At 65.5% G+C, this 57,412-nt stretch carries 48 protein-coding genes (2 of these 48 only partly in view); 36 read left to right on the plus strand and 12 right to left on the minus strand.

Features of this window, described 5'->3' with window-relative positions:
- Nucleotides 1-2,523 carry the 5' portion of an efflux RND transporter permease subunit gene (locus AC6CIE_RS10715; protein ID WP_175123034.1) on the minus strand. Its footprint begins 663 nt before the window's first position, so the window shows 2,523 of its 3,186 coding nt (coding positions 1-2,523); it begins with the start codon at nucleotides 2,521-2,523; its stop codon lies beyond the left edge, outside the window.
- Entirely contained in the window at nucleotides 2,520-3,611 is a 1,092-nt protein-coding gene (locus tag AC6CIE_RS10720) for an efflux RND transporter periplasmic adaptor subunit (RefSeq protein ID WP_175123033.1), read from the minus strand. The genes AC6CIE_RS10715 and AC6CIE_RS10720 overlap by 4 nt, the downstream gene beginning before the upstream one ends.
- A 232-nt stretch (nucleotides 3,612-3,843) precedes the next feature.
- On the opposite strand from AC6CIE_RS10720, the gene AC6CIE_RS10725 reads away from it, so the two are divergent.
- The 12 genes from AC6CIE_RS10725 to AC6CIE_RS10780 all read left to right on the plus strand — a co-directional run bounded on the left by AC6CIE_RS10725 (nucleotide 3,844) and on the right by AC6CIE_RS10780 (nucleotide 20,344).
- Nucleotides 3,844-4,467: a TetR/AcrR family transcriptional regulator gene (locus AC6CIE_RS10725; protein WP_175123032.1), complete on the plus strand. Its 624-nt coding sequence runs from the start codon at nucleotides 3,844-3,846 to the stop codon at nucleotides 4,465-4,467.
- Between the two features lie 149 nt (nucleotides 4,468-4,616).
- Entirely contained in the window at nucleotides 4,617-6,590 is a 1,974-nt protein-coding gene (locus tag AC6CIE_RS10730) for a BCCT family transporter (protein WP_175123031.1), read from the plus strand.
- Between the two features lie 176 nt (nucleotides 6,591-6,766).
- Entirely contained in the window at nucleotides 6,767-7,897 is a 1,131-nt protein-coding gene (locus tag AC6CIE_RS10735; RefSeq protein ID WP_498092211.1) for an efflux RND transporter periplasmic adaptor subunit, read from the plus strand.
- A 15-nt stretch (nucleotides 7,898-7,912) separates the two neighbouring features.
- Nucleotides 7,913-11,014 (plus strand): MexW/MexI family multidrug efflux RND transporter permease subunit, encoded by a 3,102-nt coding sequence (locus tag AC6CIE_RS10740; protein ID WP_498092212.1) that lies wholly within the window; start codon nucleotides 7,913-7,915, stop codon nucleotides 11,012-11,014.
- 10 nt (nucleotides 11,015-11,024) lie between these two features.
- The gene (locus tag AC6CIE_RS10745) at nucleotides 11,025-12,482 is read left to right on the plus strand and encodes an efflux transporter outer membrane subunit (protein WP_498092213.1); all 1,458 of its coding nucleotides are present in this window, start codon (nucleotides 11,025-11,027) and stop codon (nucleotides 12,480-12,482) included.
- Between the two features lie 58 nt (nucleotides 12,483-12,540).
- Nucleotides 12,541-13,200 carry a helix-turn-helix transcriptional regulator gene (locus AC6CIE_RS10750; RefSeq protein WP_175123027.1) on the plus strand — a complete coding sequence of 220 codons (660 nt, stop codon included), beginning with the start codon at nucleotides 12,541-12,543 and terminating at the stop codon, nucleotides 13,198-13,200.
- A complete protein-coding gene (locus AC6CIE_RS10755) occupies nucleotides 13,197-14,096 on the plus strand; it encodes a LysR family transcriptional regulator (protein WP_498092214.1) in 900 nt (299 codons plus the stop codon). The genes AC6CIE_RS10750 and AC6CIE_RS10755 overlap by 4 nt, the downstream gene beginning before the upstream one ends.
- Nucleotides 14,097-14,320: 224 nt before the next feature.
- Nucleotides 14,321-15,817, plus strand: coding sequence for an ABC transporter substrate-binding protein (locus AC6CIE_RS10760; protein WP_498092215.1), 1,497 nt, complete (start codon nucleotides 14,321-14,323; stop codon nucleotides 15,815-15,817).
- A 70-nt stretch (nucleotides 15,818-15,887) separates the two neighbouring features.
- Nucleotides 15,888-17,687: a gamma-glutamyltransferase family protein gene (locus tag AC6CIE_RS10765; RefSeq protein WP_498092216.1), complete on the plus strand. Its 1,800-nt coding sequence runs from the start codon at nucleotides 15,888-15,890 to the stop codon at nucleotides 17,685-17,687.
- A gap of 81 nt (nucleotides 17,688-17,768) precedes the next feature.
- Complete coding sequence (locus AC6CIE_RS10770; RefSeq protein ID WP_498092217.1) at nucleotides 17,769-18,743, plus strand: diacylglycerol/lipid kinase family protein; 975 nt, start codon at nucleotides 17,769-17,771, stop codon at nucleotides 18,741-18,743.
- Nucleotides 18,740-19,531: a metallophosphoesterase family protein gene (locus tag AC6CIE_RS10775; RefSeq protein WP_175123022.1), complete on the plus strand. Its 792-nt coding sequence runs from the start codon at nucleotides 18,740-18,742 to the stop codon at nucleotides 19,529-19,531. The genes AC6CIE_RS10770 and AC6CIE_RS10775 overlap by 4 nt, the downstream gene beginning before the upstream one ends.
- A 45-nt stretch (nucleotides 19,532-19,576) precedes the next feature.
- A complete protein-coding gene (locus AC6CIE_RS10780) occupies nucleotides 19,577-20,344 on the plus strand; it encodes a phosphatase PAP2 family protein (protein ID WP_175137303.1) in 768 nt (255 codons plus the stop codon).
- Here the strand turns inward: AC6CIE_RS10780 and AC6CIE_RS10785 are convergent.
- From AC6CIE_RS10785 to AC6CIE_RS10795, 3 genes are read right to left on the minus strand one after another with little or no spacing between them, the layout of a single operon-like run.
- Nucleotides 20,315-20,749 carry an NAD(P)-binding domain-containing protein gene (locus tag AC6CIE_RS10785; protein WP_175137304.1) on the minus strand — a complete coding sequence of 145 codons (435 nt, stop codon included), beginning with the start codon at nucleotides 20,747-20,749 and terminating at the stop codon, nucleotides 20,315-20,317. The two genes, AC6CIE_RS10780 and AC6CIE_RS10785, sit on opposite strands and share 30 nt — an antisense overlap.
- Nucleotides 20,746-21,189 carry a PaaI family thioesterase gene (locus tag AC6CIE_RS10790; protein ID WP_175123019.1) on the minus strand — a complete coding sequence of 148 codons (444 nt, stop codon included), beginning with the start codon at nucleotides 21,187-21,189 and terminating at the stop codon, nucleotides 20,746-20,748. The genes AC6CIE_RS10785 and AC6CIE_RS10790 overlap by 4 nt, the downstream gene beginning before the upstream one ends.
- Entirely contained in the window at nucleotides 21,186-21,800 is a 615-nt protein-coding gene (locus AC6CIE_RS10795) for a TetR/AcrR family transcriptional regulator (RefSeq protein WP_175137305.1), read from the minus strand. The genes AC6CIE_RS10790 and AC6CIE_RS10795 overlap by 4 nt, the downstream gene beginning before the upstream one ends.
- Between AC6CIE_RS10795 and AC6CIE_RS10800 the strand changes: the two genes are divergently transcribed.
- The 18 genes from AC6CIE_RS10800 to AC6CIE_RS10885 all read left to right on the plus strand — a co-directional run bounded on the left by AC6CIE_RS10800 (nucleotide 21,799) and on the right by AC6CIE_RS10885 (nucleotide 41,272).
- The gene (locus AC6CIE_RS10800) at nucleotides 21,799-22,056 is read left to right on the plus strand and encodes a hypothetical protein (RefSeq protein ID WP_498092218.1); all 258 of its coding nucleotides are present in this window, start codon (nucleotides 21,799-21,801) and stop codon (nucleotides 22,054-22,056) included. The two genes, AC6CIE_RS10795 and AC6CIE_RS10800, sit on opposite strands and share 2 nt — an antisense overlap.
- Nucleotides 22,057-22,256: 200 nt before the next feature.
- On the plus strand, nucleotides 22,257-23,378 hold the full coding sequence (locus tag AC6CIE_RS10805; RefSeq protein ID WP_175184214.1) for a porin: 1,122 nt from the start codon (nucleotides 22,257-22,259) through the stop codon (nucleotides 23,376-23,378).
- Nucleotides 23,379-23,671: 293 nt separating this feature from the next.
- Nucleotides 23,672-24,031, plus strand: a complete 360-nt coding sequence (locus AC6CIE_RS10810; RefSeq protein ID WP_006217959.1) for an NADH-quinone oxidoreductase subunit A — start codon at nucleotides 23,672-23,674, stop codon at nucleotides 24,029-24,031.
- Between the two features lie 39 nt (nucleotides 24,032-24,070).
- A complete protein-coding gene (locus AC6CIE_RS10815) occupies nucleotides 24,071-24,547 on the plus strand; it encodes a NuoB/complex I 20 kDa subunit family protein (protein ID WP_006217960.1) in 477 nt (158 codons plus the stop codon).
- A gap of 79 nt (nucleotides 24,548-24,626) precedes the next feature.
- Nucleotides 24,627-25,253 (plus strand): NADH-quinone oxidoreductase subunit C, encoded by a 627-nt coding sequence (locus tag AC6CIE_RS10820; protein WP_175123016.1) that lies wholly within the window; start codon nucleotides 24,627-24,629, stop codon nucleotides 25,251-25,253.
- Between the two features lie 3 nt (nucleotides 25,254-25,256).
- On the plus strand, nucleotides 25,257-26,513 hold the full coding sequence (locus AC6CIE_RS10825; protein ID WP_175123015.1) for an NADH-quinone oxidoreductase subunit D: 1,257 nt from the start codon (nucleotides 25,257-25,259) through the stop codon (nucleotides 26,511-26,513).
- A gap of 47 nt (nucleotides 26,514-26,560) precedes the next feature.
- Nucleotides 26,561-27,055, plus strand: coding sequence for an NADH-quinone oxidoreductase subunit NuoE (gene nuoE, locus AC6CIE_RS10830; RefSeq protein WP_056321718.1), 495 nt, complete (start codon nucleotides 26,561-26,563; stop codon nucleotides 27,053-27,055).
- Nucleotides 27,052-28,419, plus strand: coding sequence for an NADH-quinone oxidoreductase subunit NuoF (gene nuoF / locus AC6CIE_RS10835; RefSeq protein ID WP_175123014.1), 1,368 nt, complete (start codon nucleotides 27,052-27,054; stop codon nucleotides 28,417-28,419). The genes nuoE and nuoF overlap by 4 nt, the downstream gene beginning before the upstream one ends.
- A gap of 15 nt (nucleotides 28,420-28,434) precedes the next feature.
- A complete protein-coding gene (nuoG, locus tag AC6CIE_RS10840; RefSeq protein ID WP_175137307.1) occupies nucleotides 28,435-30,762 on the plus strand; it encodes an NADH-quinone oxidoreductase subunit NuoG in 2,328 nt (775 codons plus the stop codon).
- Nucleotides 30,762-31,835, plus strand: a complete 1,074-nt coding sequence (gene nuoH, locus AC6CIE_RS10845) for an NADH-quinone oxidoreductase subunit NuoH (RefSeq protein ID WP_175137308.1) — start codon at nucleotides 30,762-30,764, stop codon at nucleotides 31,833-31,835. The genes nuoG and nuoH overlap by 1 nt, the downstream gene beginning before the upstream one ends.
- A gap of 20 nt (nucleotides 31,836-31,855) precedes the next feature.
- The gene (gene nuoI / locus AC6CIE_RS10850) at nucleotides 31,856-32,344 is read left to right on the plus strand and encodes an NADH-quinone oxidoreductase subunit NuoI (RefSeq protein ID WP_008161196.1); all 489 of its coding nucleotides are present in this window, start codon (nucleotides 31,856-31,858) and stop codon (nucleotides 32,342-32,344) included.
- Nucleotides 32,345-32,361: 17 nt separating this feature from the next.
- Entirely contained in the window at nucleotides 32,362-33,012 is a 651-nt protein-coding gene (locus AC6CIE_RS10855) for an NADH-quinone oxidoreductase subunit J (RefSeq protein ID WP_175123011.1), read from the plus strand.
- The gene (gene nuoK, locus AC6CIE_RS10860; protein WP_006217969.1) at nucleotides 33,009-33,317 is read left to right on the plus strand and encodes an NADH-quinone oxidoreductase subunit NuoK; all 309 of its coding nucleotides are present in this window, start codon (nucleotides 33,009-33,011) and stop codon (nucleotides 33,315-33,317) included. Before AC6CIE_RS10855 ends, nuoK begins: the two co-directional genes overlap by 4 nt.
- Before the next feature lie 17 nt (nucleotides 33,318-33,334).
- The gene (nuoL, locus tag AC6CIE_RS10865; RefSeq protein ID WP_175123010.1) at nucleotides 33,335-35,380 is read left to right on the plus strand and encodes an NADH-quinone oxidoreductase subunit L; all 2,046 of its coding nucleotides are present in this window, start codon (nucleotides 33,335-33,337) and stop codon (nucleotides 35,378-35,380) included.
- Nucleotides 35,377-36,879 (plus strand): NADH-quinone oxidoreductase subunit M, encoded by a 1,503-nt coding sequence (locus tag AC6CIE_RS10870; protein WP_175123009.1) that lies wholly within the window; start codon nucleotides 35,377-35,379, stop codon nucleotides 36,877-36,879. Before nuoL ends, AC6CIE_RS10870 begins: the two co-directional genes overlap by 4 nt.
- Before the next feature lie 9 nt (nucleotides 36,880-36,888).
- Nucleotides 36,889-38,373 (plus strand): NADH-quinone oxidoreductase subunit NuoN, encoded by a 1,485-nt coding sequence (nuoN, locus tag AC6CIE_RS10875; protein ID WP_175123008.1) that lies wholly within the window; start codon nucleotides 36,889-36,891, stop codon nucleotides 38,371-38,373.
- Between the two features lie 16 nt (nucleotides 38,374-38,389).
- Nucleotides 38,390-38,719, plus strand: coding sequence for a DUF2818 family protein (locus AC6CIE_RS10880; RefSeq protein ID WP_105237731.1), 330 nt, complete (start codon nucleotides 38,390-38,392; stop codon nucleotides 38,717-38,719).
- Nucleotides 38,720-39,010: 291 nt separating this feature from the next.
- Nucleotides 39,011-41,272, plus strand: coding sequence for a TonB-dependent receptor (locus tag AC6CIE_RS10885; RefSeq protein WP_498092219.1), 2,262 nt, complete (start codon nucleotides 39,011-39,013; stop codon nucleotides 41,270-41,272).
- Between the two features lie 124 nt (nucleotides 41,273-41,396).
- On the opposite strand, the gene serB is transcribed toward AC6CIE_RS10885, so the two are convergent.
- Both serB and mfd read right to left on the minus strand, forming a co-directional pair.
- On the minus strand, nucleotides 41,397-42,254 hold the full coding sequence (gene serB / locus AC6CIE_RS10890) for a phosphoserine phosphatase SerB (RefSeq protein WP_175137311.1): 858 nt from the start codon (nucleotides 42,252-42,254) through the stop codon (nucleotides 41,397-41,399).
- Nucleotides 42,255-42,279: 25 nt separating this feature from the next.
- Entirely contained in the window at nucleotides 42,280-45,762 is a 3,483-nt protein-coding gene (mfd, locus tag AC6CIE_RS10895; RefSeq protein ID WP_498092220.1) for a transcription-repair coupling factor, read from the minus strand.
- Between the two features lie 29 nt (nucleotides 45,763-45,791).
- Between mfd and ispD the strand changes: the two genes are divergently transcribed.
- The 3 genes from ispD (at nucleotide 45,792) to AC6CIE_RS10910 (ending at nucleotide 49,255) form a co-directional block, all read left to right on the plus strand.
- Nucleotides 45,792-46,475: a 2-C-methyl-D-erythritol 4-phosphate cytidylyltransferase gene (gene ispD / locus AC6CIE_RS10900; protein WP_218344807.1), complete on the plus strand. Its 684-nt coding sequence runs from the start codon at nucleotides 45,792-45,794 to the stop codon at nucleotides 46,473-46,475.
- Complete coding sequence (gene ispF, locus AC6CIE_RS10905) at nucleotides 46,472-46,963, plus strand: 2-C-methyl-D-erythritol 2,4-cyclodiphosphate synthase (protein WP_218344806.1); 492 nt, start codon at nucleotides 46,472-46,474, stop codon at nucleotides 46,961-46,963. The genes ispD and ispF overlap by 4 nt, the downstream gene beginning before the upstream one ends.
- 177 nt (nucleotides 46,964-47,140) lie before the next feature.
- Nucleotides 47,141-49,255 (plus strand): DUF4344 domain-containing metallopeptidase, encoded by a 2,115-nt coding sequence (locus tag AC6CIE_RS10910; RefSeq protein ID WP_218344805.1) that lies wholly within the window; start codon nucleotides 47,141-47,143, stop codon nucleotides 49,253-49,255.
- A gap of 139 nt (nucleotides 49,256-49,394) precedes the next feature.
- On the opposite strand, the gene AC6CIE_RS10915 is transcribed toward AC6CIE_RS10910, so the two are convergent.
- From AC6CIE_RS10915 to risA, 4 genes are all read right to left on the minus strand, one after another.
- A complete protein-coding gene (locus tag AC6CIE_RS10915) occupies nucleotides 49,395-49,913 on the minus strand; it encodes a carboxymuconolactone decarboxylase family protein (RefSeq protein ID WP_013392160.1) in 519 nt (172 codons plus the stop codon).
- 76 nt (nucleotides 49,914-49,989) lie between these two features.
- Nucleotides 49,990-50,538, minus strand: coding sequence for a peroxiredoxin (locus tag AC6CIE_RS10920; protein ID WP_006217982.1), 549 nt, complete (start codon nucleotides 50,536-50,538; stop codon nucleotides 49,990-49,992).
- A gap of 60 nt (nucleotides 50,539-50,598) precedes the next feature.
- Nucleotides 50,599-51,996, minus strand: a complete 1,398-nt coding sequence (gene risS, locus AC6CIE_RS10925) for a sensor histidine kinase RisS (RefSeq protein WP_437340380.1) — start codon at nucleotides 51,994-51,996, stop codon at nucleotides 50,599-50,601.
- Between the two features lie 34 nt (nucleotides 51,997-52,030).
- The gene (gene risA, locus AC6CIE_RS10930) at nucleotides 52,031-52,765 is read right to left on the minus strand and encodes a response regulator transcription factor RisA (protein ID WP_003813882.1); all 735 of its coding nucleotides are present in this window, start codon (nucleotides 52,763-52,765) and stop codon (nucleotides 52,031-52,033) included.
- A 131-nt stretch (nucleotides 52,766-52,896) separates the two neighbouring features.
- On the opposite strand from risA, the gene tsaB reads away from it, so the two are divergent.
- Nucleotides 52,897-54,153: a tRNA (adenosine(37)-N6)-threonylcarbamoyltransferase complex dimerization subunit type 1 TsaB gene (gene tsaB / locus AC6CIE_RS10935; RefSeq protein WP_495602114.1), complete on the plus strand. Its 1,257-nt coding sequence runs from the start codon at nucleotides 52,897-52,899 to the stop codon at nucleotides 54,151-54,153.
- On the plus strand, nucleotides 54,150-55,169 hold the full coding sequence (locus tag AC6CIE_RS10940) for a uracil-DNA glycosylase (protein WP_498092221.1): 1,020 nt from the start codon (nucleotides 54,150-54,152) through the stop codon (nucleotides 55,167-55,169). The genes tsaB and AC6CIE_RS10940 overlap by 4 nt, the downstream gene beginning before the upstream one ends.
- A gap of 75 nt (nucleotides 55,170-55,244) precedes the next feature.
- On the opposite strand, the gene lplT is transcribed toward AC6CIE_RS10940, so the two are convergent.
- Nucleotides 55,245-56,558 carry a lysophospholipid transporter LplT gene (lplT, locus tag AC6CIE_RS10945; protein WP_175137318.1) on the minus strand — a complete coding sequence of 438 codons (1,314 nt, stop codon included), beginning with the start codon at nucleotides 56,556-56,558 and terminating at the stop codon, nucleotides 55,245-55,247.
- Nucleotides 56,559-56,822: 264 nt separating this feature from the next.
- Here lplT and smc point away from each other — a divergent pair, with 264 nt between their 5' ends.
- A protein-coding gene (gene smc, locus AC6CIE_RS10950) for a chromosome segregation protein SMC (protein ID WP_452004629.1) crosses the window boundary here: on the plus strand, nucleotides 56,823-57,412 show its beginning. 2,944 nt of this gene lie beyond the right edge of the window; only the first 590 of its 3,534 coding nucleotides appear in the window; it begins with the start codon at nucleotides 56,823-56,825; the stop codon falls past the right edge of the window.

Genomic DNA, 57,412 nt, shown 5'->3' on the forward strand with positions numbered 1-57,412 from the left:
CGCGCCGCCGATCACGTCGGCCTGGACGGTGATCGTGGGTTGGCGGTCGCGTTCCCAGATGACGCCGTACTCCAGGTCGTACTTCACCTGGCCGATGCTGCCCAGCGGCACGGGACCGTTCGCCGTGGGCATTGCCAGCGTGGCAAGGCGGGCGGGGTCGACGCGCTCTTCGCGCGGGGCGCGCAGGCTGACGTTGATGAGCTTGTCGCGTTCGCGGTACTGCGTCACGGTGTAGCCCGACAGCGTCATCGCCAGGAAGTCCGAGATGTCGCTGGAGCTGATGCCCAGTTCGCGCGCCTTCTGCTGGTCGACTTCGAAGCGGACCGAGCGCTCGGAAGGCTCGTCCCAGTCGAACTGCACGTTGGCCGAACGTGTGTCGGCGCGGACTTCGGCGGCCACCTTCTCGGCCACCGCTCGCACGTCCGGGATCTTGTCGCCGCTGACGCGGAACTGCACCTGATAGCCGACCGGCGGTCCGTTCTCCAGCCGCGACAGGCGGCTGCGGATGGCGGGGAAGTCGCTGCGCAGCATCGGCTCCATCCACTGCGCAAGCTTTTCGCGATCTTCCACCGAATGTGTCGTGATGACGAGCTGGGCGAAGTTGGGCGTCGCCAACTGCTGGTCCAGCGGCAGGTAGAAGCGCGGGGCGCCCGTGCCCACAAAGCTGACCGAATGCGCGATTTCGGGCCGGCCCTCGATCGCCTTTTCCAGACGCTCGACCTGGCGCAGCGTCGCCGCAAACGACGCGCCTTCCTGCAGCCGCACGTCGACCAGCAGCTCGCTGCGGTCCGAGCTCGGAAAGAACTGCTGCGGCACGAACTTGAAGCCCGCCATGGCCACGGCAAAAACAATTACCGTGCCGGTCAGCACCAGAAAGCGGCGGTCCACGCACCACGCCACCCAGCCGCGCAGGCGCTGGTAGAAGCGTGTGTTGTAGATGTCGTGTTCGTGGTCGTGCGGCAGATGCGCCTCGCGCTTGCGCTCGGGCAAGAGGCGGTAGCCCAGCAACGGAATCAGCACCACGGCCGCGAACCACGAGGTGATCAGCGCAATGGCGGACACCTGGAAGATCGAGCGCGTGTATTCGCCCGTGGCGGACTTGGCCAGCGCAATCGGCAGAAAGCCCGCCACGGTGACCAGCGTGCCGGTCAGCATCGGAAACGCGGTGCTGGTGTAGGCGAACGCGGCGGCGCGTGTGCGGTTCCAGCCTTGTTCCAGCTTCACCGACATCATCTCGACCGCAATGATGGCGTCGTCCACGAGCAGGCCCAGCGCCAGCACCAGCGTGCCCAGCGACACCTTGTGCAGGCCGATGCCGAACATCTCCATGAACAGCGCCGTGATGGCCAGCACCACGGGGATGGAAATCACCACCACCATGCCCGTGCGCAAGCCCAGCGACACCAGGCTCACGGCCAGCACGATCGCCACGGCTTCCGCGACGGAGCGCAGGAATTCGTCAACCGAATGCGACACCGCCGTGGGCATGCTGGAGACTTCCTTCAACGTGAGGCCCGCAGGCAGTTGGGCCTGCATTTCCTTGAACTTCGCGTCCAGCGACTTGCCCAGGCGCACCACGTCCTGATTCGGCTGCATGGTGATGCCGATGCCCAGCACCGTTTCTCCGCTGAACCGCATCTGCTGCGCGGGCGGATCGTCATAGCCGCGATGAATGGTGGCGATGTCGCCCAGCCGGATCGACTTGTCGTTCACGCGGATCAGCGTGTCCGCCAGCGCCCGGCTGTTGGGAAACTGCCCAGAAGGCCGCACGAAGATGCGGTCGTCGGCCGTGGTCAGCGTGCCCGCGCCCTGCACGGCGTTCTGGCTGTTGATGGCCTGCGCGATCTGTTGCGGCGACACGCCCAGCCGGGTGAGCTGCGTGTTCGTGATCTCGATGTAGATGTGTTCGGGCTGATCCCCGAAGTAATCCACCTTGGCCACGCCGGGCACGCGCAGCAGCACTGTGCGCAGCTTGTCCGCATAGTCGTGCAGCTGCGCCGGCGAAAAGCCGTCGCCCTGCAAGGTATAGATGTTGGTGTAGACGTCGCCGAACTCGTCATTGAAGAACGGCCCCTGCACGCCTTGCGGCAGCGTGGCCCGCATGTCGCCCACCTTCTTGCGCACCTGGTACCACTGGTCCGCCACCGTGTTGGCGGGGGCCGAGTCCTTCATCGTGTAGAAGATCAGCGATTCGCCGGGCCGCGAGTAGCTGCGCAGGAAGTCCGTATTGGCGGTTTCCTGGAGTTTCTTGGCGATGCGGTCGGTGACCTGCTCCTGCACCTGCTGCGCGGTGGCGCCCGGCCACAGGGTCTGGATCACCATGACACGGAAGGTGAAGGGCGGGTCTTCGGACTGCGCCAGCCGCGAATACGACAGCACGCCGAACAGCGTGACGAGCGTGATGATGAAGATCACCAGCGGCTGATGCCGCAGCGCCCAGGCCGACAGGTTGAACCGGCCTTCCTCGTGGCGGTGGGCGTCCTGGCCGGCTTGCTTGCCCCCTTCCTGGCCGGGGGCGCTCATGACGCGAAGTCCTCGGGATGCAGCGGCGGCACCGGGCGCACCTTCTCGCCCGCCGACACCGTATGCACGCCTTGCCACACCACGCGCTCGCCGGCCTGCAGGCCTTGCGACAGCGTGACGGTGCGCGCGTCGTATCGAAGCACCTGCACGCGACGCAGTTCCAGCGTGTCGGCATCGGGCTTGACGATCCACACCGCGGGCTCCCGGCCTTCATGGAACAGGGCGGTGGCCGGCACGGTAAAGGTGGTCTGCCCGTTGGCCGAGCGGTTGTCGAAGCTGATGTTGGCCGTCATGCCCAGCCGGACGTCGGGCGAGGGCGATTCCAGCGTGAGCTTGGCGCGGTAGGTGCGGCTTTGCGGATCGGCGGCCGGCGCAATCTCGCGCAGCACTGCCGTGAAGGTCTGGCCGGGCAACGGACCCAGCGTGACGCTGGCGCGTTGGCCGATCGCCAATCCCGCCAGCACGCTTTCGGGCACGTCGCACAGTGCGTCGATGTCGCCCGACCAGGCCAGTTGGTAGACCGGGGTGCCCGCCGCCACGTTCTGTCCGGTGTCGGCCTGTTCTGCCGTGATCACGCCAGCGTGGTCGGCCGTGAGGGTGGTGTAGTTGAGCTGGTCGGCCGCCAGCGCCGCCTGCTGCGCGGCCTGGTCCCGCTGCGCAAGCGCGGAGGCATAGGCGTTGCGGGTTTGTTCAAGCTGCGTCGCGGCAATCAGGTTTTCACGTGCCTGGGCGCGGTCGCGGTCCAACTGCTGCCGCGCGTAGTCCAGCTGGTGCTGCGCCGCGGACAGCGACGCGCGCGCCGCCGCGGCGTTCTTGGCCGCGTCGGCCGGATCCAGCTTGGCGAGGACCTGGCCGGGCGCGACGGTGTCGCCCAGCCGCACCTTGCGTTCGATGATCTTGCCGCCCACGCGGAACGACAGCGGCGTGCTGTAGCGGGCCTGGACTTCGCCGGGCAATGTCCAGGCGGGCAGGGCTTCGTCCGCCTGCGCGGGCATGGCGACCACGGGACGCGGCGCCGGGGCGGGCGCCTCCTCGCGGCCGCAGCCGGCCACGGCGGCAGCCAGGGCAAGCACGGCAGACATTGCCATCAGGCGTGTCAGGCGGTGGGGCAGGGAAACGGGAGGTAGCGGCGCTGCATCCGCAGCGGCGTGGCGCGCGGTGGAACGCACGGCCGGGCCAAGACAATTCACGAAACACCTCGCGGCGCGGAAAAGGGCAGGAAAAGGGCGAGTCGGACTCGATACGGACTGGATTCTAATACAGTCATGTATCCGGATTCAATGTTGAATCTGAAACCGTCGCCGATGCTAAACTCCGCCCATGTCAAAAGTCCGCCTAACCCGAGAGCAGAGCCGTGACCAGACGCGTCAGCGCCTGCTCGACGCTGCCCAGTCGATTTTTCTGTCCAAGGGTTTCGTGGCGGCCAGCGTCGAAGACATCGCCGAGCAGGCGGGCTATACGCGCGGGGCGTTCTACAGCAACTTCGGCAGCAAGTCCGAACTGTTTCTGCAACTGCTCAAGCGCGACCATGAAAACGTCATGGCCGACATGCGCGCCATCTTCGAAGCCGGCGAGACCCGGCAACAGATGGAAGCGCGCGTGCTCGATTACTACAGCACGCACTATCGCGAAAACGACTGTTTCCTGCTGTGGATGGAAGGCAAGCTGCAGGCCGCGCGCGATCCGGACTTCCGCGTGGGGTTCATCGCCTGTCTGCGCGAACTGCGCGCCGCCACCACCGAATACATCCGCCAGTTTTCGGCTCTCGTCGGCACACCGCTGCCGCTGCCGGCCGAGCAGCTTGCGCTGGGCCTCCTGGCTCTGTCCGACGGCATGCAGTTCAGCTATGCCTTCGATCCCCAGGCCGTCACGCCCGAGATGACCGAGGCCGTGCTGGCCGGGTTCTTCCGCCGCGTGGTCTTCGGCGACGCAAAGCCCGAATAAGACCGCGGCGCCGATCTGAAAACTTCCGATTCCTGACTCAGGTGATTGTCAGCTTGGGTGCGCCCGTGATAGTAATACCGGCGGTGCACCGGTCGTGCTGAGGGGGCCAGCGCCATGTTCCGCGACCCTCGGGCGCAAGGAGTGCATCCATGACTTCGGAATCCCGACCCGGCACAACCATCCATCGGCCCGTCTTCTTTTCCGCAGCCCTATTCACCGTGCTGCTCGTCGCCTTCGCCATCATTGCGCCCAAGGCGGCGCAGGACCTCTTCGGCGCGATGCAGGCCTGGATCATCAGCAACGCCAGCTGGTTCTACATCCTGGTCGTCGCGATCATTCTGCTCTCGGTCGCGTTCCTGGCCATCAGCCGGTACGGCGACATCAAGCTGGGCCCGGACCACAGCGAGCCCGATTACCGAAATTTCACCTGGTTCGCCATGCTGTTCTCCGCCGGCATGGGCATCGGGCTGATGTTCTTCGGCGTGGCCGAGCCCGTCATGCACTTCGTGTCGCCACCGGTGGGCGAGGGCGGCACGGTCGAGGCGGCGCGCGAGTCCATGAAGATCACCTTCTTCCATTGGGGCCTGCACGCCTGGGCGATCTACGCGGCGGTGGCGTTAACGCTCGCATTCTTCAGTTTCCGTCACGGACTGCCGCTGACCCTGCGGTCCGCGCTGTATCCGCTGATTGGCAACCGCATCCATGGCCCGATCGGCCATGCGGTGGACATCTTCGCCATCATTGGCACCGTGCTGGGCGTCGCGACGTCGCTGGGCCTGGGCGTGGCGCAGATGAACAGCGGGCTGAATCACCTGTTCGGCATTCCGGTCGGCGTGGTGCCGCAGATCATCCTGATCGTCATCACCTGCAGCCTGGCGACGATGTCGGTGGCCAGCGGGCTGGACAAGGGCATCCGCATCCTGTCGGAAGCCAACATGGTGCTGGCCGTGATCCTGCTGCTGTTCGTGCTGATTGCCGGCCCCACGGTGTTCCTGTTCCAGACCTTTGTGCAGAACACCGGCGCCTACCTGTCCGACATCGTCAACAAGACCTTCAACCTGTACGCCTACGAGCCGACCGATTGGCTGGGCGGCTGGACGCTGTTCTATTGGGGCTGGTGGATCGCGTGGTCGCCCTTCGTGGGGCTGTTCATCGCCCGCATCTCGCGCGGCCGCACCATCCGTGAGTTCGTCTGCGGCGTGCTGCTGGTCCCAGCCGGCTTCACGCTGTTCTGGATGACGGTGTTTGGCGACACGGCCATCTATTACATACTGGTTGGCGGCGACCAGGGCCTGGCGCAGGCGGTGGATAAGGACAGTTCGCTGGCGCTCTTCGCATTTCTTGAGTTATTGCCCTGGAGCAGCGTGATATCGGTCTTTGCCATCGCAATGGTGGCCGTGTTCTTCGTCACGTCCGCCGACTCCGGAGCGCTGGTCGTGGACCTGCTGGCCTCGGGCGGCGCGGACCGCACGCCGGTGTGGCAGCGGATCTTCTGGTCGCTGTCCATGGGGGCGGTGGCAATTGCGCTGCTGCTGGCCGACGGCCTGACCGCGCTGCAGACCGCCACCATCGCCAGCGCGCTGCCGTTCTCGATCATCCTGCTGCTGTCGCTATGGGGGCTGTTCAAGGCGCTCAAGCTTGACGCGACCAAGCGGGGCATCCGCTACCAGTCGCTCACGCTTTCCCGGCCGGCGCGCGGCGGCCAGTCCTGGGAACGCCGCCTGCGCAACATGGTCATGATGCCGCGCCGCGCCCACGTGCTGCGCTTCATCTCGGACGTGGTGCGGCCGGCCCTGGAAGACGTGGCCGATGAATTGCGCAAGCAGGGCTACGCGGTTGAGGTGCGCGAAGACGAAGTTGACGGCGGCGCGATCCTGGAAGTCTCGCACGGCGAACATCTGGACTTTTCCTACGCCGTCCAGCCGCAGGCCTTCGTGCGGCCCAGCCTGACGCCAGACGAGGCGGCCGACGAAGACGAGCGCAAGTATTTCCGCGCCGAGGTCCATCTGCGCGAAGGCGGCCAGGACTACGACATCATGGGTTGGAGCCGCGACGCGGTGATCGGTGACATCCTGGATCAATACGAGCGGCATCGTCATTACCTGCACATGGTTCGCGGTTGAGCCGATTGCGCTGATCCACCCGTTCCGTTTTTCCCCTTAGGCCACGCGCATCGCGTGGCCTTTTTTTCGCCCATAGGCCGCCGCTATCCCCTTCATTGCTTTCGCTGCTTTGACGAATCCCCCCGATTCGTGGATTATCCAAGCAAATTCTTGTTTAAATAAAAAGTGAGCGAAAAATGAAGGCGAAGGCAGGAGCATGGGCGGTTGTCGCCCTGGCCGTGGCGGCGGTGGCCGGCGGGGCGATGTACTGGAAATCCAAAGCGGCAACGCAGGGCGGCGGATGGTCGATGCCGCCCGCCAAGGTCGCCGTGGCCGCCGCAGTGCAGGCGGATTTTCCGGTCGTCCTGGCCGGCATCGGCTCGCTGGAAGCCACGCGCCAGGTGTTGGTGCCCGCCGAGGTGGACGGTCGTGTCGCGCAGATCCTGTTCACGCCGGGCGAGTCCGTGAAGGCCGGGCAGTTGCTCGTGCAGTTGAATGACGCGCCCGAGCAGGGCGAGCTGGCGCGGCTGCAAGCGCAGGCGCGCAACGCGCGGGCCTTGCTGGACCGCACGCGCCGGCTGGTGCCGCTGCAGGCCGCAACGCGCGAACAGCTTGATCAGGCGCAGGCCGACCATGAGCAGGCCGCCGCCGACGTGCGGCGCGTGCAGGCGCTGATCGACCAGAAGCGCATCAAGGCGCCATTCGATGGGGTGCTGGGCGTGCGCCGCGTGAACCTGGGCCAGTTTGCCCGCGCCGGCGATCCGCTGGTGTCGCTGACGGATGCGTCCTCCGTGTACGCCAACCTCACGCTGCCCGAACAGGCGCTGGGCACGCTGCGCGTGGGCCAGCCGGTGTCGGTGACGGTGGACGCCCACGCCGGCCGTGCGTTTCAGGGCAAGGTCACGACCGTGGAACCGCAGGTTGACCCTGGCACGCGCACGGTCCGCGTGCAGGCGCTGCTGGCCAATCCGGACGGCGCGCTGTCCGCCGGCATGTATGCGCAGGGCAGGATCAGCCTGCCCGACCGCCCAAACGTCATCACCGTGCCGGAGACGGCCGTGAGCTACAGCGCCTATGGCGATTCGGTCTATGTCGTGGCCGCGCCGGAATCCGGCACGGCCGGCGCGGCACCCACCGTCCGCCAGGCCTATGTGAAGACGGGCGAACGCCTGCGGGGCCGCGTGGTGGTGACCGAAGGGCTCAAGGCCGGCGACCAGGTCGTCACGTCGGGCCAACTGAGGCTGCATAACGGCGCGGCCGTCGAGATCCTGCCGGACGACACCGTGGCGCTGACCGCGCCGGGGCAGACCGTGGCGCAAGCCCGGTAAGGCACGGAGGCTCCCATGAAGTTCACCGATCTTTTCGTGCGCCGCCCCGTGCTGGCGCTGGTGGTCAGCACGCTCATCCTGCTGCTGGGCGTCAAGGCGCTGAGCGGGCTGCCCGTCCGGCAGTACCCGCTGACCGAAAGCACCACCATCACCATCACCACGCAGTACCCGGGCGCCTCGCCCGACCTGATGCAGGGCTTCGTGACCCAGCCGATCACGCAGTCCGTCGCCACGGTCGAAGGCATCGATTACCTGTCGTCGTCGTCCACGCAGGGCCGCAGCGTGATCACCGTGCGGATGAAGCTGAACGCCGACTCCAACAAGGCCATGACCGAAGTGATGGCCAAGGTCAACGAGGTCAAGTACCGCCTGCCGCAGGACGTCTACGACCCGGTCCTGGTCAAGTCCGCGGGCGAGGCGACGGCCGTGGCCTACGTGGGCTTTTCCAGCACGAACCTGTCGCTGGCCGCGCTGACCGACTATCTGTCGCGGGTGGTGCAGCCGCAGCTCTCGTCCATCGACGGCGTGGCCAGCGTCGAGCTGTACGGCGGCCAGAAGCTGGCGATGCGGGTGTGGCTGGACCCGGACCGCATGGCGGCGCGCGGCATTTCCGCCGGCGAGCTGGCCGACGCGCTGCGCCAGAACAACGTGCAGGCGGCGCCCGGACAGGCAAAGGGCCTGTACGTGGTGTCCAACATCCAGGTCAACACCGATCTCGTCAATGTGGCCGAATTCCGCGATCTCGTCATCAAGCAGGAGGGCGGCGCCATTGTCCGGCTGGGCGACGTGGCCACGGTGGAACTGGGCGCGGCGTCCACGGATTCAAGCGGTCTGATGGACGGCGAACCGGCCGTGTACTTCGGCCTGAACGCCACGCCCGTCGGCAACCCGCTGGTCATCGTGAAGCGCCTGAACGAGCTGTTGCCCAACATCAAGCAGAATCTGCCGCCCGGCACCAGCGTGCAGGTGCCGTTCGAGCTGGCCCGCTTCATCAGCGCGTCCATCGACGGCGTGACGCAGACGCTGCTGGAGGCCATCGTCATCGTGGTGGCGGTGATCTTCCTGTGCCTGGGCTCGCTGCGCGCTGTGCTGATTCCGGTGGTGACCATACCGCTGTCGATGCTGGGCGGCGCGGCCATCATGGCCCTGTTCGGGTTCAGCGTGAACCTCTTGACGCTGCTGGCGATGGTGCTGGCCATCGGCCTGGTGGTGGACGACGCCATCGTCGTGGTCGAGAACGTGCACCGCCATATTGAAGAGGGCAAGTCGCCCGTGCGAGCGGCGCTGATCGGCGCGCGCGAGGTCGCGGGGCCGGTGATCGCCATGACTATCACGCTGGCGGCGGTCTATGCGCCGATCGGGCTGATGGGCGGACTGACCGGCTCGCTCTTCAAGGAGTTCGCATTCACGCTGGCCGGCGCGGTGGTGGTGTCGGGCGTGATCGCGCTGACGCTGTCGCCGGTGATGAGTTCGTTTCTCTTGAACGGCCGGGTGGCCGACGGCTGGATGGCCCGCAAGGCGGAACACTTCTTCGGCCGCTTGGGCGATGCCTATGGCCGCGTGCTGGACGTGTCGCTGCATCATCGCTGGGTCACCGGCGTGCTGGCCGTGGCCGTATTGGCCAGCCTGCCCTTCCTGTACAACGCCGCGCAGCAGGAACTGGCGCCGGTCGAGGACCAGTCCACGGTGCTCACCGCCATCAAGTCGCCGCAGCAGGCCAACATCGACTACGTCGAGAAGTTCGGCAAGAAGTGGGACGACGTCATGAAGACGCTGCCCGAGCAGAACGGACGCTGGCTGATCAATGGTTCCGACGGCGTGTCCAACAGCATCGGCGGCGTGAACTTCGTGGACTGGCAGGACCGCAAGCGCTCGGCCGACGAGATCCAGGCCGACATGCAGGCGATGGCGAATGGCGTGGAAGGCAGCAACATCTTCGCGTTCCAGCTGCCGTCCTTGCCCGGCTCCACCGGCGGGCTGCCCGTGCAGATGGTGCTGATGAGCGCGTCGGACTATGCCGTGGTCTATGACGCCATGGAGAGCCTGAAGAAGGCCGCGCGCGAAAGCGGCCTTTTCATGGTGGTGGACAGCGACCTGGACTACAACAATCCGGTTGTGCAGTTGAAGGTGGACCGCAGCAAGGCGAACAGCCTGGGCGTCACCATGAAAGCCATCGGCGACACGCTGGCGGTGCTGGTGGGCGAAAACTACGTCAACCGCTTCGGCATGGACGGGCGTTCGTATGACGTCATTCCGCAAAGCCTGCGCGAGCAGCGCATCTCGCCGCAGGCGCTGGCGCAGTACCACGTGAAGAGCGCCTCGGGCGCGCAGGTGCCGCTGTCCAATCTGGTGTCGGTGTCGATGGGCGTGGAGCCCAACAAGCTCACGCAGTTCAACCAGTTGAACGCCGCCACGTTCCAGGCCATTCCCATGCCGGGCGTCACCATGGGCGATGCGGTGCGGTTCCTGACGCGTGAGGCGCAATTGCTGCCGGCAGGCTTCAGCTACGACTGGCAGTCCGACGCGCGCCAGTTCACGCAGGAAGGCTCGGCGCTGATGATCACCTTCATCTTCGCCATCATCGTCATTTACCTGGTGCTGGCCGCGCAGTACGAAAGCCTGCGCGATCCCTTCATCATCCTGGTGAGCGTGCCCATGTCGATCTGCGGCGCGCTGATTCCGCTGGCGCTGGGCATGGCCACCGTCAACATCTACACGCAGATCGGGCTGGTGACGCTGATCGGGCTGATCAGCAAACACGGCATCCTGATGGTGGAGTTTGCCAACGAAATGCAGGTCAGCCATGGGCTGGACCGGCGGGCGGCCATGGAGCAGGCCGCCCGCATCCGCCTGCGTCCCATCCTGATGACCACCGCCGCCATGGTCATGGGGCTGATCCCGCTGCTGTTCGCCACCGGCGCCGGCGCGCACAGCCGCTACAGCCTGGGGCTGGTCATCGTGGTGGGCCTGCTGGTCGGCACGCTGTTCACGCTGTTCGTGCTGCCCACCGTCTACACCGTGTTTGCCCGCGATCACCGGGCGGCCAACGACACGCCGCGTGCCCGTGAACTGGCGCAGGCTGACGCCGAGGACGCGCGCGCCGCGGCCTCGCATTGAGGAATCGAACATGAATAAGCTGCACCGCTATCCCCGGCTGAGCCGCAGTGCCGTCGTGCTGCTGGCTGCCCTGGCCTTGGCCGGCTGCGCCGTCGGGCCGGATTACCAACAGCCGAACCCGGCGCCCGTCGTCCTGGCCAGCCCCGAGCAGGCGCTCTTTTCCACCGACCAGGTCCAGCGCGACTGGTGGAAGCAATTGCAGGACCCGCAGCTCGATCGGCTGATCGACATGGCGCTCGCCCGCAACCTGGATATCCGCATCGCCCAGGCGCGCCTTGCCGAATCGCGCGCGGTGCTGGACGAAAGGGAACTGGACAAGCTGCCCGTCGTGACCCTGGGCGGCGGTTACGCGCGCAGCCTGTCGCAGGCGAACCCCGGCGTCGCCGGCCAGCGCAATCTGGCCGAAAGCTATCGCGCGGGCTTCGACGCGACCTGGGAGCTGGATCTGTTTGGCCGGCTGCGCCGCGCGGCCGAGGGCGCGGCGGCCCGCAGCGAGGCGCAGGCGGCCGACCTGGCGCAGGCGCGCATCGTGGTCGCGGCCGAGGTCGCGCGCAACTATTTCGAGCTGCGCGGCGCCGAGCAGCGGCTGGCCGTGGCGCGCGCCAACCTCGCCAGCCAAGAGGACAGCCTGCGCGTGACGCAGGCCATGGTGTCGGCTGGCCGCGGCGACGAAGGCGACCTGGCCAGCGCGCGGGCGGAGCTGGAGACCGTGCAGGCCAGCATCCCCGTGCAGGAGACCGCGCGCCGGCTGGCGCTGTACCGGATCGCGGTGCTGGCGGCCCTGCGCCCGGTGGAACTGGGTGCGCTGGATGCCGCGACGCCGCTCGCGCCGTTGACGGCGCGGCTGCCCATCGGCGATGTGGGCGCCTTGCTGTCGCGGCGTCCGGACGTGCTGGCCGCCGAACGCAACCTGGCGGCCGCGAATGCCGACGTGGGCGTGGCCACGGCCGAGCTCTACCCGCGCATCGACCTGGGCGGATTTCTGGGATTCGTCGCGCTACGCGGCGCGGACTTCGGCTCGGCGGCCAGCCGCGGGTTCAGCGTGGCGGCCGACGCGGGCTGGCCCGCCTTCCATCTGCCTACGGCGCTGGCCCGCAAGCGCGGCGCCCAGGCGCGTCTGGAAGGCGAGGCGGCGCGCTACGAGCAGGCGGTGCTGCGGGCGGTGCAGGAGGTGGAGGAGGCCCTGGCCGAGTACGGGCAGACGCAGCAGCGCCTGGGCAGCCTGGCGCAGGCCGCCGCGCACAGCGGACGGGCCGCGGAACTGGCCCGGCTGCGCTACCGCGAAGGCAGCACGCCTTATTTGACCGTGCTGGACGCGCAGCGTACGCTTTTGCGCGCCCAGGACGCCGTGGCCGTCGCCGAAGCCGAGTCCTACACGCGCCTCATTGCGTTATACAAGGCGCTGGGGGGCGGATGGCAGGCCCAGCCCGCCGACGCCGTGGCGGCAAGCCAGCCCGGCGCTGGCTGACCACCGCGAGCCGTCCGTGGCACCATAGGAACCTTCTTCCGGAGCATCGATACCTCTCATGTCTGACAGCTTGTCCCACCCGGCCGCCGCGACACCGCACCAGCCTGCGGACCGCGTGCTCATGACCCTGAAGACGCGCGGACCGCAATCCATCGCGGTCATCGCGCGCGCCATGGACGTGACGGCCGAGGCGGTGCGCCAGCAGATGACGCGCCTGCATGCCGACGGGCTGGTCGACTTCGAAAGCCAAAGCGCGGGCCGCGGCCGGCCCACCCAGATCTGGTTCCTGACCCAGGCCGGCCATGGGCGCTTCCCGGACACGCACGCCGAGATGACGGTGCAGATGATCGCGGCCGTGCGCCAGGTGTTCGGCGATGACGGCATCGACAAGCTGGTGCAGGTGCGCGAAGGCGCCATGCTGAATGTCTACCAGCAGGCGATGCAGGACGCGCCGGACTTGAAGACACGGCTTGCGCGCCTGGTCGACGTGCGCAGCGCCGAGGGCTACATGGCGGAACTGCGTGAAGACGGCGCGGATTTCGTCTTCATCGAGAACCACTGCCCCATCTGTTTCGCGGCCAAGGCCTGTATGGGCTTTTGCCGCAGCGAGCTGGAACTCTTCCGCAAGGTGCTGGGCGAGGGCGTGCAGGTCGACCGCGAAGAACACATCCTGGCCGGCGCGCGGCGCTGCGCCTACCGCGTCAGCCAGCGGCCATGACGCTCAAGCAGCTCGAGGCCTTCTACTGGGCCGCCACCTGCGCCAGTTTTGCCGTGGCGGCCGAGCGGCTGCATCTGTCGGTGTCTTCGCTGTCCAAGCGCATCACGGAACTGGAAGAGGGGCTGGGCCAGCCGCTCTTTGACCGCAGCGGCCACAAGGCCGTGCTGACCGACGCAGGCCAGCGCCTGCTGCCGCAAGCGCGCGGGCTGCTTGCCACGGCCGACCAGATCCGCGCCTCCATGACCGAAATGCCGGGTCTGCGCGGCCGTTGCCGCTTCGGCGTCGGCGAGCTGACGGCGCTGACCTGGCTGCCGGGGTTGATACGCGCCGTGCGCGCGGCCTACCCGGAGCTGGTGCTGGAGCCGTACGTGGACATCGGGCAGGTGCTGGAACAGCGCGTCGCGGACGGCGAGCTGGATTTTGCCGTGATCGCCGGCCGGTCTTCCCGCGCCGGCATTGCGTCATCGCCCATCGGCGAGGCGCACTTCTCCTGGGTCGCCGCGCCCTCGGTGCTGCAACCGGCCGACACCGGCATGACGATGGCCTTGCTGGCCCGGCTGCCGCTCGTCACGCTGCCCGAAGGCGCGGGCACCACGCGCATCATCGACGACTGGCTCGGCGGACGCGAATCCGCGGGCGAGCGCCTGTGCTGCAACAACTGGGGCGCCATCGTCGGGCTGCTGATCGAGGGCACGGGCGTGGGGTTGCTGCCCAGCCATTGGGCCGAAAAGCTCCAGGCCGAAGGCGGCCTGCGCGTCCTGCACGGCGAGCCCGAACTGGCCGCCTTGCCCTACGCCTTCCAGTATCGGCGCGACGACGCCCGGCCGCTGGTCGCCATGCTGCGCGACACGGTCGCCGCGTCGGCCGATTTCTCGGCCCCTTGCCGCCTGCCCTGAGCCTTTCGTCCGCAAGGCGGCCGCCACGGGCGTATAGTGGGCGGCGCGTCACCCGCCGGTCTATACAATCGCCGCGCGCCTGGCGCAGAATCCAACAACAAACAGCGTGCGCACAAGGGGGATGGGCCCGGCGATGCGGCGCGTCCCGGGGTCTGTTGCTCTCAGCCAGGCGGTGCCTCCGCGCACGAGACGACAGATCCTGACGGAACCGACGGAGATCATTCATGCGTAAACTTTGCCTCGCCATGGCCATGGCGGGAATGCTGGCCACCGGATTGGCGAACGCCCAGTCCACGCTGCGTATCGGTCTGCAGGACGACCCGGACGTGCTGGACCCGGCGCGCGCCCGCACCTTTGTCGGCCGCATCGTGTTCGCCTCGTTGTGCGACAGGCTGGTCGACATCACCCCAGACCTGAAGATCGTGCCGCAGCTCGCGCAATCCTGGACCATCGGCCCGGACAACAAGACGCTGACCTTCAAGCTGCGCACGGATGCCGTGTTCCACGATGGCACCCCCATCAACGCCGCCGCCGTCAAGGCCAACCTTGACCGCGCCCGCACGCTGCCCGACAGCAACCGCAAGAGCGAGCTGGCCACCGTTGCCAGCGTGGACGCGCCCGACGAGCACACCGTGGTGCTGAACCTGTCGGAGCCGGACGCCTCGCTGCTGTCGCAGCTGTCCGACCGCGCCGGCATGATGATTTCGCCTGCCAGCTTCGACAAGGACCCCGGCGGCAAGCCCGTGTGCTCGGGCCCCTACCAATTCAAGGAGCGCGTGCAGAACGATCGCATCGTGCTCGAGAAATTTCCCAAGTACTGGGATGCGGCCAATTACCACTTCGACCGCCTCGTCTACACGCCGATTCCGGACAACACCGTGCGCCTGAACAACCTGCGCGCCGGGGACCTGGACATCATCGAACGCGTGGCGCCCAGCGACGCCAAGGCCGTCAAGGATGACGCCAGCCTGCGTCTGGCGCCGGTTACGGGCCTGGGCTTCCAGTCCATCTCCGTGAACCTCGCCAACGGCGCGCGCGCCGATCATCCCCTTGCCAAGGACAAGCGCGTGCGGCAGGCGCTGGATCTGGCCATCGATCGCGACGTCCTGAACCAGGTGATCGGCGAAGGCATGTTCCAGCCCGCCCACCAGCCGTTCCCGCCCGCCAGCTTTGCGTATAACAAGTCCTTCGACCGCCCGGGCCGCGACCCCAAGAAGGCGCAGGCCCTGCTGAAGGAAGCCGGCTACGACCGCGTGAAGGTCGAAATCACCTTCGGCAACAACACCACCATGCAGCAGGTCTTCGAACTGGTGCAGGCCATGGGCGCCGAAGCCGGCTTCGATATCTCGCTGCGTCCGGTCGAGTTCGCCTCGCTGCAATCCTCGCTGGCCCGCGGCGACTTCCAGATCGGCCAGAGCGGCTGGTCGGGCCGTGTCGATCCCAGCGGCAACATCCACCAGTACCTGAGCTGCAAGGGCAACCTGAACGACGGCAAATTCTGCGACCCCGCCGTCGACAAACTGCTCAACGACGCCCGCGCCGAAGCCGACACGACCAAGCGCCGCGCCATGTACGACCAGGTGCTGGCCGCGATGCAGGACCAGCGTCCGATCATTTACCTGTTCTACCTGCCGTGGACGTTCGGCGTGCAGGCCAAGTTGGACGGCTTCGTCCCGTACCCCGACGGTCTGATCCGTCTAAAAGGTGTACAGAAAAAGTAATGCCTCGGGGCCCGCATATGCGGGCCTCTTCACGGGCGGCGCTGACACCGCCCCAACACCAGGACCCACCATGTTTACGACTCGCCCGGAAATCCTCGGCACCTTCGGTGTCGTGACGTCCACCCATTGGCTGGCCAGCTCGGCCGGCATGTCGCTGCTGGAGCGCGGCGGCAATGCGTTCGATGCCTGCGTCGCCTCGGCGTTCGTGCTGCAGGTGGTCGAACCCCATCTGGTCGGCCCGGCCGGCGAAGTGCCGGCCGTGTTCTATTCGGCCCGCACCGGCAAGGTCGAGGTCTTGTGCGGGCAGGGCACCACGCCCGCCGCGGCCACGCTGGAACGCTACCGCGCCGAAGGCCTGAAGCTCATTCCCGGCAACGGTCTGCTCGCCACCGTGGTCCCCGGCGCGTTCGATGCCTGGATGCTGCTGCTGCGCGACCACGGCACGATGCGCGTGCGGGACGTGCTCGAACCCGCCATTTATTACGCGGAACAAGGCCATGCGCTGATGCCGCGCATCTCCAACACCATTGCCGGCCTGAAGGACTTCTTCGAAACCCACTGGCCGACGACCGCCCAGGTCTACGTGCCGGGCGGGCAGGTGCCGCAGGCCCGCAAGCTGTTCCGCAATCCGGCATTGGCCCGCACCTGGACCCGCGTGCTGCAAGCCGCCGAAGGCGCCGGCGCCGACCGCGAGCGCCAGATCGAGGCCGCGCGCGACGCGTTCTACCGTGGTTTCATCGCCGACGAAATCGACCGCTTCGCCCGCAACACCGACGTCATGGACGAAAGCGGCGCCACCCATCGCGGCGTCATCACGGCCGATGATCTGGCCGGCTGGTCCGCCAGCTACGACGAACCGCTGACCTACGACTATCACGGCTACACGGTCGCCAAGGCCGGCGCCTGGAGCCAGGGGCCGGTCTTCCTGCAGACGCTCGCCATCCTGAAAGACATGGACTTGGCGGGCGTCAGTCCCACCAGCGCCGAGTTCATCCACCGGGTGACCGAGGCCATGAAGCTCGCCTTTGCCGACCGCGAAGCCTATTACGGCGACCCGGCCTTCATCGACGTGCCGCTCGCCCATCTGCTTTCCGACGCGTACAACGCCGAACGCCGCCAACTGATCGGGGAGGGCGCGTCGCACGGCCTGCTGCCCGGCCAGGTGCCCGGCTTCGAGGCGCAGGTCGCGCGCGTCATGGACACGCTCGAGCGCCTGTCGCCCGTCACCGCGCCCGGCAGCGCCACGAACGAACCGACCCTTGCCGATATGCGCGCGTCGGCCAAGCGCGGCGACACCACGCACGTGGACGTGATCGACCGCTGGGGCAACATGATCTCGGCCACGCCGTCCGGCGGCTGGTTCCAGTCCTCGCCGGTCATTCCGGAGTTGGGCTTCGGCCTGAACACCCGCGCCCAGATGTTCTGGCTGGAAGAAGGCCTGCCCGGCACGCTGGCGCCGGGCAAGCGCCCGCGCACCACGCTGACCCCCTCGCTCGCGCTGCGCGACGGCAAGCCGTACCTGGCCTTCGGCACGCCGGGCGGCGACCAGCAGGAACAATGGCAACTGCTGTTCTTCCTGCGACACGTGCACCACGGCCTGAATCTGCAGGAAGCCATCGACCTGCCCATGTCGCACACCATGCACTTTCCCACGTCCTTCTACCCGCGCGACCGCAAACCCGGCCATCTGGCGCTGGAGGCCAGCTTCGGCGCCGAGGTCATTGCGGCGCTGCGCCAGCGCGGCCACCAGATCGAAGAACTGCCCGAGTGGTCGGTCGGCCGGCTGACCGCCGCTTCGCGTGACGCGGACGGACTGCTGCATGCGGCCGCCACGCCGCGCCTGATGCAAGCGTACGCCGTCGGCCGTTGAACGGACGGCGCACGCTTTCTTACAAAGCGTGCGCCGTGCGGCGTCTTGCGGCGGTTTACCCGCTTAGGGTATGTTTGTCGCATGACGCCATCCGAGCAGAGCCCGGCAACAGCGGCTCGACCCCTCACGGGAAAAGAACCCTTATTCATCGTCCTCAATAAAGGATCGGGGCGCGGCGACGCGCAGGTCTTGCAGGACACCATCCGGACAATCCTCGACGAGGCCGGGCGGCGCTACGAACTCATGCCGGTCGGCGATCCGTCGCGGCTGACGGACGTGGCGCGCCAGGCGGTCAAACGCGCCCAGGACGAGCAGGGCGTCGTCATCGCCGCGGGCGGCGACGGCACGCTCAATGCCGTTGCGTCCACGGTGCTGGGACAGGGCGTGCCATTCGGCATCCTGCCGCAAGGCACCTTCAACTACTTCGGCCGCACCTACGGCATTTCGCAAGAAACCGAGGTGGCGCTGCGCGGCTTCCTGCAAGGCACCATCCGGCCCGTTCAGGTTGGCCTGCTGAACGGCCGGCTGTTTCTCGTCAACGCCAGCCTCGGCCTGTATCCGCAACTGCTCGAAGACCGCGAGGCCTACAAGCAACGCTACGGGCGCAGGCGCTGGGTCGCGCTGTGGTCTGGCCTGGTCACGCTCTGGCGCCAACCGCGCCAGCTCGGGTTGCAGCTCGAATTCGAGGGCAAGTCGCGCAGTCTGCGGTCGCCGACGCTGGTCGTGGGCAACAACAAGCTGCAACTGGAACACATCGGCATCGAGAACGACGAGCTCGACCGCAAACGGCTGATCGCCATGGCGGCGCGACCGGTGGGCACGCTGGCCCTGTACGGCCTGCTGGTGCGCGGTTTGCTCAGCCGGATGGGCGACGCCGAGAACGTCATCAGCTTCGCCTTCGACAAGCTGACGGTCGGTGTGCGCGGGCGCCGCCGGGTCAAGGTGGCGATGGACGGCGAGATATCCTGGATGGACACGCCGCTTGAATTCAAGGTGGCGAGCGATCGCCTGCCCCTGGTGGTGCCGGCGGACCCCGAGCTTCTGGACCGCTCATGACGCGGATCCTGCATTTGTCGGACACCCATTTCGGCACGGAGCGCAAGGCGGTCGTCGAAGCCGTGCTGGACCTGGCGCGGCAGTTGTCGCCCGATCTGGTGGTGCTCAGCGGCGACATCACCCAGCGCGCGCGCCGCAGCCAGTTCGCCGCCGCGCGCCGGTTCATCGAGCGTCTGGCCCTGCCCGTGCTGGCGGTGCCCGGCAATCACGACATCCCGCTGTACAACGTATTCGCACGCGCCCTCAATCCCTACGGCAACTACAAGCGCGCGCTGGGGCCGATCCTCGAGCCCGTGTTCGAAAACGATGGCGTGCTCGCCATCGGGGTGAACACCACGCGGCCAAAACGCCACAAGGATGGCGAGATCTCCGATGCCCAGATCGCTCGCGTCGCCCAGCGGCTGCGGCAAGCCCGGCCAGGCCAGTTGCGCCTCGTCGTGGCGCACCACCCGGTGCGCGCCAAGGTCGAATCGGACCTGTCCAATCTGCTGATCGGCCGGGAGCGTGCGCTGTCGGCCTGGGCCCAGGCGGGTGTCGACCTGGTGCTGGGCGGTCACATACACTTGCCCTACGTGCTGCCGCTGACCGCGCCCACCGGACCGGCCGGCTGGATCGTCCAGGCCGGGACGACCTGCTCGCACCGGGTGCGGGGCACCGTGCCCAACTCGCTGGGCGTGATCACCCGCTCTGAAGAGGAAGGCCAGCAGGTCTGCCACGTCGAGCGGTGGGATTACGCGGCGGGCGCGCATGCCTTCGCTCCGGTCGACAAGACGCTGGTCTCGTTGTAGCAGGGGGCGCGGCCCCCACGCACCTTTCTTTTTGATGGCGCATACATGACCGATGTCTACGCGGCATGGGCCGCAGCCCATGCCCTCTCTTTGTTTGTCGCGCTGCCGCTGGTCGCGGGCGGCGTGGCGCTGCTCTTCATGCGCTGCCACGGCCGCCTGTCCGGCAACGGCCGTGCCGCGCTCTTCGCCGCGACGGCGGGCATTTCCTTTGCGTTGTTTCTGGCGCTGGCCCTGGCCGTCGAAAGCCGCGGGACGATCGTGGCGTTCGACAGCGCGCTCGCCAATGCGCTCAGCATGTCCATGTCGACGTCCATGCTTTGGTTGCTGTCCTGGATCACGTATCTAGGTGACCGCAACCTGCTCACGGTCGTCGCTGTGTTGATGACGATTGCGCTGCTATGGCGCGGGTCGTGGCAGCTCGCGCTCTTCTGCGCGGTCGCGACAGGCCTGAACGGCGCGCTGAACTGGCTGTTCAAGCACACGTTCGAGCGCGTGCGCCCCGACCACGATCACGGCTACGCCATGGCGACCGGCTGGAGCTTCCCCAGCGGCCACTCGTCGGCGGCAATGGCTGTGTACGGCACGGCCTGCTACCTGATGTGGCGATTCGCGCCACCCGCGTGGCGTCTGCCCTGCGTGGCGTTCATGGCCGCGCTCATCATGGCCATCGGTCTCAGCCGCATCCTGCTGCAGGTGCATTTTGCGAGCGATGTCGTAGCCGGGTTCGCGGTCAGCCTGGGATGGCTGGTCCTGTGCGTGGCGGCCGTCGAACGGCTGCACGTGTCAGGCAGGACGGTTCAGCGCGTCCAGTAGGCGCGCCTCGATGCCGTCCGCGGCGGGCGCCTGCATTGGCGCGCAGGTGTAGCGCCCGCCCGCGCAGGTGATGGCGCGGTCAAGCTGCCGCATCCGGTCGGCGGGTGGCGGGTCCAGATCGATGATCAGCTTGCCGGCAATGGGCGCAGTGACCTGTCCGTCGCTGAAGCGCTCCAGCGTGCGATCGATCTCGCGCTCCCGGGGCAGGGCCAGCACGATGGTGTCTGACTCCGCCAGGGCTTCGCGCGCCGAGGTTGCCAGCGTCGCGTTGCCGCGGAAATCTTCGCACCGCTCCGCCTCGATGTCATAGAGGGTCAGCGCAATGTCGGGCTCGGCGGCCAGCAGCCGCCGCGCGGCCATCGTGCCGATCCTGCCCATGCCGACGATGCTGACGCGCGGGCTCATGGCTTGGGCACCGACCACGTGCTCACGATATGCGCGACCGGCTCGTCCGAGCCTTCGCCGGTCAGCACGACTTCGCCCGCGGAAAGCCTGCCCACCTTGAGCAGCCGGGCATGCGCATGGATGGCGCCTGCCGGACTTTTGCGCAGGAAATTGATGGTCAGGCTGGCCGTGACCGCGTGGGCCTGCCCGGTGGCGCCCACGACCGCCGCATACATGGCCAGGTCGGCCAGTCCCATCAGCATCGGTCCGGCAACAATGCCGCCCAGCCGCTGGTGCGTGTCCCGGGCGGGCAGCACGGCGTGCGCCGTGCCGTGGCCGATGTGCAGCACATCGATCCCCAGCAGCATCGAGAACGGATGCTGGTCGGCAAGCAGCACGTGAAAGTCGGCAAGGCTGATCTGCGGCGCGCGCGCATCGGCGGCGAGGGCGGTTGCGGTCATCGTTGTTCCAGGGCGTGGCAATAGTTGTCCAGCAGCGCATCGGCCTGCTGGCCCAGCGACTTGAGGCGGCGGGTGTGCACCAGCAGCAACAGTCCCATCAAATAGGTGAACACGTTCATCTGCTCGGCCTGAACGGTCTCGTCCCGCCAGCCTTTTGTGCGCGACAGCGCCTGGCCGATCAGATCGATGCATTGCCGCAACCGGCCGTTGAGCTTTTCGTCCATGTCCCGGCCGAGCCCCCGCGGGCCCAGTCCTTGGAACAGATACATCCCCAGCGAAAAATCCGTGCGCCGCTGCGCGTAGTAGGCAAAAAACGCCCCTATCACGCCGCGCGCGGCCGACTGCGGCGTCTCGGCATCGCCCGCCTGCGCCAGATGCGCGTGCAGCCGTTGCAGCGATCCGTCCAGCAGTTCCCCGTAAAGCGCCTCCTTGCCCGCGAACCAGGGATAAATGGCGCCCGTCGTGCAACCAGCTTCTTTGGCGATGGCCCGGATCGTCGTCTTTTCCAGACCATCCCGTTCAAACACGCGCTGCGCGGCGTCCAGGATGATCTGCCTGCGCAGGGCGCTCAGGCGTTCGTTGCGGTCGGCTCGAGGGGAAGGGGTGGACATGGCGCTCAGCGGCTATGCGGTGCCAACGATCATATCGACGATTTTTATTAATAACAACGTTATTAACGCCGCACGTGATTACGATGATCTTCAGTGCCGGCATCATCCCGGCCGCTCCGGTTTAGCGCTGCATGGCAGCCGGAGCCGCGAAGAAAGTAGCGTGACGAATGGGTTTTGGAATTGCCCGGAAAATTGGGGGCAGGGCCGAAAGTCGCATGGTTGCGCGCTCGGGCAGTTCGGTAAGGGAAAGCCCTAGCGTTGCGCGGCAAGCATCAGCGGGATGTTGCAACTTCCCAACAAGCCTGTCGCAAACCTGCACTTTTCTGATGCCGACCATAGCCAGTCCCCCCGATTTTTGATGCAATAGCGTCAACTTCCCTTCGCGGAGTTAGGGGGGCGGCAGGCTGGTTTGCTGGATTGCTGCTCTTGTCACTCAAATCAACGGAGATTTCTTAAATGAAAAAGACTCTGCTCGCTGCCGCCCTGCTCGCCGGTTTCGCCGGTGTCGCCCAGGCAGAAACGTCTGTCACCCTGTACGGTATCATCGACACGGGCCTCGGCTACAACCGTATCAGCGGTGTTAGCGACGCCGTCAACGGCAGCCGCTTCGGCATGATCAACGGCGTCCAAAACGGTTCGCGCTGGGGTCTGCGTGGTTCGGAAGATCTGGGTGACGGCCTGCGCGCTGTTTTCCAACTGGAATCGGGCTTTGATTCGGGTAACGGCCGTTCGGCTCAAGGTGGCCGTCTGTTCGGTCGTCAAGCCACCGTCGGTCTGGCCAGCGACAGCTGGGGCCAACTGGACTTCGGTCGTCAAACCAACATCGCTTCGAAGTACTTCGGTTCGATCGATCCGTTCGGCGCTGGCTTCGGTCAAGCTAACATCGGTACCGGTCTGAGCGCCGCTAACACGCAGCGCTACGACAACATGGTCATGTACCAAACCCCGTCGTTCAGCGGCTTCCAATTCGGCGCCGGCTACTCGTTCAGCGCCGACGACACGAAGACGACCGAAACCGGCTTCAAGACCGCCGACAACACCCGCGCCATCACCGCTGGTCTGCGCTACGTCAACGGCCCGTTGAACGTCGCTCTGTCGTACGACCAACTGAACGCCTCGAACCGTCTGACGACCGAAGCTACCGACGCTACCCCGCGTTCGTACATGATCGGTGGTTCGTATGACTTCGAAGTGGTCAAGCTGGCCCTGGTCTACGGCCGCACCACCGACGGCTGGTTCGCTGGCCCCGGCGTGAACGGCAACTCGATCCTGTCGGCAACCGCCAGCGGCATCAGCAACGTGTTTGCTGACGGCTTCAAGGCCAACTCCTACCTGGTCGGCCTGTCGGCCCCCATCGGTGGCGCTTCGAACGTCTTCGGTTCGTGGCAGCGTGTTGACCCGTCGAACGACAAGCTGACGGGCGACGATGCCAACATGAACATCTACTCGCTGGGCTACACCTACGACCTGTCCAAGCGTACCAACCTGTACGCCTACGGTTCGTACGCCACCAACTACGCCTTCCTGGACGACGTCAAGTCGACCGCCGTCGGCATCGGTGTGCGTCACCGCTTCTAATCCAATGCAGGGCGCAAGCCCTGTGTGGATTTAAAGCAAAAGCGAACGGGCCTCGGCCCGTTCGCATGAACCACCCTTTTGGGGGTGGTTTTTTTTCGTCTGCGGACTGAATTCAGGCATACTACGGCTTCGTGTCGTTCGAGCCGCACATGCTCGACATGCACCGACGAAAGCTGCAATTGTTCCATTTGAGGAATGCAGTCTTTCGCCTGCTATTCAAGCTACAGAGTTCAGCCGGAAGTAACCGCGCGAATGCTACAATCCTAAGGTTTGCGCATTTGACGGACGCCTGAATGAACCTGCAACAGTATTTTCCCGTCCTGCTGTTTATCGTAGTGGCCACCCTTATCGGGTTCGCGCTTCTAACGGCCGGCTCCCTCCTTGGCCCGCGGCGTCCTTACGCTGAGAAGCTCTCGCCTTACGAGTGCGGCTTCGAAGCGTTTGAAGATGCACGCATGAAGTTTGACGTGCGCTACTACCTCGTGGCGATTCTGTTCATTCTTTTCGACCTGGAAATCGCGTTCCTGTTCCCGTGGGCCATTGCTCAGGGCACCGTCGGACTCGTCGGTTTCTGGACGGTCATGGTTTTCCTCGCCGTGTTGACCGTCGGCTTCATCTACGAATGGAAAAAGGGCGCGCTGGATTGGGAGTGACCTTCGGGTTCATTTCACAGCACGTTATCAGAGACGAATATGGCTATAGACGGCATTCTCAAGCAAGGGTTCATCACCACCAGCGCCGACAAGTTCCTGAACTGGGCGAAGACCGGTTCGATGTGGCCCATGACCTTCGGTCTGGCCTGTTGCGCGGTTGAGATGATGCACGCGGGCGCAGCCCGCTATGACCTGGACCAATTCGGCATCATCTTCCGGCCCAGCCCGCGCCAGTCCGATCTTATGATCGTTGCCGGCACGCTGTGCAACAAGATGGCGCCCGCGCTGCGCAAGGTCTACGACCAGATGCCCGAGCCGCGCTGGGTGGTTTCCATGGGCTCCTGTGCCAATGGCGGCGGCTACTACCACTACTCGTATTCGGTGGTGCGTGGCTGTGATCGCATCGTACCGGTAGACGTCTACGTGCCGGGCTGCCCGCCCACGGCCGAGGCGCTGGTCTACGGCTTGCTGCAAATGCAGAACAAGATCCGTCTGACCAACACGATTGCGCGCTGATGCTTCGTCAGGTTCGACGGCAGGCCTCAGCCGCCTCGAACCTGCGAAACCAGCGTATCGGTTCACCTAAGCGTACAAGATGATGACCAGGCTCGAATCCCTGAAAAACAATTTGCAGACCACCCTCGGCGCGGACATTGCGCTGACCGAGGCGCTGGGCGAGCTGACGCTCGAAGTGCCCGCGGAGCAGTGGTTCTCCGTCTGCAACAAGCTGCGCACCGAAGCCGGCCTGCGCTTTGAAACCTGTATCGACCTCTGCGGCGTCGACTACCTGACCTGGGGCAACGGCACGCGCCAGATGCCCGAGGAAACCAACGTCCGCATCCACCGCTCGCGTTATGCCGTGGTGGCGCACCTGCTCTCCCTCGAGAACAACTGGCGGCTGCGCGTGCGCACGTGGGCGCCTGACGACGAGTTCCCGATGGTCGCCTCGCTGATGGAATGCTGGCCCACGGTCGGCTGGTTCGAGCGCGAAGCCTTCGATCTGTACGGCATCGTCTTCGAAGGCCATCCGGACCTGCGCCGCATCCTCACCGACTACGGCTTCATCGGCCATCCGTTCCGCAAGGACTTCCCGCTGTCGGGCACCGTCGAAATGCGCTACGACCCCGAGCAGCGACGCGTCATTTACCAGCCGGTCACGATCGATCCGCGCGAGATCACCCCGCGCGTGGTGCGCGAAGACACCTACGGCATGGGGCGTTGAATCATGGCAGACATCAAGAACTACACCCTGAACTTCGGTCCTCAACACCCGGCCGCGCACGGCGTGCTGCGCCTGGTGCTCGAGCTTGACGGCGAAGTCATCCAGCGCGCCGATCCGCACATCGGCCTGCTGCACCGCGCCACTGAAAAGCTGGCCGAGCACAAGACCTACATCCAGGCGCTGCCCTACATGGACCGCCTGGACTACGTGTCCATGATGTGCAATGAGCACGCCTACGTCATGGCCATCGAAAAGCTGCTGGGCGTCGAAGCCCCGCTGCGCGCGCAGTACATCCGCGTGATGTTCGATGAAATCACGCGTCTGCTGAACCACCTGATGTCGCTGGGCTCGCACGCCCTGGACGTGGGCGCCATGGCAGTATTCCTGTACGCCTTCCGTGAACGCGAAGACCTGATGGACTGCTACGAAGCAGTCTCGGGCGCGCGCATGCACGCGGCCTACTACCGACCGGGTGGCGTCTATCGCGACCTGCCGGATTCCATGCCGCAGTACGGCGACTCCAGCAAGTTCCGTGGCGACAAGGAAATGCGCGTCATGAACGAAGCGCGTTCGGGCTCGCTGCTGGACTTCATCGAAGACTTCACCAACCGCTTCCCCGGCTGCGTCGACGAGTACGAAACCCTGCTCACCGACAACCGCATCTGGAAGCAGCGTCTGGTCGGGATCGGCGTGGTCGATCCCGAGCGCGCCAAGGCGCTGGGCTTCACCGGCCCGATGCTGCGCGGTTCGGGCGTCGCCTGGGACCTGCGCAAGACGCAGCCCTACGAAGTCTACGACCTACTTGATTTCGACATCCCCGTGGGTGTCAACGGCGACTGCTACGACCGCTACCTGGTCCGCATCGCCGAGATGCGCCAAAGCAATCGCATCATCCGCCAGTGCGTGGAATGGCTGCGCAACAATCCCGGCCCGGTCATGATCGAGAACCACAAGATCGCCCCGCCGTCGCGTACCGCCATGAAGACCAACATGGAAGAGCTGATCCATCACTTCAAGCTCTTCACTGAAGGTTTCCACGTGCCCCCGGGCGAGGCGTTCGCCTCGGTGGAGCACCCGAAGGGCGAATTCGGCATCTATCTGGTGTCCGACGGCGCCAACAAGCCTTACCGCCTGAAGATTCGGGCGCCTGGCTTTGTCCACCTGCAAGCGCTGGATGAAATGTCGCGTGGCCACATGATCGCCGACGCCGTCACCATCATTGGCACGCAGGACATCGTTTTCGGCGAGATCGATCGCTGATCCGCCCAGACAGTCACGAGCACGCCCGCATAACCCGGATTCAAACTATGCTGCTTTCCGAACAGGCCTACCAGAAAATCGACCGTGAACTGGCCAAGTTCCCGGCCGACCAGCGGCAGTCCGCCATCATGGCCTCGCTTGCCATCGCGCAAGAAGAGAAGGGCTGGTTGGCTACCGAAGTCATCGAAGACGTGGCCAACTACATTGGCGTTCCGCCCATCGCGGTCCAGGAAGTCGCCACGTTCTACAACATGTTCGACGTCAAGCCCGTCGGCAAGAACAAGATCGCCGTCTGCACGAACCTGCCCTGTGCCTTGCGCGACGGCGACCGCGCCGGCGAATACCTCAAGCGCAAGCTGGGCGTCGACTATCGCCAGACCACCGAAGACGGCCAGTTCACGCTGGTCGAAGGCGAGTGCATGGGCGCCTGCGGCGACTCCCCCGTGCTGATCGTGAACAACAAGCATATGTGCGTGCGCATGACCGACGAGAAGCTGGACGCGCTGGTCGCGGCCCTCAAGCAGCAAGGAGAGTCGGCATGAACGCGCCTGACCTGTACAAGCAGTTCGCGCAGGGGCTGGATCCCAACCCCCTGAACGACCTGTCCAACTCGATGGCCCTGCACGGCCGCCACCTGCAGCCGCAGATCATGGCCGACGTCGACGGCGCCAACTGGCGCCTGGCCGACTACGTCAAGCGCGGCGGCTACGAAGCCCTGAAAAAGATCCTGACCACCGGCATGAAGCCGGAAGACGTGATCGCCGAAGTCAAGGCGTCGGGTCTGCGCGGCCGTGGCGGCGCGGGCTTCCCGACCGGCCTGAAGTGGAGCTTCATGCCGCGCGCCTTCCCGGGCCAGAAGTACCTCGTCTGCAACTCCGACGAAGGCGAGCCCGGCACGTTCAAGGACCGCGACATCCTGCGCTTCAATCCGCACATCGTGATTGAAGGCATGGCGATCGCGGCCTACGCCATGGGCATCAGCGTCGGCTACAACTACATCCACGGCGAAATCTTCGAAGTCTACGAGCGCTTTGAAGAAGCGCTGGAAGAGGCGCGTGCCGCCGGCTTCCTGGGTGACCGCCTGTTCGGTTCCGACTTCAGCTTCCAGCTCCACGCTTTCCATGGTTACGGCGCCTACATCTGCGGCGAAGAAACCGCGCTGCTGGAATCGCTGGAAGGCAAGAAGGGCCAGCCGCGCTTCAAGCCGCCGTTCCCGGCCAGCTTCGGCCTGTACGGCAAGCCCACCACCATCAACAACACGGAAACGTTCGCGGCGGTGCCGTGGATCATCCGCAACGGCGGCCAGGCCTACCTGGAAGTCGGCAAGCCGAACAACGGCGGCACCAAGCTGTTCTCGATCACCGGCGACGTCGAGCGTCCCGGCAACTACGAGATCCCGCTGGGCACCCCGTTCTCGACGCTGCTGGAACTGGCTGGCGGCATGCGCGGCGGCAAGAAGCTGAAGGCGGTCATCCCCGGCGGCTCGAGCGCCCCGGTCCTGCCCGCCGACATCATGATGGAATGCACGATGGACTATGACTCCATCGCCAAGGCCGGCTCGATGCTCGGCTCTGGCGCTGTGATCGTCATGGACGAGACGCGCTGCATGGTGAAGTCGCTGCTGCGTCTGTCGTACTTCTATTTCGAGGAAAGCTGCGGCCAGTGCACGCCGTGCCGCGAAGGCACCGGCTGGCTCTACCGCATGGTGCACCGCATCGAAAACGGTCAAGGCCGTCCGGAAGATCTGGAGCTGCTGGACAACGTGGCGCTCAACATCATGGGCCGCACCATCTGCGCTCTCGGTGACGCCGCCGCCATGCCCGTCCGTGGCTTCCTCAAGCATTTTCGCGACGAATTCGCGCACCACATCGAGCACAAGTCTTGTGTGGTCCCGCAATATCTGTAGGTCTCAGGAACAGCAATGGTTGAACTAACCGTCGACGGCAACAAGGTCGAAGTGCCCGAAGGCAGCATGGTCATGCATGCCGCCCAGAAAGTCGGGCTTTACGTGCCGCATTTCTGCTACCACAAGAAACTGTCCATCGCGGCCAACTGCCGGATGTGCCTGGTTGAAGTGGAAAAAGCGCCCAAGGCGCTGCCCGCCTGCGCCACGCCCGTGACCAACGGCATGGTCGTCCACACCTGCTCTGAGAAGGCTCGCGCCGCTCAGAAGTCGGTGATGGAATTCTTGCTCATCAATCACCCCCTCGACTGCCCGATCTGCGATCAGGGCGGCGAATGCCAGCTGCAGGATCTGGCCGTGGGCTACGGCGGCTCTTCCTCGCGTTACCAGGAAGAAAAGCGCGTCGTGTTCCACAAGGACCTGGGCCCGCTGGTTTCCGCCGAGGAAATGTCGCGCTGCATCCACTGCACCCGTTGCGTGCGCTTCGGCCAGGAAATCGCCGGCGTCATGGAGCTGGGCATGCTGGGCCGTGGCGAGCACTCCGAAATCACCACCTTCGTGGGCCGTTCGATCGAGTCCGAACTGTCGGGCAACATGATCGACATCTGTCCGGTGGGCGCGCTGACCTCCAAGCCCTTCCGCTACAGCGCCCGTACCTGGGAACTGGCTCGCCGCCGTTCGGTCAGCCCGCACGACAGCCTGGGCGCCAACCTGGTCGTCCAGGTCAAGGGCGACCGCGTGATGCGCGTGGTCCCGTTCGAAGACGAAGCCGTCAACGAATGCTGGATCAGCGACCGCGACCGTTTCTCGTACGAAGGCCTGAACAGCGACGACCGCCTGTCCGCCCCGATGATCAAGGGCACCGACGGCAAGTGGCAGGAAGCCTCGTGGGCCGACGCCCTGCAAGCCGTGGCCCAAGGCCTGTCGCGCGTACGTGACAGCTTCGGCGCCGGCCAGATCGGTGCGCTGGCGTCCGAATACGCCACCACCGAGGAATACGCGCTGCTGGGCCGCCTGGTCCGCTCGCTGGGTTCCGAGAACATCGACTTCCGTCTGCGCCAGACCGACCCGGCCTTTGACGCCGCGCTGACCGGCGCGCCGTGGCTGGGCATGCCCATCGCCGAACTCGACAACCTGGACCGCGTCCTGGTCGTCGGCTCGTTCCTGCGCAAGGATCATCCTCTGATGGCCCAGCGTCTGCGCCAAGCCGCCAAGCGTGGCACGCAGATCCTGATGGTCGACAGCGCCGCCGACGATCCCCTGATGCCCGTCACCGCGCGCATCACCGTGGCCCCGTCGGAACTGGCGCGCGCGCTGGCCGAAGTGGCCGTCGCGCTGGCCCAGGCCAAGGAACAGGCCGTGCCGGCCGAGTTCGCCTCGGTCACGCCGGGCGAAAACGCCAAGCTCATCGCCGCCAGCCTTGCGTCCGGCGCCAACACCGCCGTGCTGATGGGCAACCTGGCTGTCGCCAGCGCCCAGGCCACCACGCTGGCCGCCAACGGCCGTGCCGTGGCGGACCTGTCCGGCGGCAAGTTCGGCTTCCTGACCTCGGGCGGCAACACGGTCGGCGGTTACCTCGCCGGCGCCATCCCGGGCAAGGGCGGCAAGACCGCCGCGGCCATGCTCGCCGAACCGCTCAAGGCCTACATCGTCCTGCACGCCGAACCGCTGCTCGACGCCGACAATGGCCAGCAAGCCATCGCCGCGCTGCGTGGCGCGCAGTTCGCCGTCGCGCTCACGCCTTACCGTTCGGCCGCCGCTGAATGGGCCGACGTGATGCTGCCGGTGTCGCCGTTCACGGAAACCTCGGGCACGTTCGTCAACGCCCAAGGCCTGGCCCAGAGCTTCAAGGGCACGGTCACGCCGTTCGGCCAGACCCGTCCGGGCTGGAAGGTTCTGCGTGTGCTGGGCAACGTCCTGCATCTGGCGGGCTTCGACGACGAGACCTCCGAGTCCGTGCGCGACGCCGTGCTGGCCAGCGGCGTCGAAGGCCGTCTGTCCAACGACGTCAAGGCCCCGCTGGGTCTGGGCCAGGCGCTCACCGGCCTGGAACGCGTCGCCGATGTGCCGATCTACCGCACGGACGCCATGGTGCGCCGTTCGGAACCGCTGCAGGCCGCGCCGGCTTCGAAGAAGCCCGCCGCCGCCATGAACGGCCGCACCCTCACCAGCCTGGGCCTGACGGCCGGGGTCAAGGTGCGCGTGTCGGCCGGGCAGGGCGCCGTCGAACTGGAAACCGTGCAGGATGATGCCGTGGCCGATCGCGCCGTGCGCATTTCCGCCGCCTTCGAAACTACCGCTGCCCTGGGTGGCGCATTTGGTCAAATCAGCGTGGAGCGTGCCTGATGGAATGGCTCAATGTTCTTGAAAGCCACGGTCAGGCATTGCTGGGTCCGACGGTCTGGATGGTCCTCTGGACCATCGTCAAGATCGTCATCATTGCGGTGCCCATCATCCTGTGCGTGGCCTACCTGACTTACTGGGAACGCAAGATGATCGGCGCCATGCACGTGCGCATGGGCCCGAACCGCGTCGGTTTCAAGGGGCTGCTGCAGCCGTTTGCCGACGTCTTCAAGCTGCTGACCAAGGAAGTCGTGGTCCCCAGCCAGGCCAACAAGGTGCTGTTCATCGTGGCCCCCGTGGTCACGCTGATGCCGGCGCTGGCGGCCTGGGCTGTCGTGCCCTTCGGTCCCGACGTCGTGCTGGCCAACGTCAACGCCGGCCTGCTGTACATCATGGCCATCACGTCCATCGGCGTGTACGGCGTGATCGTCGCCGGCTGGGCATCCAACTCCAAGTACGCGTTCCTGGGCGCGCTGCGCGCCTCGGCCCAGATGCTGTCGTATGAACTGGCCATCGGCTTCGTGCTGGTGACGGTGCTGCTGGTGTCGGGCAGCCTGAACATGTCCGAGATCGTGCACGTGCAGAACCGCGGCTGGTTTGCCGAAAAGGGCCTGACGTTCATGTCGTGGAACTGGCTGCCGCTGCTGCCGCTGTTCGTGATCTACGTGATCTCGGCCGTTGCCGAAACCAACCGTCACCCGTTCGACGTCGTGGAAGGCGAATCCGAAATCGTGGCCGGCCACATGGTCGAATACTCGGGCATGGCCTTCGCGCTGTTCTTCCTGGGCGAATACGCCAACATGATCCTGCTGTCGTGCATGGCATCGATCATGTTCCTGGGCGGCTGGGCTTCCCCGATCGATATCGCGCCGCTGACCTGGATTCCGGGTTGGATCTGGCTGGGTCTCAAGACGTTCTTCGTGGTCTCGTTGTTCGTGTGGTTCCGGGCCTCGTTCCCGCGCTACCGCTATGACCAGATCATGCGCTTGGGTTGGAAAATCTTCATCCCGCTGACCGGCGTCTGGCTGGTCGTGGTGGCGATCTGGATGCAGACGCCCTGGAACATTTGGCGCTAAGCGCCAAGCAGAGGCAGGATATGGAAGCGATCAAGGATTTCTTCGGCAGCCTGATGCTGACCGAGTTGCTCAAGGGCATGCGCCTCACGGGCAAGTATTTTTTCAAGCGCAAGGTCACCTTGCGCTACCCCCAGGAAAAGACCCCTGCGTCGCCGCGTTTCCGCGGCCTGCACGCGCTGCGCCGCTACCCCAACGGGGAAGAGCGCTGCATCGCGTGCAAGCTGTGCGAGGCCGTGTGCCCCGCGCTGGCGATCACGATCGAGTCCGACCAGCGCGACGACGGCACCCGCCGCACGACGCGCTACGACATCGATCTGACCAAATGCATTTTCTGCGGCTTCTGTGAGGAAAGCTGCCCCGTGGACTCCATCGTGGAAACGCACATCCACGAATACCACGGCGAAAAGCGCGGCGACCTGTATTTCACCAAAGACATGCTGCTCGCCGTGGGCGACCGCTACGAAGCCGACATCGCCCGCCGCCGGGCCGAAGACGCGCCTTACCGCTGAAGCCCAGGGTCTGATCCATGACTTTTACCACTGTCCTTTTCTACATACTGGCCGCCGTGCTGGTGATCGCGGCGTTCCGCGTGATCACCGCGCGCAGCGCGGTCACCGCCGTTCTGCATCTGATCCTGGCGTTCGCCAACGCGGCCATGCTGTGGATGCTGCTGGGCGCCGAGTTCCTGGCGCTGCTGCTGGTGCTGGTGTACGTGGGCGCCGTGATGGTGCTCTTCCTCTTTGTCGTGATGATGCTCGACATCCGCATGGACACCTTGCGCCAGGGCATGAAGACCTACCTGCCGCTCGGCCTGGTCATCGGCGTCGTGCTCGTGCTGGAAGTGTCCTTCGTGCTGGGCACCATCTGGTACGGTTCCGGTCCCCAGGCGCAACTGCCCGCCGACTACAACAACGCCCGCGCGCTCGGCGAAGCGATGTACACGCAATACATCTACGCCATTGAAGTCGGCGCTGCGTTGCTGCTGGTTGGCATGGTTGCCGCGATTGCGCTGACCCTGCGCCGCCGCCGCGACGTCAAGTACAACGACCCGGTCGCCGCTGTCCGCGTGCGTTCGAAGGACCGCTTCCGCATGGTGAGCATGCCCGCCCAGAGCGAGCGCGCCCAGGCCAAGCGTGACGCCTCGAACGGTGCCGCGCCCCAAGGAGAAAAACAATGACGCTGACGCTGGCCCACTATCTGATCCTTGGCGCGATCCTGTTCGCGATCGGGATCTTCGGCATCTTCCTGAACCGCCGCAACCTGATCATTCTCCTGATGTCCATCGAGCTGGTGCTCCTGGCCGTCAACATGAACTTCGTGGCGTTCTCCAGCTGGTTCGGCGACACCGCCGGCCAGGTGTTCGTGTTCTTCATCCTGACCGTGGCCGCCGCTGAAGCGGCGATCGGCCTGGCCATTTTGGTGCTGCTGTTCCGCAACCTGAACACGATCAACGTTGACGAACTCGATCGCCTGAAGGGCTGACGGGGTATTGGAAGAAAATGTCTAGCTCACCCAATCTCTACCTGCTCATCGCGCTGGCGCCGCTGGCCGGAGCAATCCTCGCGGGCCTCTTTGGCACCGGGTTCCTCGGCCGGCCCATCGGCCGCCGCGCCTCGCACGTCATCACCATTCTGGGCGTGCTCATCTCCGCCATCGGTTCGGTGGTGGTGCTGGGCGACGTGCTGAACGGCCTGCGTTTCGACGGCGCTGTCTACACCTGGAGCCTCATCGGCCAGACCAAGCTGGAAATCGGCTTCCTGATCGATCCGCTGTCGGCCATGATGATGGTCGTGGTGACTTCCGTGTCGCTGATGGTGCACATCTACACCATCGGCTACATGGCTGACGATCCCGGCTACCAGCGCTTCTTCTCGTACATCTCGCTGTTCACGTTCTCCATGCTGATGCTGGTGATGTCGAACAACATGGTGCAGCTGTTCTTCGGCTGGGAAGCGGTGGGTCTGGTGTCCTACCTCCTGATCGGTTTCTGGTACACCCGTCCGACGGCGATCTTCGCCAACATGAAGGCGTTCCTGATCAACCGCGTCGGCGACTTCGGCTTCGTGCTCGGCATCGGCCTGCTGTTCGCCTACGCCGGCACCATGCACTACGGTGAAGTCTTCGCGCAGGCCGACAAGCTGGCCGCCATGACGCTGCCCGGTTCCGACTGGATGCTGCTGACCGTCGCGTGTATCTGCCTGTTCATCGGCGCCATGGGTAAATCGGCCCAGGTTCCGCTGCACGCCTGGCTGCCCGACTCGATGGAAGGCCCGACCCCGATCTCCGCGCTGATCCACGCCGCCACCATGGTGACGGCCGGCATCTTCATGGTCGCGCGTTTCTCGCCGCTGTTCGAACTGTCGGACACCGCGCTGTCGTTCATCATCGTGATCGGCGCCATCGGCGCGCTGTTCCTGGGCATCCTGGGCATCATCCAGAACGACATCAAGCGCGTCGTCGCGTACTCCACGCTGTCGCAGCTGGGTTACATGACTGTGGCACTGGGTGCGTCGGCCTACTCGGTCGCGATCTTCCACCTGATGACCCACGCGTTCTTCAAGGCGCTGCTGTTCCTGGGCGCGGGTTCGGTCATCATCGGCATGCACCACGACCAGGACATCCGCAACATGGGCGGCCTGCGCAAGTACATGCCCATCACCTGGATCACCTTCCTGCTGGGTACGCTGGCGCTTGTCGGCACGCCGTTCTTCTCGGGTTTCTACTCGAAGGAAAACATCATTGAAGCCGCCGGCCAGGCCAACGTCTGGGGCGCGAGCTTTGCCTACTATGCCGTCCTGATCGGCGTGTTCGTCACCTCGCTGTACTCGTTCCGCGTGTACTTCCTGGTCTTCCACGGCAAGGAACGCTTCGACACCAGCGATCACGGTCACGGCCACGGTCATGATGCGCATGGCCATGACGACCATGGTCACGACGACCACGGTCACGGCCATCACGGTGGCAAGCCGCACGAGTCGCCCTGGGTGGTTACGCTGCCGCTGATCCTGCTGGCGATTCCGTCGGTGTTCATCGGCGCCTGGGCGGTCGATCCCATGCTGTTCGGCAAGTTCTTCGACGGCGTCATCAAGGTCCTGCCGCAGCAGCATCCCGCGATGCACGTGCTGAGCGAGGAATGGCACGGCTGGGTCGCCTATGGCCTGCATGCCTTCCAGACCCTGCCGTTCTGGCTGGTCGTGGCTGGTTTCGTGATCTCCTGGTACTGCTACCTGATCAACCCGAAGGTGCCGGCCGCCATCAAGGCCAACCTGTCGGGCGTGAACAAGATCCTCGAGAACAAGTACTACGTGGATTGGGTGAACGAGCAGATCATTGCGCGTGGTCTGCGCTGCCTGGGCCGTGGCCTGTGGCAGACCGGTGACCGCGGCATCATCGACGGCATCCTGATCAACGGCAGTGCCCGCGTCGTGGGCTGGGTGGCAGCCATCAGCCGCCACCTGCAGTCCGGCTTCATCTATCACTACGCGTTCGCAATGATCATCGGCGTCATGGCGCTGGTGACTTTCTTTGTGCTGATTCCCCAATGATGGCAAGCGAGATGGCATCCAACACTTTTCCCTGGCTCACGCTTGCGATCTTTGTCCCGATCGTATTCGGCCTGCTGGTGCTGGCGGTGGGCCGTGACGACCGTCCCGGCCTGACGCGCGGCCTGTCGCTCGTCGGCTCGATCGCCGGCTTTCTGGTCACGATTCCGCTCTACACCGGTTTTGATTCCTCCACGGCCGCCATGCAGTTCGTGGAGAAGGCGTCCTGGATCGAAGCCTTCAACGTCAATTACCACCTGGGCATCGACGGCATCTCGATGTGGTTCGTGCTCCTGACCGCGTTCATCACCATCATCGTGGTGCTGGCCGGCTGGGAAGTCATCACGAGCCGCGTCGCGCAATACATGGCCGCCTTCCTGATCCTGTCGGGTCTGATGGTGGGCGTGTTCTGCGCGCTGGACGGCATGCTGTTCTACGTGTTCTTCGAAGCCACGCTGATCCCGATGTACATCATCATCGGCGTCTGGGGCGGCGGAAACCGCGTGTACGCGGCGTTCAAGTTCTTCCTGTACACCCTGATGGGTTCGCTGTTGACGCTGATCGCGTTCGTGTACCTCTGGAATGTCTCCGGCGGTTCGTTCGACATCCTGACCTGGCAGCAGACCAAGCTGGGCTACACGCCGCAGATCCTGATCTTCGTGGCGCTGCTGGCTGCGTTTGCCGTCAAGGTGCCGATGTGGCCGGTCCACACGTGGTTGCCGGACGCCCACGTGGAAGCGCCCACGGGCGGCTCCATCGTGCTGGCCGCGATCATGCTGAAGCTGGGCGCCTACGGTTTCCTGCGCTTCTCGCTGCCTATCGCGCCTGACGCCTCGCACAGCCTGGCCGGCATGATGATCACGCTGTCGCTGATCGCCGTGATCTACATCGGTCTGGTCGCGATCGTCCAGGAAGACATGAAGAAGCTGGTGGCCTATTCGTCGGTCGCCCACATGGGCTTCGTCACGCTGGGCTTCTTCATCTTCAACACGGCCGGCGTCGAAGGCGCCATCGTGCAGATGATCTCGCACGGCTTCGTGTCGGGCGCCATGTTCATGTGTATTGGCGTGCTCTATGACCGCATGCACTCGCGCCGCATCGCCGACTACGGCGGCGTGGTGAACGTGATGCCGCGTTTTGCCACGTTCTTCATCCTGTTCTCGATGGCCAACAGCGGCCTGCCGGCCACCAGCGGCTTCGTCGGCGAATTCATGGTGATCATGGGCGCGGTCGAGCACAACTTCTGGATCGGCCTGCTGGCAGCCACTGCCCTGATCCTGGGCGCGGCGTACTCGCTGTGGATGGTCAAGCGCGTCGTCCTGGGCGACGTCGCCAACGACCACGTGCGCGAGCTGACCGATATCAATCGCCGCGAATTCGTGATTCTTGGCGTGATGGCGATCGCCGTGTTGTACATGGGGATCTATCCCAAGCCCTTCACCGACGTGATGCACGTGTCGGTCGAGGCCCTGCTGCAACACGTTGCCGTCTCGAAACTGTAAGACAAGACAATGATGCAATCCCAAATCGATTTCGCCCTGGCGACACCGGAAATCCTTCTGCTGATTTTCGGCCTGGCTATTTTGCTCATCGACGCGGTCAGCAATCACCCCGAGCGCAAGCCGACGTTCCTGCTGACCATGCTTGCCCTGGGCGTGCTGACCGTCGTGTCGGCCGTGCAGTGGAAGAACGGCGTGGCTGGCTCGACGTTCAACGGCCTGTACGTCACGGACGAGCTGTCGCACCTGCTCAAGATCGCCTCGTATCTTGCTGTCGGCGTAACGCTGATCTATGGCCGCGTGTATGCGCAGGTCCGCGACATGATGCGCGGCGGCGAACTGTACGTGCTGACGCTGTTCGCGCTGCTGGGTCAGATGGTGATGATTTCCTCCGGGAATCTGATCTCGATCTACCTGGGCCTGGAACTGATGTCGCTGGCGCTGTACGCGCTGATCGCCCTGCGCCGTGACAACGTCGTGGCCACCGAAGCCGCCATGAAGTACTTCGTGCTGGGCGCGCTGGCCTCGGGTTTCCTGCTGTACGGCATGTCCATGATCTACGGCGCCACGGGTCACCTCGACCTGACCGAAGTGTCCAACGTCATCGCCGCCGGCAAGGCCGAAAAGATGGCGCTGGTGTTCGGCATCGTGTTCCTGGTGTCGGGTCTGGCGTTCAAGCTGGGCGCCGTGCCGTTCCACATGTGGGTGCCGGACGTCTACCAGGGCTCGCCGACCGCCGTCACGCTGATCCTGGGCGGCGCGCCCAAGCTGGCCGCCTTTGCGATCACGCTGCGTCTGCTGGTTGATGGTCTGCACGGCCTGGCCACGGACTGGCAGCCGATGCTGATGATTCTGGCAGTGCTGTCGCTGGCCATCGGCAACCTGACCGCCATCGCACAGACCAACTTCAAGCGCATGCTGGCTTACTCGACCATCTCGCACATGGGCTTCGTGCTCCTGGGCCTGATGTCGGGTTCGGTGGCCGGCAAGCCGGAACTGTCGTCGGCCGCCTACGGCGCCTCGCTGTTCTACATGCTGACCTACGTGCTGACCACGCTTGCCAGCTTCGGCATCGTGCTGCTGCTGTCGCGTCAGGGCTTCGAGTGCGAGCACATCGACGACCTGAAGGGCCTGAACCGCCGCAGCCCGTGGCATGCCGCCATCGTGCTGCTGCTGATGTTCTCGCTGGCCGGCATCCCGCCGCTGGTGGGCTTCTACGCCAAGCTGGCCGTGCTGCAGTCGCTGGTTGCCGCGGGCCACGTCACGCTGGCGGTGGTGGCGGTGCTGTTCTCGCTGATCGGCGCGTTCTACTACCTGCGCGTGGTCAAGGTCGTCTACTTTGACGAGCCGGCGGCCGACGCTGCCCCGATGGTGGCCACGGCCGGCCAACGCGGCGTGCTGTCGATCAACGGTGCCCTGATCCTGGTGCTGGGCCTGTTGCCCGGCGGCTTGATGGCGCTGTGCGTGCAAGCCATCCGCTCGTCGCTGACCCTCTAACGGACGGAGTGCAGCCATGAACCAGACGCTGGCGGTATGGCTGTTGATCGCGCTGGCGCTTGTCAGCGCGAATCTTCCCTTCCTGACCGAGCGCGTCTTTGCCGTGCTGCCCTGGAAGCAGGGCGGGGCGGCGGCGGTCAAGCCGTTCTGGATGCGCCTGATCGAAGTGCTGGTGTTCTACGCCATCGTCGGCGCGCTGGGATTTGCCTTCGAGTCTACGCTGGGCAACCGTTTCGCCCAGACCTGGGAGTTCTACGCGATCACGCTCAGCCTGTTTCTGGTGCTGGCGTATCCCGGGTTTGTGTACCGGTATCTCTTCAAGCGGCATCCGCGTCTGCGGACCTGACGACGCAGTAGCCTGCCTGCACATGGACGCACCAAGACGCCCCGATCGGGGCGTTTTTTTATGTGTGCAGCAACCTCCGCGTCGACTCTGCCTCGCGCAAAATCCGGCCGCAATCCGCCCCTTTTTTGATCTCCGATCCGTTCAGGATTTTGAGCAAGATCAAAGCTGTTGTTTTTTTATCCTTTTGATTTGGAAGGGGCTTTCATTCAGGTTTCATTCAGCGCCTCCGTTCAGAATCGCAAACAACAAAAAAACAAGAATCGTTGTTATTTACGTTCTGGAGAAGTCCGCTTGAAGCCCCAAGATTCGTATTCGCTGAATACGCTCGCCACCTCGCTGGCCGCCGCCATTGCCGCGCCCGCGTTGTTCGTCAGCCCCTATGTCGCAGCCCAGTCCGCCGACACCGGCGTGACGCAGTTGTCGCCTGTCCGCGTCGAGGGCGAAAGCTCGTCCTATCAGACCTCGACCGCGCAGTCGCCGAAGATGACCGCGCCTTTGCTGGACACGCCGCGCACAGTGCAGGTTGTGCCGCAGCAGGTGATCCAGGACCAGGCCGCGTCGACGTTGCAGGACGTGCTGCGCAACTCGCCGGGCATCACGTTCGGCGCCGGCGAAGGCGGCCGTCCGGGCGGCGACCTGCCGATCATCCGCGGCCAGAACTCCGCCGGCAGCATTTTCCTGGACGGCATCCGCGACAGCAGCACCCAGGTGCGCGATACGTTCAATCTGGAGCAGGTCGAAATCATCAAGGGGCCGGACTCGGTGTATTCGGGCCGGGGCGGCGCGGGCGGCAGCATCAACATGGTCAGCAAAGCGCCCAAGACCACGGACTTCACCGAAGCCACGGCGCAGATCGGTACGGACAACAACTACCGCGCGACCATCGACAGCAACTGGCGCCTGGGGGACAAGGCGGCATTCCGCCTGAACGTGATGGGCAACAAGGGCGACACGCCGGGCCGCGATGACGCCGTGGACTTCGAGCGCTGGGGCGTTGCGCCGTCTCTGATGCTGGGCGTGGGCACGCCGACCCGCATCACGCTGAGCTACTACCACTACCAAGACGACAGCATGCCCGACTACTCCATTCCGTATGACCCGAAGTCGGGCCAGCCGGTGACGGAGACGATGGGCGTGAGCCGCAAGTCGTTCTACGGCCTGACCGGGCGCGACTTCATGAAGACGCGCGATGACGTCGCCACGGTGGACTTCCAGCACGACTTTTCCGACAAGCTGCAACTGCGCAACGTGACGCGCTATGGCCGCGGCACGACCGACTTTGCTGCGACCAATCCCGACGACAGCAAGGGCAACATCCCGAACGGCCTGGTGTACCGTGCGCTCAAGTCCGGCTACTACGTCACCAAGACCTTCGCCAACCAGACGGACCTGACGGGTGAATTCGAGACCGGCAGCCTGAAGCACTCGTTCGACCTGGGATTTGAGTACAGCAACATCAAGCAGGACAAGGACAGCTACACCCAGACGATCGCCCGCGGCCCGATGGACTGCAAGGTCAGCGCAACCGACCTGTCGAACCCGGCGCTGTGCACGTCGCTGTGGGACCCGAATCCCCACGACGACTACATCGGCAAGCTGACGCGCAACAACAATCCCGCCGTCTACAACACGGACACGCTGGCGCTCTACGGCTTTGACACCATCAAGTTCAACGAGCAATGGCAGGCGAGCCTGGGCGCGCGCTGGGACAACTACCGCACCAGCGGCAGCAACATCGCGCGCGGCCGCAGCGATCCGGCCAGCACGCCCGCGTTCTACAGCACAAGCCGCGAGGACAACCTCTTCAACTACCAGGTCGGCCTGGCGTACAAGCCGGTGCCCAACGGCACCATTTACGCCACGTACGGCACCTCGTCCACGCCGTCCGCCATTGCCGGCGGCGCAATCAGCGATGCGACGTCACTGTCGACGTCTTCGCTGGAACCGGAAAAGAGCCGCACGGTGGAGCTGGGCACGAAGTGGCAGGTGTTCGACGACAAGCTGACGCTGTCGGCCGCGGCGTTCCAGGACATCCGCAAGAACACCAGCGTGGCCGTGTCCGCGACCGAAGTGGCGCAGGTGGGCGAAGCCAAGGTGCGCGGCATCGAACTGGGATTCTCGGGCGCCATCACGCCCAAGTGGAACGTGTTCGGCGGCTACACCTTCATGGACAGCGAAATGACCAAGGGCGCGTACAACAGCGGCGCCGTCGGCCAGGACCTGCCCAACACGCCGCGCAACGCCTTCAGCCTGTGGACGACCTACAAGGTCCTGCCCAAGCTGACGGTCGGCGGCGGCGCGTATTACGTCGACAAGGTGTACGGCAACTCGGACGCCACGAAGAACGCCGACGGTACGCCCAAGGCGCGCTGGGTGCCTTCGTACTGGCGCTTCGACGCGATGGCTGGCTACGAATTCAACGAGCACTTCTCGGCGCAGTTGAACGTGCTGAACATCTTCGATGAGACGTACTACACCAAGGCCTATGCCGCGCACTATGCGGCGCTGGGCACGGGCCGGGCGGCGCTGCTCTCGCTGCGCGTGCGGTACTGATCAAGGAGCGCCGCGGCCGCGGCGCCGACTTGCATGAAAAAAGCCACCTCATTTATTGAGGTGGCTTTTGCTTTGGGGAAGGGGGCCGGTGTCTGACACCCCTGTCAGACACCCTGTCGCAGGATCAGCTTTCGAACCAGTTCAGCACGCCGTCCAATCCCGAGACATTGAGCGCATAGCGCGTCTGCTGACGCACCAGCGGCTTGGCGTGGTAGGCCACCGGGAAGCCGGCGTTGGCCAGCATCTTCAGGTCGTTGGCGCCGTCGCCCATGGCGATGATCTGGTCCGTCGAGGCGCCGTGCGTGCGCGCGAACTCGCGCAGGTGCGTGGCCTTGGCGTCGGCGTCCAGGATGTCGCCCAGCACGCGGCCGGTCAGCACGCCATTTTCGATCTCGAGCGTGTTGGCATGAGCGCTGTCCAGGTTCAGGCGGGCGCGCAGGCGCTCGGTGAAGAAGGTGAAGCCGCCCGACACCAGCAGCACCTTGATGCCGGCGGCCTGGGCCGTGGTGATTAGACGCTCGGCGCCCGGATTCAGGCGCAGCTTTTCCTCGTAGACCTCGTCCAGCGCGCCAGCGGGCGCGCCCTTGAGCAGCGCAACCCGGCGGCGCAGGCTTTCCGCGAAATCCTTGATCTCGCCGCGCATGGCGGCTTCGGTGATCTCCGACACCTTGTCCTTCACGCCCACCACGCCCGCGATCTCGTCGATGCACTCGATGTTGATCAGGGTCGAGTCCATGTCCATGGCCAGGATCTTGCAGTGGGCCAGCTTCAGGCCGGCGGGCACGAAGGCAGCGTCGACGCCGCGCGCTTCGGCCCAGGCGCCCACCACGGCGCGCGTCTCGTCGTCGTGTTGCACGTCGAGCAGGCGGGCGGCGGTGTTGCTGATGCGCGCCACGCCCTGGGCCTGGGCCAGCGCGGCAAGCTGCTCCGCATGTTCGATGGCGAGGCCGGGGGATTGGACGACGAGATTGTGGGTAGTCATGGCGGATGGGTAAGGGTGTCGGGAATTACTTCAGGGCGCGCAGAACGGCGCGCACGGCGTCGGCACGGGCTGGGACTTGAGGCGCCTTGATCTCGACGCGCAACTTGTCCTGCCCGGCCAGCTTGATGTGCCGCTGCCGCTGGACGAGCTCGATGATGCGGGCCGGATCGACCGAGGTCTTGGGGCCGAACTGGATCAGCGCCTGCGCTTCGCTGGCGTCGATCTTGACGATGCCCAGCGGTTGGGCGGCGAGGCGCAGGCGGTGCGTGGCCAACAGCGTCTGCGCCGCCTCCGGCAGTTTGCCGAAACGGTCGATCAATTCTTCCTGGATGTGGATCAGGTCGTCTTCGTCGGCCGCGTGCGCCAGCCGCTTGTAGATGGCCAGGCGCGCGTGCACGTCGGCGCAGTAGTCGGACGGCAGCAGCGCCGGCGCGTGCAGGTTGACTTCGCACGCCAGGTTGAAGGGCGCGTCCAGGTCGGGCTCTTCGCCCGCGCGCAGGGCGCGCACGGCCTCGTTGAGCATCTCGTTGTACATCGAGAAGCCGACTTCCTGGATGTTGCCCGACTGCGAGTCGCCCAGGACTTCGCCGGTGCCGCGTATTTCGAGGTCGTGCATGGCCAGGTAAAAGCCCGAGCCCAGCTCTTCCATGGCCTGGATGGCTTCCAGCCGCTTCTTGGCGTTGCTGGTGATCGCGTCCTCGCCCGGGGTCAGCAGGTAGGCGTAGGCCTGGTGGTGCGATCGCCCGACGCGCCCGCGCAGCTGGTGCAGCTGCGCCAGACCGAAGCGGTCAGCGCGGTGGATCACGATGGTGTTGGCGCTGGGCACGTCGATGCCGGTTTCGATGATGGTGGTGCACAGCAGCACGTTGTAGCGCTGCTGGTAAAAGCCCTTCATCACCTGTTCGAGTTCGCGCTCGGGCATCTGGCCGTGCGCGACGGCGATCCGGGCCTCGGGCACCAGCTCTTCCAGGCGCGCGCGGCGGTTATGGATGGTCTCGACCTCGTTGTGCAGGAAGTAGCACTGGCCGCCGCGCTTGAGCTCGCGCAGCAGGGCTTCGCGCAACGTGCTGCCGTCCTCGCGCCGCACGAAGGTCTTGATGGCCAGGCGCTTTTGCGGCGCCGTGGCAATGACGGAGAAGTCGCGGATGCCTTCGAGCGACATGCCGAGCGTGCGCGGGATGGGCGTCGCGGTCAGTGTCAGCACGTCGACTTCGGCGCGCAGCGACTTGAGCGCTTCTTTCTGGCGCACGCCGAAACGGTGTTCCTCGTCGATGATGACCAGGCCCAGGCGCTTGAATTTCACGTCCTTAGACAGGATCTTGTGCGTGCCGATGACGATGTCGACCCGGCCGTCGTTGATGCCTTCGATGGCGCTGGAGACTTCCTTGGCCGAGCGGAAGCGCGACAGTTCCACGACGCGCACGGGCCAGTCGGCAAAGCGGTCGGTAAAGGTCTGCGCGTGCTGTTCGGCGAGCAGGGTGGTGGGGCACAGCAGCGCCACCTGTTTGCCGTTGGCGACGGCCAGAAAGGCGGCGCGCAGCGCGACTTCGGTCTTGCCGAAACCGACGTCGCCGCAGACGAGCCGGTCCATGGGGCGGCCGGAGGTCATGTCGCTGATCACGGCCTGGATGGCGGCAGCCTGGTCGGCCGTCTCTTCGAAGCCGAAGCCCTCGGCAAACGCCTCGTAATCGTTCAGCGGCAGGTTGAACGCAAAGCCTTCGCGCGCGGCGCGCTGCGCATACAGCGCCAGCAATTCGGCGGCGGTGTCGCGGACCTGCTTGGCGGCCTTGCGGCGCGCCTTGTCCCATTGGCCTGAACCCAGCTGGTGCAACGGTGCGGCTTCCGGGTCGGCGCCGCTGTAGCGCGCGATCACGTGCAGTTGCGACACGGGCACGTACAGCGTGCTGCCGTTGGCGTACTCAAGATGGAGGAACTCCATCTCGCCTTCGCCCATGTCCATGTTGACCAGGCCGTGATAGCGGCCGATGCCGTGCTGGGCGTGGACGACGGGGTCGCCCTCGCGCAGCTCGGACAGGTCGCGCACCATGGCTTCGACGTTGCTGGCGCGTTCCTGGTCGCGCTTGCCGCGGCGGCCGGTGGTCGCCAATCCGGGGTAGAGATCGTTTTCGGTCAGGAAGGCAAGGTTGGCGCCGGGCAGTTCGAACCCAATGCCCACCGGCGAAGCGACAATGCCGAAATGCGCGTCCGACGCCAGGAAGCCGTCGATGGTGTCAGGCTGCGCATCCGGCGTGACGCCAAATTCGTTCAGCATCTGCACCAGGGTCTCGCGCCGGCCGGCCGAATCGGCGCACAGCAGCACGCGGGTGTGCCGCTTTTCTACCAGCGTGCGCAGCTTGGCGATGGGATCTTCGGCGCGCCTCGCCACGCTGACGTCGGGCGCGGCCCGGAAGTCCGGATGCGGCTGGCCCGCAGTCAGCGACAGGCGGCGGAATGCCTTGAGGCGGCCATAGAGCGATTCGCTGTCCAGGAACAGGGCGGACGGCGGCAGCACGGGCCGTTCGCGGTCGCTTTTCAGGAAGCCGTAGCGGCTGGTCGTGTCCTGGTTGAAGCGCTGGATCGCGTCGTCGATGTCGCCGACGGTGACCATGACCGTGCCGTCGGCCACGTAGTCGAACAGCGTGGCGGTTTCTTCAAAGAAGAGCGGCAGGTAGTACTCGACGCCGGCAAACGGGATGCCGTTGCCGATGTCTTTATAGGGCAGGGCGCGGGAAGGATCGCCTTCGAAGACCTCGCGAAAGCGCGCCCGGAAGCGGTTGCGCGAGTCTTCGTCCATCGGGAATTCGCGGCCCGGCAGAAGCTGCACCTCGCGCACGGGGTACAGGCTGCGCTGGGTGTCGACGTCGAAACTGCGGATGGTTTCGATCTCGTCGTCGAACAGGTCCAGCCGGTACGGCACCACCGAGCCCATCGGGAACAGATCGATCAGGCCACCCCGCAGGCAGAATTCGCCCGGCGAGGTTACCTGGGTGACGTGGTTGTAATTGGCCAGCGTCAGTTGGGCGCGCAGCGCCGCTTCGTTCAGCCTGTCCTTCTGCTTGAACGAGAACGTGTAGGCGGCCAGGAACGAGGGCGGTGCGACGCGGTACAGCGCCGTGGTGATGGGCACCGTCAGCACGTCCACCGTCTTCATCATCAGCGAGTGCAGCGTGTTCAGGCGCTCGGAGATCAGGTCCTGGTGCGGCGAGAATGCGTCGTAGGGCAGCGTTTCCCAGTCGGGCAGCTGCCGCACGCGCAGGCTGGGCGCAAACAGCTGGATTTCCTCGGCTAGCCGCTGCGCTTCAAGGGGCTCGGCGGTCAGGATGACCAGCGGCGCGCTGGCCTGGCGCGCCAGATCGGCCAGCAGCCAGGCGTCGCCGGAGCCCGGCGGCCGGGGCTGCGCATAGCGCGTGCCGGGCTTCAGCGCGGACAGGGTGGGGACCGTGGCGGGGACGGGCGGTGCGGCCGTGGCGGAGGAGGAAGGGGCGGGCATCAGGCTGGAAGCGGACATCAAGCGAACGATTATAAAATCTCCGCACCATGTCTGACTCAATCATCGCAATCGTGCCCGCCGCCGGCGTCGGCGCCCGCGCCAGCCGGCCCGGGCACGAGGCCGTTCCGAAGCAATACCGTCCATTGGCCGGACAGCCCATGCTGCGCCACGCGGTAAGCGCGCTGCTGGCCGATGAACGCGTGTCGCAGGTGCGCGTGGCGGTCACACCGGGCGACGGCTGGGTCGACGCCGCGCTGGCGGGCTTGCCGCGCACCGTCTGGCGTGCCTGCGGCGGCGCCACGCGCGCCGATACGGTCGCGGGCGCGCTGGCCGACAGCGAGGTCACGGACGATGCCTGGGTGCTGGTGCATGACGCGGCCCGCCCGGGCTTGCCCGCCGAGGCGCTGGGGCGGCTGATCGACGCTTGCCTGGCCGACCCGGTCGGCGGGCTGCTGGCCCTGCCGGTGGCCGACACGGTCAAGGGCGGCCACGATCGCGTGGAACGCACGCTCGACCGCAATGGCCTTTGGTTGGCACAGACGCCGCAGCTGTTTCGCGCGGGCGTGCTGCGCGATGCGCTGACCGCCGCGTCCGTGAACGGCGTCACCGTCACCGACGAGGCCTCGGCCATCGAGGCCGCCGGCTATGCGCCGCTGCTGGTCACCGGTTCAATGCGCAACTTCAAGGTGACGTGGCCGGACGATTTTGAACTGATGGAAAAATGGCTATGAGCATTCCTTTTCGCGTTGGGCAGGGCTTTGACGTGCACGCGCTGGTCGAAGGCCGGCCGCTGATCATCGGCGGGGTCACGATTCCCCATACCCACGGCCTCTTGGGCCATTCCGATGCGGACGTGCTGCTGCACGCGATCACCGACGCGCTGCTGGGCGCGGCGGGCCTGGGCGACATCGGCCGGCACTTTCCGGATACCGATCCGGCGTTCAAGGGCGCCGACAGCCGTGTGCTGCTGCGCGAGGCCATGGCGCGCGTGCGCAAAGCGGGTTGGACACCGGTCAATATCGACGCCACGCTGCACGCCCAAGCGCCCAAGATCGGCCCGCACGCCCCTGTCATGGTGAAGAACATCGCCGACGACACCGGCCTGGCCGAATCCGAGGTCAACATCAAGGCCAAGACCAACGAGGGCTTGGGTTATCTGGGCCGCAAGGAAGGCATCGCCGCCACCGTGGTCGCCTTGCTGGCGCGCACGGACCCCTGACGCACGGGCCGCGCTGCGTGGCGTTCGCGCCACGCTTATCCGGTATTTCAAAGCCGCCCGAGCCGCCAGGCCGGGCGGCTTTTACGTTGGCATACATCTTTAACAAATGAATAAGCGGACCGCATTGTTCTGACTTACGCTGCGCGACTTGAAATCTGACTAATCAGGGACACTCAGATGCGATTACGTGGCGCGGGGCTACTTTTTGTGCTGGCCGCTTTTGCTACCTCCGCCCACGCGGCCTACGAGAAGCAGCTCGGTCCACTGGCCGGCACGGTCAAGCAGCAGCTTTTGCAAGGCTGGCATGTCGGCGAGCAGGACGGCTGGTTCACCCTGCGCAACAGCGATGTCCCGGGCGGCGAGCAGACGTTCTACATCAACCCGGGACCCGCCCCGGAAAGCGGACGCATCACCGACGTCAACGTGATGGTCAATTCGAAGAGTCCCAAGGCGTCCATCGGCATTGCGCTGAACAACAACGCGCGCAAGGGCCTGTGCCTGCTGGAGATCCGGGCGGACCGCAACATTTTGCTGTTCTGTCTGGAAGGCCAGAAGCGCCGCGATATCGCGTCCGTTCCCAACGTCGCCAAACTGGACGGCACCGACCGCATCCGGGTGGTGGAGGTGCCGGGCGCCGCGCGTTTCCTGGTCAATGGCCAGAAGATCGGCGATATCGAGGACGAGGCCGCGCTGGGCAGCGAGATCGGCATCATGGCCTATGACGAAGGCACGTTCGGCATTGCGGATTTCATGATCGTCTCGGACGTGGCCGGCAAGCCGGTCGGGGTGGGAGCGCAAGGGACCGCCGGACAGGGCAGCGCCGGACGGGGTAGTGCCGGACAAGGTAGTGCCGGCGCGCCGCGCGTGCCGTCGGCGGCGTCGCCCCCCACCCAAGCCCCCGCCGACAACAGCCCGGCGCTGGCCGGCGCCGGCCCATATCCCCGTTTCGGCGGGGACACCTTGCGCATCGTCGCGGTCTACATCGGCATCATGCGCAGCATCTTCCTGCACGAGTTCGGACACGCCCTGATCGGCGAGCTGGAACTGCCGTCGACGGGCGCGGAAGAAGACGCGGTCGACATGTATTCGGCCTTGCGGATCGTCGAGCCCACCATCTACCCGTCCGACAACGAGGACGTGAACTTCATGGCCCGCGAGGCTGCCACGTATGCGGCCCTGCAGTGGTACTACAGCGGCATGCTGGCGGAAAAGCGGGGCGCGTCGGCGAACTCGGCCTGGCAGGACGAGCACACCGGCGACCTGAAGCGCTTCCGCAACATGCTCTGCATCATGTATGGCGGCAATCCCGCCGTCTTCGAGAACGTGGTCAAGCACGTCGGGTTCGAGGACCGGACCAAGGCGCGTTGCACCGACGAATTCAACAAGCAGAACCGGGCCTGGCGCCACCTGTTGGCGCCCCATACGCGCGTGGGCACCTGGACGCCGGACGGCCAGCAACCGGCCAACGCGCCCGGCGCGCCGGTCAACGTAGTGCTGGAACCCTCCAAGCGCAAGATCGGCAACCTGTTCGCGACGGCCATGTCCAACGCCGTCACCAACAGCGTCAAGGATCTGGGCAACACCTACGTCCTGCCGCGGCCGATCAATGTGACGTTCAAGGACTGCGGCCAGTTGAACGCCTGGTACAACCCGCGCGAGGGCTCGATCACGATGTGCTACGAGCTGATCGAGAACATCGCGGTGATGATTTCCGACATCGAAATGGGCACGGTCGGTGGCGAGGTCGTCGCCAACAAGGGTGGCGGGTCGCAGACGGCGCCGCGGCAAGCACCTGCGGCGGGGCAGGGCATGCCCGCGCTGCCCGCCGGCGCTTTCGACGAGCTGAAGGACTTCGGCGTGCCGCCGACCAGCCTGCTGTTCTCGTCCCCCTACCGGGGGCCGACGCCTGTCAAGCACACACGCGCCGATGTCATCACCACGGCCGACCTGGTCAAGCTGATCAATAACGAGAAGAACATCCTGATCATCGACACCAGCGCGGGGCGGGACACGCTGCCCATCGCCTATCCGCTGCCCGATGCCGGGTCGGACGGCAGCGTCGCGGACCATCTGCAAGGCGCGCTGGACGACTGGCTGAAGAAGAAGACCGGCGGGCAGCGCAACGCGCCCATCGTGTTCATGGGCGCGGGCATGAATGACCGCTCGGCCTACAACGGCGCGTTGCGCGCCGGGTCGCTCGGCTGGCGCGCCTACTGGTATCGCGGCGGCATGGAGGCGTGGACCGCCAACGGCCTGCCCACTGCGCCGGTGAAACCCGCCGCGGGCAAGTAATCCGGCGGTGACTCGCCGGGCTGCGGCAACGGGCCCGGCGCCGGCCAGAACCGCGTCATCGGAAACGACGCAACGTCGCCGCCAAAAGAAAAGCCCGCCTGCATGATGCAGGCGGGCTTTTTTGCGGTCGGCGAATCGCTTACTTGCCTTGCGCGGCCAGCGCCAGCGCGGCGGCGTTGACGACGGCGGCGATACGGCCGGCATCGCGCAGCTGTTCGGTCGACAGGCCGTCGTTCTTCAGGTTTTCATAATGCGAGGCCACGCAGAAGTGGCACTTGCCGATGATGGAGGCCACCAGGGCGAACAGCTCGAAGCGCTTCTTGTCCACGCCGCCATGGGTGGCGTAGGCATTCATGCGCAGCTGGGCCGGCAGGCTTTTGAGCTGGGCGTCGCCGGTCATCTCCACGTAGGGATACCAGGTGTTGTTCATGCCCATGAGGGCGGAAGCGGTCAAGGCGGCGTTCGCGTCGCCTTCGGACAGGCCGCTCTTGAAGGCTTCAACCAGCACCGGGCTGCGTGCGGCATAGGCGGCGGACAGGGCGGCGCCCACGGCGTCTTCGGGAGCCAGCGTCGAGCGGGCGATCACGGCGTCCAGATTCAGGCGGATGTCCTTGGCCCAATCCGGCAGCTGTTCCTTAATGGTCGTAAGAAATTCCATAGTTTTTACCTATAATCTAGCGCAGTTAAAGCCCGGCGCGGGCCCCTGCAGGGCAGGGTCCGGACCGGGCTGGAAATTACAGCGTGGCGCCGCCAACCGTACGGTTGCACGGGCACAGTTCGTCGGTTTGCAGACCGTCGAGCAGACGCAGAACTTCTTCCGGGTTACGGCCGACGTTCAGGTTGTTCACCGAAACGTGCTGGATCGTGTTGTCCGGGTCGACGATGAAGGTGGCGCGCAACGCAACGCCAGCACCCTTTTCACGCACGCCCAGTTGGTCGATCAGGGCGCCGGTGGTGTCGCCGAATTGGTAGTGACCCAGCTTGTTCAGGTCCGGGTGCTCACGGCGCCAGGCCAGCTTGACGAATTCGTTGTCGGTCGAACCGCCCAGCAGGACGGCGTCGCGGTCTTCGAAATCCTTGGCCAGCTTGTTGAAGCCGACGATTTCGGTCGGGCACACAAACGTGAAGTCTTTCGGGTAGAAGTAGATCACCTTCCACTTGCCGGGGAACGAGCTTTCGGTGATGTCTTCGAACGCCGACACGCCGTTTTCTTCGTGCTGATTGAAGCCGGGCTTGACGCCGGTGACCTTGAAGGGTTCGAGTTTGTCGCCAACAGTTTTCATGTTTACTCCCGTAGTTGTTGGGTGGAGATGAGGCCAAGCCTCAAAACCATAAATTCTACGCTATGGATTATCGTTGTCTAATTGATAATTCCTAAACTTGGCTTTGGGCAGCTCTATCCTCGCGGTCAGTCCGCCGCCTTCTCGGGGCAGCATTCGGAGCGACCCGCCAACGTGTTTGAGCAGGCGTTCGACGATGGCCAGACCCAGTCCCGCGCCGCTGACGCCGGTGCGCGCCGCCTCGCCGCGGGAGAACGGGCGAAGCAGGCGATCCACGTCTTCGGGCGCGATGCCGGGGCCGCGATCGGAGACCTCGATGACGATCATGCTGCCTTCGGCCTGCAGTGTCATGTTCAGGTGCGCCATGCCGTCATCGGGTGAGCGGCCGTAGCGACGCGCGTTCTCGATTAGGTTGCTGACGATACGCTTCAGGTCCAGCGCGGTGATGCGGGCGCGCAGGCCAGGTTCCAGCGCCGCGTCCAGCTCGCCGCCCAGCGAGGCGGTGTGGCTGCGTTCGCGTTCGTACAGTTCGGCCAGCACGGCGGAAATGTCGGTGGCGAGCTGCGGCAGGGTGCCGGCGGGACGCGCGTACTCCATGAGCTGCCCGATGCTGTGGTCGATCTGGCCCAGGTCTTCGTCGATGGCCTGCCGCGCGTCTTCCGACACGCCGCTCAGCTCGATTTCCAGACGCATCCGGGCAAGTGGCGTGCGCAGGTCATGTGAGATGCCCGCCAGCATGAGCTCGCGGTCGGCCTCGGCCTGGCGCAAGTCCTTGGCCATGCGGTTGAACGACGCGTTCAGGTCGCGGATCTCCAGCGGGCCTTGTTCGGGCAGGGCCGCGGGCGTTTCACCGCGCGACAGCACCTGGGCGGCCCGCGCCAACCTGGATAGCGGCCGGTTGACGAAGCCCACGCTGACCGCCGCGCCGACCAATGACAGCAATAGCGCCGTGGCGCCCCAGCCCAGCCACTCGATTCCGCCTGTAAGACCGATCTGCTCACGCTCGAACACCAGCCAATACAGATCTTTTTCTATCTGGAAACTGACCCAGAAGCCAGGTACCTGGTTCACGCCCCAGGCAATCTGCGTTTCCGGGCCGAAGCGCGTGCGGATATGCTGCGCCACACGCTGCCAGTAGTCGTCGTCGGGGAGGGCTTCGGCGAAGTCGGTGACCTCGCGCGGATAGACCTGGATGCCTTCGTTGGTGGCCAGGTCGAGGAGGAGCTTGCTGCGTTCGCCGTTATGCGAATAGATCAGCGCGGTGCGCGTGATATTGACGGCCGTGATCACCCGCTGCGCCATTTGATTGGCGCGCGGTCCCAGCTCCATGCTGAAAAATACTTGAAGCCACGCGCCCAGGCTGACCAGCATCAGCGCGGCGAGCAAAAGGAACGTGCGGCCGAACAAGCCGAGCCGCAAACGGGATGTCAGGTTCCTGAATGTTCTGCGCAAGCGCGGCACGACGCTGCGCTCCTGCACCGGGCGGGCCAGCCGATCAGCTACCACCGTCCGGAACGAACACGTACCCCAGACCCCAGACGGTCTGGATGAATACGGGCTTGGACGGGTTCGGCTCGATCAGCTTGCGCAGACGCGAGATCTGGACGTCGAGGCTGCGATCGAAGGCTTCGTATTCGCGGCCGCGGGCCAGTTCCATGAGCTTGTCGCGCGACAGGGGAATCTTCGGATGGCGCGCAAAGACCTTGAGCACCGAGAATTCACCCGTGGTGATGGGCACCTGTTCGCCGTTGCGCGTGAGCGTACGGGTGGACAGATTCAGCACGTAGGGGCCGAAGGCGATGGACTCGTTTTCCTGGCTGGGCGCGCCGGGGTGTTCCTCGGTGCCGCGGCGGCGCAGAATCGCATTGATGCGCGCCAGCAGTTCACGAGGATTGAACGGCTTGGACAGGTAGTCGTCCGCGCCCATCTCAAGGCCGACGATGCGGTCGATTTCTTCCGCCTTGGCCGTGAGCATGATGATGGGGGTATTGTCGTGGCCACCGCGCAGCCGGCGGCAGATGGACAGGCCATCTTCGCCGGGCAGCATCAGGTCCAGCACGAGCAGGTCAAAATGCTCTCGTTGCCAGAGTTTGCCCATCTCTTTCGCGTCTTCGGCAACGAAAACGTTGAAACCCTGTTCGGACAAGTACCGGCGAAGCAGATCGCGCAAGCGCGGATCGTCGTCAACGACGAGGATTTTTCGGGTGGGGGTGGTGTTTTGCGTATTCATGGCCGGAAATGTAACAGTGACAAGAACCGGGGGCTAGAGGGCGTTCACAAGATATTACACATTGCGATCCCTGGTTGAAATCCCCCTTACACACGGGGGTAACTGCGGCTTATTTCGTACAATCTGCATCTATGGAACTAAACCTGCTGGCACTGGAAACTTCGTCGTCACGTTGTGGCGTGGCCCTTTTACGGGCGGTCGACGGCCGTCTGGAGATCAGCGTCCGCGAACACGAAGGATCCCAGGAACACGCCGAGCGCCTACTGCCTATGGCCGATGCGCTGCTCGCCGAGGCCGGCATCACGCCGTCCGGGTTGCATGCCGTGGCGTTCGGGCAGGGGCCTGGCGGCTTCACCGGGCTGCGCGTGGCATGCGGCGTCGCCCAGGGCATGGCCCTGGGGCTGGGGATCCCGGTGTTGCCTATTGTTTCGCACCAGGCCGTGGCCGCCGACGTTGATGGCACGGCCGCCGACGCTGTCGTCGTGGCCCTGGACGCCCGCATGAACGAGGTCTATCTGGCAGTCTACCGCCGCGGCGATGCTGCGGTCGAGGAATCTGTCTGGGAAACGCTCCAAGCCCCTATGCTGATTGCCGCCGCTGAGGTCGTGCCCTGGACGGCGCACCATCTGCCCAACTGGTCGGCCCGCGCCGGGCAGCCGCTGACGCCGCTTCTGGCTGGCGATGCCTGGGAAGCCTATGCCGCCGACATGGCCGCGCCCGCCGAATGGCGCCGGGCCACCGAAGCCCAGCGGCCGCAGGCCGCCAGCGTGGCGCGGCTTGCCCGCCAGGGCTGGCTGCGCGGCGAAACGCTGGCGCCCGAGCTGGCCGCGCCGCTCTATGTGCGCGACAAGGTGGCCTTCACCACCGCCGAGCGCCTGCGCGGCGAGGGCGGTAATCCCAAGGCGCAGCCGTCGCTTGCCGCGCCGGTCCCGCAGCCCATGACGGATGCCGATCTGGACGAGGTCGTGGCGCTGGAGGCGCAAGTGCAGGCCTTTCCCTGGACTCGCGGAAACTTCGCGGACGCGCTGGCGTCGGGCTATGGCGCCTGGACGTTGCGGCGGGAGGGCAAGCTGGCGGGATTCTGCATTCTGATGTTTGCGCCGGACGTGGCGCATCTGCTGGTGATCGCGGTCGCCCAAAATCTGCATCGGCAGGGACTGGGCGGCGTAATGCTCGACTGGTGCGAGCAGCAGGCGCGCGAACGCGGCCTCGAAGGCCTGCTTTTGGAAGTGCGGCCGTCCAACACGTCCGCCATCAGTTTCTATAAGGGCCACGGCTATCTGCAGATCGGCATGCGCCGGGCCTACTACCCGGCCGAGAAGGGCGGTCGCGAGGACGCCATTGTCATGCAGAAACGCTTCGGCGAACCCGACGGAGCACCGGCATGAGCCCGATGGACGCCGCGCCGCGCCCGGCGCCGCCCCGCATCAACCCGTTGCAGCGCATCTGGTTGCGCGAGCTTGGCATGGAGCGGCTATGGCTGCGCACGCCGCCTGCCGTGCCGGTCGCCAAGGCGGGTGCCGTAGCGTCTGGCGTGGTGCTCGGCCAGACGCCGGCTGCCGCGTCTCCTGGCGGTCCGAGTACCGCACCCCATTCCCCCATTGTTGCGCCGACTCCCGTCGAAGCGCGGCGCGACGCCCCGGCGGCTGCTCCGGTGGCCGACGCCGCGCCGGTCGCCGCGCCCGCCGTTGCGCGCACTGCCCCGGCAGAGCCGGCTTCTGGCCGCGCATCGGCTATTCCGGCTTCGATCCTGAACCGCACCGGCCCCCCGCCGCGTCCCGCGCCGAAGGTCGAGGTCCAGGAAGAGGCGCCGCCGCCCATTCCGGTGGCCGAGGCCGTCAAGGATGCCAATCTGGAGCAGTTGGCGGCGCAGGTCGTGGCGTGCGCCGCGTGCGGCCTGTGCAAGGGACGCCGTCACGCGGTGGTCGGGCAGGGCGCCCAGCCCACCCGCTGGCTCGTCGTGGGCGAAGCGCCGGGCGAACAGGAAGACCGCCAGGGCCAGCCTTTCGTGGGACGGTCCGGGCAGTTGCTGGACGCCATGCTGGCGGCGGTCGGCATGAGCCGCGAGCGCGACGTTTTCATCACCAACGTCATCAAGTGCCGTCCCCCGGGCAACCGCAATCCCAAGCCCGAGGAAATCGCGGCCTGCAGCCCGTACCTGATGCGGCAGATTGCGTTGCTGAAACCCGAGCGCATCCTGGTGCTGGGCCGGTTCGCGGCGCAGACGCTGCTGGGCACCGACGCCACCATCGGCAACCTGCGTGGCCGCGTCCATCACCTGAAGACGGACGAAGGCGTGCAGATCCCGGTCATCGTGAGCTACCACCCCGCCTACCTGCTGCGCAGCCCGTCCGAGAAGGCGCGGGCCTGGCAGGACCTGAAGCTGGCCGCCCGCGAGCTATAGCGCGCAGGGGTCAAAGAAAAAACCGGGCAATTGCCCGGTTTTTTGTTGCTGCATCAAGCACTTGGCGCGTTTGCCTCAGTGTGTCGAATCCAGCGCGCGGCCGTGGCCTTCCTGGCCGATCTGGTCATGCAGGTCGGGGTTGGCCTGCATGTTGCGCTTGCTCCAGCGCATGAACACCACCATCAGCACGGCCACCACGGTGCCGAAGATGACGATGATCACGTTGATCGGCAGTTCCAGCCATAGCAGCAGCGTGTACATCGCCACCATGAGCAGGATGTTGAGCTGTTCGTTGAAGTTCTGCACGGCGATCGAATGGCCGGCCGACAGCAACACGTGACCGCGGTGCTGGAGCAGGGCGTTCATGGGCACCACGAAGAAACCGGCCAGGCCGCCCGTCAGCAGCAGGAGAAGATAGACGCTCCAGGGCTGGTAGACCAGCGGCATCAGCAGCACGACGAGACCCATCATGGCGCCGACCGGCAGCACGGCGAGCGCGCGGCGCAGCGGAATGCGCCCGGCCAGGATCGACCCCACCACCGTGCCCAGCGCGGCCACACCCATCAGCATCGACGCCTTGTCCAGCTGGTAACCCAGATGGCTGCGGCCCCATTCGATGACGATCAGCTGCAGCGTGGCGCCGGCGCCCCAGAAGAGCGTGGTGACAGCGAGGGAAATCTGGCCCAGCTTGTCCTTCCACAGCACGCAGACGTAGCCCCAGAACGTGCGGATCAGGCGAACGGGGTTCTTCTGCTGCGGCGGATAGCGCACGTGCGTGCGCGGAATCATCAGGTTGCACAGCGCGGCCAGCAGGTAGACAAAGGCGATGACCAGGATGGCTGCTTCGGCCGGCGTGTGGACCAGGCTGCCGATGAAGGAGTGGCTGAGCAGGGCGGTGGACACCGACGAGGAAATCAGGAGGCCGCCCAGGACCGTGCCCAGGATGATGGAGAAGACGGTCAGGCCCTCGATCCAGCTATTGCCCTTGACCAGCATGGTCGGCGGCAGCATTTCCGTCACGATGCCGTACTTGGCGGGGGAGTAGGCGGCGGCGCCGATGCCCACCACGCCGTAGGCGGCGCAGACCAGCCAGGTCTGGTATTCGGGGGCGACGCCAATGCTGGCGTACGAGAACATCAGCAGACAGCCCGCCACCTTCAGGGCATTGGTGGAAAACATCACGCGGCCCTTGGGGTAGGAGTCCGCGATGGCGCCGACGAATGCGGCCAGCACGACATAGGCCAACGCGAACGACCACTTCATCATGGGGGCCAGCCAGTCAGGGCCGTGCAACTCCTGAATCAAGGCGATCGCTGCGATGAACAACGCGTTGTCCGCCAATGACGAGAAGGCCTGCGCCGCCATGACCAGATAGAAACCACGTTTCAAGAATGTCCCCGTTCTTCGGCCAGAGCCTGGCCAGTCCGCGTGAAAATTATGTGTCGTGCCAAAAAGTGTCAGGGAGTATAGCCGGAGCGTTGCGGCCAGCCATTGCGCGTTTGCCCGCGGGTTGTCCGGCCCCAACGTCTGGGTAAAGACCGCCTGCGGTATCATACGACCCATATGAGAGCCGGCCCTTCTTGGGCCGGTTTGCAATCTGTGCGGCAGGTCCGTTAACGCCTTTCGTTCAACCCACCCCGTCGTCATCGTACTGTGCGCCTTACTCAGCTCAAACTCGCCGGCTTCAAGTCCTTCGTCGATCCCACCGTCATCCCCGTGCCCAGCCAGTTGGTCGGCGTGGTGGGGCCCAATGGCTGCGGCAAGTCGAACATCATCGACGCCGTGCGCTGGGTGCTGGGCGAGGCCAAGGCGTCGGAACTGCGCGGCGAGTCCATGCAGGACGTCATTTTCAACGGGTCGGGCAACCGCAAGCCTGCCGCCCGGGCGTCGGTCGAAATGGTGTTCGACAACAGCGAGGGGCGCGCCGCCGGCCAGTGGAGCACCTACGCCGAAATCGCGGTGCGCCGGGTCCTGACCCGGGACGGCACCAGCAGCTATTTCGTCAACAACCAGCAGGTCCGCCGCCGCGACATCCACGACATCTTCCTGGGCACCGGCCTGGGCGCCCGTGGCTACGCCATCATCGGGCAGGGCATGATCAATCGCCTGATCGAAGCCCGCCCCGAAGAACTGCGCGTCTTCCTGGAAGAGGCGGCCGGCGTGTCGCGCTACAAGGAACGCCGCCGCGAGACCGAAAACCGCCTGTCCGACACGCGCGAGAACCTGACCCGCGTCGAAGACAT

The sequence above is a fragment of the Achromobacter sp. GQ309 genome (assembly GCF_059759315.1).

Bases quoted from the DNA above. Each gene is read 5' to 3' on its own strand.
- AC6CIE_RS10880 (WP_105237731.1), top strand. From the start codon at position 38,390: ATGAACCAGACGCTGGCGGTATGGCTGTTGATCGCGCTGGCGCTTGTC.
- tsaB (WP_495602114.1), top strand. From the start codon at position 52,897: ATGGAACTAAACCTGCTGGCACTGGAAACTTCGTCGTCACGTTGTGGC.
- nuoK (WP_006217969.1), top strand. From the start codon at position 33,009: ATGACGCTGACGCTGGCCCACTATCTGATCCTTGGCGCGATCCTGTTC.
- nuoE (WP_056321718.1), top strand. From the start codon at position 26,561: ATGCTGCTTTCCGAACAGGCCTACCAGAAAATCGACCGTGAACTGGCC.
- AC6CIE_RS10760 (WP_498092215.1), top strand. From the start codon at position 14,321: ATGCGTAAACTTTGCCTCGCCATGGCCATGGCGGGAATGCTGGCCACC.
- AC6CIE_RS10740 (WP_498092212.1), top strand. From the start codon at position 7,913: ATGAAGTTCACCGATCTTTTCGTGCGCCGCCCCGTGCTGGCGCTGGTG.
- nuoL (WP_175123010.1), top strand. From the start codon at position 33,335: ATGTCTAGCTCACCCAATCTCTACCTGCTCATCGCGCTGGCGCCGCTG.
- AC6CIE_RS10910 (WP_218344805.1), top strand. From the start codon at position 47,141: ATGCGATTACGTGGCGCGGGGCTACTTTTTGTGCTGGCCGCTTTTGCT.
- nuoF (WP_175123014.1), top strand. From the start codon at position 27,052: ATGAACGCGCCTGACCTGTACAAGCAGTTCGCGCAGGGGCTGGATCCC.
- AC6CIE_RS10725 (WP_175123032.1), top strand. From the start codon at position 3,844: ATGTCAAAAGTCCGCCTAACCCGAGAGCAGAGCCGTGACCAGACGCGT.
- ispF (WP_218344806.1), top strand. From the start codon at position 46,472: ATGAGCATTCCTTTTCGCGTTGGGCAGGGCTTTGACGTGCACGCGCTG.
- AC6CIE_RS10855 (WP_175123011.1), top strand. From the start codon at position 32,362: ATGACTTTTACCACTGTCCTTTTCTACATACTGGCCGCCGTGCTGGTG.
- AC6CIE_RS10720 (WP_175123033.1), bottom strand. From the start codon at position 3,611: ATGGCAATGTCTGCCGTGCTTGCCCTGGCTGCCGCCGTGGCCGGCTGC.
- AC6CIE_RS10765 (WP_498092216.1), top strand. From the start codon at position 15,888: ATGTTTACGACTCGCCCGGAAATCCTCGGCACCTTCGGTGTCGTGACG.
- AC6CIE_RS10735 (WP_498092211.1), top strand. From the start codon at position 6,767: ATGAAGGCGAAGGCAGGAGCATGGGCGGTTGTCGCCCTGGCCGTGGCG.
- nuoG (WP_175137307.1), top strand. From the start codon at position 28,435: ATGGTTGAACTAACCGTCGACGGCAACAAGGTCGAAGTGCCCGAAGGC.
- AC6CIE_RS10750 (WP_175123027.1), top strand. From the start codon at position 12,541: ATGTCTGACAGCTTGTCCCACCCGGCCGCCGCGACACCGCACCAGCCT.
- AC6CIE_RS10820 (WP_175123016.1), top strand. From the start codon at position 24,627: ATGATGACCAGGCTCGAATCCCTGAAAAACAATTTGCAGACCACCCTC.
- AC6CIE_RS10870 (WP_175123009.1), top strand. From the start codon at position 35,377: ATGATGGCAAGCGAGATGGCATCCAACACTTTTCCCTGGCTCACGCTT.
- AC6CIE_RS10810 (WP_006217959.1), top strand. From the start codon at position 23,672: ATGAACCTGCAACAGTATTTTCCCGTCCTGCTGTTTATCGTAGTGGCC.
- serB (WP_175137311.1), bottom strand. From the start codon at position 42,254: ATGACTACCCACAATCTCGTCGTCCAATCCCCCGGCCTCGCCATCGAA.
- AC6CIE_RS10780 (WP_175137303.1), top strand. From the start codon at position 19,577: ATGACCGATGTCTACGCGGCATGGGCCGCAGCCCATGCCCTCTCTTTG.
- AC6CIE_RS10770 (WP_498092217.1), top strand. From the start codon at position 17,769: ATGACGCCATCCGAGCAGAGCCCGGCAACAGCGGCTCGACCCCTCACG.
- nuoI (WP_008161196.1), top strand. From the start codon at position 31,856: ATGGAAGCGATCAAGGATTTCTTCGGCAGCCTGATGCTGACCGAGTTG.
- AC6CIE_RS10795 (WP_175137305.1), bottom strand. From the start codon at position 21,800: ATGTCCACCCCTTCCCCTCGAGCCGACCGCAACGAACGCCTGAGCGCC.
- AC6CIE_RS10815 (WP_006217960.1), top strand. From the start codon at position 24,071: ATGGCTATAGACGGCATTCTCAAGCAAGGGTTCATCACCACCAGCGCC.
- AC6CIE_RS10800 (WP_498092218.1), top strand. From the start codon at position 21,799: ATGGCGCTCAGCGGCTATGCGGTGCCAACGATCATATCGACGATTTTT.
- risA (WP_003813882.1), bottom strand. From the start codon at position 52,765: ATGAATACGCAAAACACCACCCCCACCCGAAAAATCCTCGTCGTTGAC.
- AC6CIE_RS10745 (WP_498092213.1), top strand. From the start codon at position 11,025: ATGAATAAGCTGCACCGCTATCCCCGGCTGAGCCGCAGTGCCGTCGTG.
- ispD (WP_218344807.1), top strand. From the start codon at position 45,792: ATGTCTGACTCAATCATCGCAATCGTGCCCGCCGCCGGCGTCGGCGCC.
- AC6CIE_RS10940 (WP_498092221.1), top strand. From the start codon at position 54,150: ATGAGCCCGATGGACGCCGCGCCGCGCCCGGCGCCGCCCCGCATCAAC.
- nuoH (WP_175137308.1), top strand. From the start codon at position 30,762: ATGGAATGGCTCAATGTTCTTGAAAGCCACGGTCAGGCATTGCTGGGT.
- AC6CIE_RS10825 (WP_175123015.1), top strand. From the start codon at position 25,257: ATGGCAGACATCAAGAACTACACCCTGAACTTCGGTCCTCAACACCCG.
- AC6CIE_RS10755 (WP_498092214.1), top strand. From the start codon at position 13,197: ATGACGCTCAAGCAGCTCGAGGCCTTCTACTGGGCCGCCACCTGCGCC.
- AC6CIE_RS10920 (WP_006217982.1), bottom strand. From the start codon at position 50,538: ATGAAAACTGTTGGCGACAAACTCGAACCCTTCAAGGTCACCGGCGTC.
- AC6CIE_RS10790 (WP_175123019.1), bottom strand. From the start codon at position 21,189: ATGACCGCAACCGCCCTCGCCGCCGATGCGCGCGCGCCGCAGATCAGC.
- AC6CIE_RS10785 (WP_175137304.1), bottom strand. From the start codon at position 20,749: ATGAGCCCGCGCGTCAGCATCGTCGGCATGGGCAGGATCGGCACGATG.
- mfd (WP_498092220.1), bottom strand. From the start codon at position 45,762: ATGTCCGCTTCCAGCCTGATGCCCGCCCCTTCCTCCTCCGCCACGGCC.
- nuoN (WP_175123008.1), top strand. From the start codon at position 36,889: ATGATGCAATCCCAAATCGATTTCGCCCTGGCGACACCGGAAATCCTT.
- AC6CIE_RS10805 (WP_175184214.1), top strand. From the start codon at position 22,257: ATGAAAAAGACTCTGCTCGCTGCCGCCCTGCTCGCCGGTTTCGCCGGT.
- AC6CIE_RS10775 (WP_175123022.1), top strand. From the start codon at position 18,740: ATGACGCGGATCCTGCATTTGTCGGACACCCATTTCGGCACGGAGCGC.
- AC6CIE_RS10915 (WP_013392160.1), bottom strand. From the start codon at position 49,913: ATGGAATTTCTTACGACCATTAAGGAACAGCTGCCGGATTGGGCCAAG.
- AC6CIE_RS10730 (WP_175123031.1), top strand. From the start codon at position 4,617: ATGACTTCGGAATCCCGACCCGGCACAACCATCCATCGGCCCGTCTTC.